Origin of the sequence: Pseudomonas sp. ANT_H4 (assembly GCF_008369295.1) — a bacterium.
Classification (GTDB): domain Bacteria; phylum Pseudomonadota; class Gammaproteobacteria; order Pseudomonadales; family Pseudomonadaceae; genus Aquipseudomonas.
Genome location: NZ_VOBG01000021.1, coordinates 1 through 57,671 on the forward strand (window position 1 = coordinate 1; position 57,671 = coordinate 57,671).

Genomic DNA, 57,671 nt, shown 5'->3' on the forward strand with positions numbered 1-57,671 from the left:
GCGGCGCCGCCGCTCCTGACCCAAAAGCTCACCACTCTTATCGTTGCTATTAGTCATAAACATAACCGTTTGCCTATCCCTTATCGTAAGGGGGAAACGGTGTCCTGTCTTTCATGGGGCTCGTTCAACCCGTTCTTGACCACAAAGTACTCCAAGACTCAGAGCATGATGCAGCGTAATGGCAAGCCTGCTGATACATGGGATGAGGGTGTGCAGCTAGCTGACTGGCTACGCTGCATCACCGCCATGGTAGGAGATGAGAGAGGGCTAGCCTTTGCACATCAATGGATGCAGTATAACTTTAGCGAAAGCATAACTAAGCTACCAATTGATAGCAGAGGTATTAACGGCTATCAAGACAGACACATTGCTATATGCCTTCAGCATGGGAATGTCAGCTATGATGATGCCCTCAGTTTTCACACCCTAAGCGAAATGTTAGGCGTCCCTATCACTGAGGTAAGAAAAGCCATTGAGTTTGAACGCTTCTATGAGAGCACTTTACAAGCTGTAGCCAGAACATCACTCCGAGATAGAAGCAGCACAGAACGTGTCGTGTTATTTGTCCAAAGCATGGACATGGCTGTTTACCTCCAAAGCAAACTAGGTCGGCTAGCAACTATAAATACCGAACTGGTTATGACACCATGGGAAAAGCAAGAGTCTGATAAAAAGAAGGCCAAGGCTCAGCAACAAGCGGAAGTATTTTCCCTTCTCATTGAGAAAGGAATGAGCCGACAAGATATTTCAACCTACCTAGGCATTCCTTATCCAACCGTTAAACGTTGGACAAAAGGCTTAGAGCAAGCAGCATAACAAAGATCAACGGCGTCAATACTGAGATCATTTTCTCTTAAAGACCTTTAAGGGTTTTTGATCTTTCAAAGCATACAAGACTACCAATCTTATACTTAGAAGCAAAAGCAACGTCGGCAGAGCCGACAAAGAGCACGCATTAAAGAAGAATCAAAAGCAGAGCATGTACCAGTGTATCGCTTTTGATCTTTCTTTATGCGTATGCCACTCCGTGGCGTGCTCTTGCTTTTGCTTCTGTCACGCAGTGACGCTAAAACAACTCACCCAGGACAACGCAATGTCAGACAATGATAATATTAGAATACCTGATTTCACCTCCTTCGTAATTCATAGCATCACCATACGAAGGGGTTTAGCCAAAGAGATTATTGCTAAGCGTAAGGACCACCAAGCGCTGTATGACATCTCATACAATCAACGCATTTCTCTTCAAGCGGTAGGCTATCTATCAAGGTGTACACTAGAAGAAATAGAGAGAGCGTCAGCTATCAAAACGTGATCTATTTCCTAAGCTCCCTACTCCTCATACAATACACCCAGCTAGTAATACTTCAGATCATGCATGACTATAGCTTCATAGCTGTAACACTTAACATCATCTGTTATTTACTCACCCTTATAATAACAATCAAACACAGAGCCAGACAATGAACCTCACAGATAAAGACAAGACAGAATACATTGAGACAAACTCACACTGCGCTCTAGCTAAGCGTTTGGGCGTTAGCATGATTACACTCGACACCTACGCAGACGAACAAGGATGGAAGGAGGAACACCGCATCTATTGGCATGACAAATCAATTGAGATATTGAAACAAGAGCTAGTCAATGGAAACATTGCTGCCGTTAAGGAAATGTTAAAGGTAACTGGTGGCGTAAGACCTGTAGGACGCCCACGCAAATTAGAGGTTGAGCGTGAGATTGCTATCGGCAAGCGCATCGAAGAAGAATATGCGGCAGATGTTCGACGAATGAAGCTAGTAGACAGCAAATCAGGATAATTATTTATTAAGACAAGAGGGATGCATTGACCTAACAGCATGACCTTTAACTTATTTAACTTGAGTCGCGCATGTTCCAGCGCTACTAACCTTATCACTCCCCCCCAAGCTTTCAAGGTAGTCAATACACGCGTAATACTTTCGATTATAGCTCCTATCAAAACCTATCAAAGCGACAATTATGAAAACGAGGACAACTACATAGCGGATAATTTTAGATGCCACAATCGTCTGCATTTTGCATCCTAAAGGCAAGGAGGTAGTTTGGCCACGGCCCTGTGACCGCATAGATTAGGCGTGAAGCCTATGCCCCTCAGGGGTGCTCAATGCGTTACCGCACTGGCCGTTCTTCACAGGGGCTAGCGCCCTCTATGCCTGATAGTTCAGCTACCAGTCACCTGCCCTCCTAACCACGCCAGAAGGGTTAAGCGTTCCACGTCTGAGCGTGGCGACTCCACCGGCCTTTAAACCACCGACACTGTCCTCTCAGCGCTCACGCCACCACTACACCATCGAAGGTTCGCTATGACCCTACTGACATTGAGGCGTCTCGCTCTCTGAGACGTACAGTTCAGCATCTGCTTGGCCCGTTTGCCCAATGGACTTATAGCCTAAAGCCACTACAATATCAAGACGAGACAAGCCCCTCGCATTCGATGCTTTAAAGTGGAGCGCTACAGTGGATAACCCTACGCCTCAAGATTTCACTCACTATATCCAGGCTCTAAAGCAACTCAAAGAGCTAACAACAGTAAGCAATCCATGGATTCCTGTGTGGTCGGCTGTAATAGGTGGTTTAATTGCGTCAATACCAACGGGTATAGGGGCATTATACAGAGCACGCTCAACACGAAAGTCAGTGGAAACTGCCATATCTGCTGAGATTGCAAATATAGCGTCAATGATTAGAAAGCGAAATTACCTAAACCTACTAAAAGAAATACGCAGTGAACTCATTGAAATCAACAATCAAATTGCAAGCGTTCACGACGACGACGAAACCTCTCCTAACTTCTGCTCTCGAGCGATTACAGTTACAATATCAGCTGACTACTACAAAATATATAAAGCAAACCTAGACAAGCTCGGCATTATCAACAATAAAAAGCTACTTAAAATAGTAAACTTTTATAGCCATCTTGAGTCAATAATGCTGGACGTAAAACCAGAAGGAAACCTTGGTAAAGGAGGCTCTGTCGAGGACTACACCGAAGTAATCATTTTTCTAGAAGACGCTTTAAAGTTAGCAGATGAACTTAGCACTCAGACAACCTGAGTTTCCCCTAGAAATTCAGAAGCACCATTGCATATATAAGCACCCCACCCCACACCCCCTGGCCCACCCCTAGAGAGACGCCCCCGCCAGCCCTACAGCAGCACACAGAGCGTTCAGGATTCACCACAGAGCGTAGGGTGTTGAGCGTGGCCGACAGGCGTATCCGCCTCACAGCAGGCACGTAGCTCAGTTGATTAGAAGCCTGCCCTTGCGAGGCACGAGCAACGGGCAAGGGAGTGAGCTTGCGAACGTACCACCACCTAGACAAGATAGTGAACGAGCCATGCATATCAATGGGTTAGGTGGAGTCGTTCACAAATCTGAGTGTGAACAGAGGCAGGCATGAATCCACGTTCACATTGCCTTGTGTGAACGAAGCCTATAATTTGTGAACGTTTTCTTAGGCAAAGAAAAAGGGGAACCCTTTCGGATTCCCCTTCACACCGCCCAGCAGAGCGGATTTTGTTTGGTAGGCGCGATTGGACTCGAACCAACGACCCCCACCATGTCAAGGTGGTGCTCTAACCAACTGAGCTACGTGCCTGCTGTGTGGCGGCATTCTACGGAATTTCCGAAGTGTGTCAACACCTTTTTTGCAGCTAAGCCTATGAATATGCGAATTTTTTAATTTCAGCTGGCACAACTGTATTTTTCCGGTGGCTGGCAGCGGATTTTCAACTCAGGTAGGATCGGCGCACTCGTAAAAAATATAAAACAGAGGTTCCAGGATGGCGAACACCCCCTATCCCCAGTCGTATTACGCCGCTTCCGCGAATGCGGTTCCTCCTCGCCCGCTCCTGCAAGGCGAAGTCGAAACCGATGTGTGCGTGATTGGCGCCGGCTACACCGGCCTTTCCAGCGCGCTGTTCCTGCTGGAGAACGGCTTTCGTGTGACGGTGCTGGAAGCCGCCAAGGTGGGCTTTGGTGCGTCAGGCCGCAACGGCGGGCAGATCGTCAACAGTTATAGCCGCGACATCGATGTGATCGAGCGCAGTGTCGGCCCGAAACAGGCGCAGTTGCTGGGGGAAATGGCCTTTGAAGGCGGCCGGATCATTCGCGAGCGGGTGGCCAAGTACCAAATCCAGTGCGACCTGAAGGACGGCGGTGTGTTCGCCGCGCTGAATAGCAAGCACATGGGCCATCTGGAATCGCAGAAGCGCCTGTGGGAGCGCTACGGCCATACCCAACTGGAACTGCTGGACGAGCGACGCATTCGCGAAGTGGTCGCCTGTGACAACTATATAGGTGGCCTGCTGGACATGAGCGGCGGGCATATCCACCCGCTCAACCTGGCGCTGGGGGAAGCGGCGGCGGTGGAATCCCTGGGCGGCACGATCTACGAGCAATCTGCTGCGGTGCGCATTGAGCGCGGGGCTAATCCGGTCGTGCATACGGCACAGGGCAAAGTCAGGGCCAAGTTCATCATTGTCGCCGGCAATGCCTACCTGGGCAACCTGGTGCCGGAGTTGGCGGCCAAGTCGATGCCGTGCGGCACCCAGGTGATCACCACGGCGCCACTGGGTGACGAGTTGGCGAAAACCCTGCTGCCGCAGGATTACTGCGTTGAAGACTGCAACTACTTGCTGGACTACTACCGACTGACCAGCGACAAACGCCTGATCTTCGGCGGCGGCGTGGTGTATGGCGCACGGGACCCGGCAAACATTGAAGCAATCATCCGGCCGAAGATGATCAAGGCCTTCCCGCAACTCAAGGATGTGAAGATCGACTACGCCTGGACCGGTAATTTCCTGCTGACGCTATCGCGCCTGCCGCAGGTCGGTCGCCTGGGGGACAATATCTATTATTCTCAGGGCTGTAGCGGCCATGGCGTCACCTACACCCACCTGGCAGGCAAGGTACTGGCGGAGGCGCTGCGGGGCCAGGCGGAGCGTTTTGATGCGTTTGCCGACCTGCCGCACTACCCGTTCCCGGGCGGGCAGTTGTTGCGCACGCCGTTTGCGGCGCTAGGGGCCTGGTATTACGGGTTGCGGGATAAACTGGGGTTCTGACTTCCACCCGACCTTCAGCAGGAGCTGCTTGCCAGCTCCTGCAGCATTCGTCCTTTCCAAATTGCAGACACAAAAAACCCCGGCCTTTCGACCAGGGTCTTTGCTATCGATCCAATCAAGCTTGCGACTTGCCTTGGCGTCTCAGGGCGTTCAGTGGGCCCTGGAACAGATATGGCGCAGCGGACGGGACTCGAACCCGCGACCCCCGGCGTGACAGGCCGGTATTCTAACCGACTGAACTACCGCTGCGTATCGCTCAGACTTGCGTCTGTTTGAACCTTCAGGACCTGTTGAAGTATCACCTTCAACCGCCTTTAACATCTGACAGATCAGCCTTGGCTTCTCAGTCTCAAATCCGATAAATCGAACCTGTAAAATATGGCGCAGCGGACGGGACTCGAACCCGCGACCCCCGGCGTGACAGGCCGGTATTCTAACCGACTGAACTACCGCTGCGCGTCGGTGCAACCTTTAACGTTGCGTCTTGCCCGAAGGCAAAACTCTCAAGAAGTGGTGGGTGATGACGGGATCGAACCGCCGACCCTCTGCTTGTAAGGCAGATGCTCTCCCAGCTGAGCTAATCACCCTTTGCTTCGTTGAGGCCGCGAAATTTACGCAGATAGCGGACCTAAGTCAATAGCCTGCTTGAAGTTTTTCTGAAAAAGACAAAATCACTTCAGGACCACGACCTGCCTTACTCGCTGTAAATCATCTTCTTGGTCATGCCACCGTCTACAACGAACTCCTGCCCGGTGACAAACCCGGCATTGCGCGACAGCAACCACGCCACCATCGCCGCCACGTCCTCCACGGTGCCTACCCTGCCCGCCGGGTGCTGAGCGTGATCAGCGTCCGTCAGCGGCTGCGCACGGCGCGCAGCGGGGTCTCGAGCATCGATCCAGCCAGGGCTGACGGCATTGACCCGCACTTCCGGCCCCAGGCTGATCGCCAAGGCGTGGGTCAGGGCCAACAGACCGCCCTTGCTCGCCACATAAGCCTCGGTATCCGGCTCCGACTGGCGAGCCCGGGTCGACGTCAGGTTGACGATGGCACCACCGTGAGCCCGCAAATACGGCGCACAGTGCTTGGCCAGCAACATTGGACCGCTCAGATTTACTGCCAGCACCCGATTCCAGTAGGCCAGGTCCAGGCTTTCCAGGGTGATATTGCGCGGGTCGGTCACCGCCGCGTTGCATACCAATGCATCCAGGCGCCCAAATTGCCCGAGCACCTCGGCCACCCCAAGGACCACCTGCCGCTCATCGGCTACGTCCATGGTGATAAACCAAGCGTTATCGCCCAGCCCCTTGGACACCTTGGAACCACGTTCGCGGTCCAGGTCCGTCAGTACCACCTGCCAGCCTTCGCTGATCAGCCACGCAGCGATCCCCAGGCCGATTCCGCGTGCCGCTCCAGTGACCAACGCGACACGACCATTACTGGCGGTTGCCGCCTCCAGGGACCACTCGGTCACAAGGCCGCCAACCCGCGAGCCAGGTCTGCCTGCAAGTCAGCCACGTCTTCCAGGCCCACCGCTACACGAATCAGGCTGTCGCGAATGCCCGCAGCTTCGCGCTCTTGTGGCGCCAGACGACCATGGGACGTGGTGCTTGGGTGGGTAATAGTGGTCTTGCTGTCCCCAAGGTTGGCGGTAATGGAGATCAGCCGAGTCGCGTCGATAAAGCGCCAGGCGCCATCTTTGCCACCCTTGACCTCAAAGCTCACTACCGCACCAAACCCGCGCTGCTGGCGCTGGGCCAACTCGTGCTGGGGATGGCTCTTGAGACCGGCGTAATGGACCTTTTCGATACCGTCCTGCTGCTCCAGCCACTCGGCCAGAACCTGGGCGCTGGCACAATGGGCCTTCATCCGCAGGCTGAGGGTTTCCAGACCTTTGAGGAAAATCCAGGCATTGAACGGGCTCAGGGTCGGGCCTGCGGTGCGCAAGAAGCCTACTACTTCCTTCATCTGCTCGCCTGCACCTGCAACCACGCCGCCCATGCAACGGCCCTGGCCGTCGATGAACTTGGTGGCCGAATGCACAACGATGTCCGCGCCCAGCTTCAGCGGCTGTTGCAGGGCTGGGGTGCAGAAGCAGTTGTCCACCACCAGCATTGCGCCCTTGGCGTGGGCCACTTCGGCCAGCGCAGCGATGTCCACCAGCTCAGCCAGCGGATTGGAGGGCGACTCGACGAACAGCAATTTGGTGTTGGCCTTGATGGCCGCGTCCCAGCCAGACAGATCCGCCAGCGGCACGTAGTCCACTTCAATGCCGAAGCGCTTGAAATATTTTTCGAACAGGCTGATGGTCGAACCAAATACGCTGCGCGACACCAGCACGTGATCGCCGGCACTGCACAAACTCATGACCACCGCCAAAATGGCGGCCATGCCCGTTGCAGTGGCGACGGCCTGCTCGGCCCCTTCCAGCGCCGCAATACGCTCTTCGAACGCACGCACGGTTGGGTTGGTGTAGCGGGAATAAACGTTGCCCGGCACTTCGCCGGCAAAGCGCGCCGCGGCATCGGCCGCAGTGCGGAAGACATAGCTGGAAGTGAAGAACATCGGATCACCGTGTTCGCCTTCCGGCGTGCGGTGCTGTCCGGCGCGCACAGCCAGGGTATCGAAAGCTACGCCATCGAGGTCGCTGTCCAAGCGACCGGCATCCCATTCCTGACTCATGCTCTACTCCTCAACTCGATACTTTATCAAAGATACAAAACCGGCCCCTCAGGGCCGGTGTTTACTCAGTTGTTATACAGATCGATGATCGCGCTGACCGCCTGGGTCTTGATCTTCGAGGAGTCGTTGCGCGCCTGCTCGATCTTGTTCAGGTAAGCCTCGTCGACATCGCCAGTGACGTACTTGCCGTCGAACACCGCGCAATCGAACTCTTCGATCTTGATCTTGCCACCGCCGACCGCCTCGATCAGGTCCGGCAGGTCCTGGTAGATCAGCCAGTCAGCGCCGATCAGGTCTGCAACGTCCTGGGTCGAACGGTTATGGGCGATCAGTTCATGAGCACTCGGCATGTCGATGCCGTAGACGTTCGGGTAACGCACGGCAGGCGCAGCGGAACAGAAGTAGACGTTCTTCGCCCCAGCTTCACGGGCCATCTGAATGATCTGCTTGCAAGTGGTGCCACGCACGATGGAGTCATCCACCAGCATCACGTTTTTGCCGCGGAACTCCAGCTCGATAGCGTTGAGCTTCTGGCGCACCGACTTCTTGCGCGCAGCCTGGCCCGGCATGATGAAGGTGCGGCCGATGTAACGGTTCTTGACGAAACCTTCGCGGAACTTGACGCCCAGGTGGTTGGCCAGCTCCAGCGCTGCAGTACGGCTGGTGTCCGGAATCGGGATCACTACGTCAATGTCGTGTTCTGGACGCTCGCGCATGATCTTGTCGGCGAGCTTCTCACCCATGCGCAGACGCGCCTTGTACACCGAAACGCCGTCGATGATCGAATCCGGACGCGCCAGGTAGACGTGTTCGAAGATGCACGGGGTGAGTTTCGGATTGAGGGCGCACTGACGGGTGTGCAGCTTGCCGTCTTCAGTGATGTACACCGCCTCGCCCGGCGCCAGGTCACGAATCAGGGTGAAGCCCAGCACGTCCAGGGACACGCTTTCGGAGGCGATCATGTACTCGACGCCTTCGTCGGTATGACGCTGGCCGAAGACGATCGGACGAATGCCGTTCGGGTCGCGGAAACCGACGATGCCGTAGCCGGTGATCATCGCCACGACGGCATAGCCACCGACGCAACGGTTGTGCACGTCAGTCACGGCGGCGAACACGTCTTCCTCGGTTGGCTGCAGCTTGCCGCGCTGGGCCAGTTCGTGAGCGAACACGTTAAGCAGCACTTCCGAGTCGGAGTTGGTGTTGACGTGACGCAGGTCAGACTCGTAAATCTCCTTGGCCAACTGTTCAACGTTGGTCAGGTTGCCGTTGTGCGCCAGGGTGATGCCATAGGGCGAGTTGACGTAAAACGGTTGAGCTTCGGCCGAGGTCGAGCTGCCCGCAGTCGGGTAACGCACATGGCCAATGCCCATGTGCCCGACGAGGCGCTGCATGTGACGCTGATGAAACACGTCACGCACCAGACCATTGTCCTTGCGCAGGAATAACCGGCCGTCGTGGCTGGTCACAATACCGGCAGCGTCCTGGCCGCGGTGCTGGAGGACGGTTAGCGCGTCATACAGCGCCTGATTGACGTTCGACTTACCGACGATACCGACGATGCCACACATGCGACGCAACCCCTACTTAATGAATCTTGACTGAACACAACTTATTGCGACGTTTTGGCCGGCAAGAGGTGTTCCTTGAACGGAAGATCAGCGGGCACGCTGATTCCGCTGGCCAGCCACTGACTGCTCCACCCCAATATGAGGTTCTTGGACCAATCTGCAACCAATAGAAATTTTGGCACAAGAGCTGACTCCTGCCACCACGAATCCTGCTGTACCGGGCCCAGACTCAACAGCCCGACCGCCACGACCACCAGCAATGCGCCACGCGCGGCGCCGAAGACCATGCCGAGAAATCGATCGGTCCCGGAGAGTCCGGTGACACGTATCAATTCGCCGATAAGATAATTGACCATTGCTCCCACCAGCAGCGTGGCGATGAACATGATGGCGCAGCCCGCGATGACGCGAGCCGAAGGTGTTTCGATGTATCCGGTGAGATACACGGCCAAAGAGCCACCGAACATCCAGGCTACGACTCCTGCGATGATCCAGGTCAGCAACGACAATGCTTCTTTAACGAAGCCGCGGCTTAGACTGATCAAAGCGGAGATGGCGACGATTGCAACGATCGCCCAGTCAACCCAGGTAAATGGCACAGTACAGCCTACAGACGGATAAGGCGGCGCATTTTAGCAGAGCGCCGGGCTATCGGTAAGCTGCGATTAGCAGTGCTTTTGAAATCAATGAGTTGTGGCGAGGGGGCAAGCCCCTCGCCACAGAAGCCCTCCACCCTCTCCAGCGTCAGCCGCGCTCTGGCTGGAAGCGCACGACAAAGCCCTTGAGGTTCTGCTGGCGACCCAGCAGATCACGCAAGCGGTCAGCCTCGGCCCGCTCAATCAGCGGCCCGACAAATACCCGATTCTTGCCATTGGCGGTACGTATGTAGGCGTTGTAACCCTGGCTACGTAGGGTTTTCTGCAAGCTTTCGGCGCTTTCGCGATTGGCCAGGCTGGCCAGTTGCACCGACCAACTGATCGGCAGGCCATTGGGATCAATACGGCTCTGTCCGACATCAGGCTTGCCCGGCGCTGCTGGCTGCGGAGCCACAGCCTTCGGTGCCGCGGGCTTGGCTGGCGCAGGCGTCGGCTTTACCACCGGAACGCTTGGCTGGGCCGGCATCGAAGTCGCTTCCTGCTCGGCGATCTCTTCGTCGCTCGGCACCGGCTCTTGCGGTAAGGCCTGAGGTTCAGGCACCACCACCGGCTCAACTTGAACCTGAGGCATCACAGGCACCTGAGGGGCAGCCGGAGCTTCAACAGTCACCTGGCGCTGTTCATCCTGGCGGGAAAACAGCATCGGCAGAAAAATTACTGCCAGCGCCACCAGAACCAAGGCCCCGACCATTCGCTGCTTGTACGCGCTATCCAGTAATGCCATGTGCAGCTTCCTCCGTGGAGCGCCGGGCTAACCACTCAAGCGCCTCGGCAACACAATAAAATGATCCGAACAACAGAATCTCGTCCTCGGGCACTGCAACAGCGCACTGGGCTTCCAATGCAGCAGTCACGCTTGCATAGGACGTCACCGATGCACCAAGGTTCTGCAACGCCACCTGCACATCGGCGGCAGGACGGCTGCGAGGCGTATCCAGCGGCGCAACTGCCCATGACTGTACGTTATTCAACAAAGGAGCAACGACACCGCCCAGGTCTTTGTCGGACAACAGCCCGAACACCGCCAGGCGGCGGCCCACCGGCGGCTTGCGTGACAGACGCCGGGCCAGGTATTCAGCGGCATGGGGGTTATGCCCCACGTCCAGCAACAGACTCAGGCGCTTGCCGTCCCACTCGAATGCACGGCGATCCAGACGACCGACCATCTGTGTACCCTGCAAGGTATCGGCAATCTGCACGGTATCCCACGGCAAATCCAGCAACAGATAGGCCTGGAGGGCGAGCGCGGCGTTTTCCATCGGCAAGTTCAGCAGCGGCAAATTGCGCAACTCGACCACTTGCCCGAGAACATCGAGCCCACGCCACGACCAATGCTCATCGCCAACCTCAAGGGTGAAATCACGCCCCCGCAGGAAGAACTGGCAATCCAGCTCGCTAACCTTGTCCAGCAAGGTTAGCGGTGGGTCCAGGTCGCCACATAGCGCAGGCTTGCCCTGACGGAAGATCCCGGCCTTTTCATAGGCCACCGACTCACGGGTGTCACCGAGGTAGTCGACGTGATCGACGCCAATGCTGGTCACCAACGCAAGGTCGGCATCCACCACATTGACCGTATCCAGGCGCCCGCCGAGGCCGACTTCGAGTACGACCACATCCAGCCGGGCACGCTCAAACAGCCAGAGCGCTGCCAAGGTACCCATTTCGAAATAAGTCAGGGAAATATCGCCGCGCCCCGCATCGAGCGCAGTAAAGGCTTCGCACAGCTGCTCATCAGTAGCTTCGACACCATTGAGCTGTACGCGCTCGTTGTAACGCAGCAGGTGCGGCGAGCTGTAGACGCCGACCTTCAAGCCCTGGGCCTGCAGCAAGGCGGCAACAAAGGCGCAGGTAGAACCCTTGCCGTTGGTGCCAGTGACCGTGATCACCCGAGGAGCCGGACGCCCCAACCCAAGGCGGGCCGCTACCTGTTGCGAACGTTCCAGGCCCATGTCGATGGCTGATGGATGCAACTGCTCAAGGTAGGCGAGCCATTCGCCCAGGGTACGTTGGATCATATGTTTGCAGGCACCGGCGGAACCACGATCAGCTCGACAGCGGGTGCAATGTACACAGGCGTCGGCAGGCCCATCATTTGCGCCAGCAGGTTGCCCAGGCGTGGACGCAACTCGGAGCGGGCGATAATCATGTCGATCGCGCCATGCTCCAGGAGGAATTCGCTGCGCTGGAAACCTTCTGGCAGTTTTTCGCGAACGGTTTGCTCGATCACGCGCGGGCCGGCAAAGCCGATCAGGGCCTTGGGTTCGCCGACAATCACGTCACCCAGCATGGCCAGGCTGGCGGAAACGCCGCCGTAGACCGGATCGGTCAGCACCGAGATGAACGGAATACCTTCTTCACGCAAACGCGCCAGCACCGCAGAGGTCTTGGCCATTTGCATCAGCGAGATCAGCGCTTCCTGCATCCGCGCACCACCGGAGGCGGCAAAACAGATCATCGGGCAACGGTTTTCCAGGGCGTAGTTGGCGGCACGCACGAAACGTTCACCAACGATGGCACCCATGGAGCCACCCATAAAGGAGAACTCAAATGCGCAAACCACCACAGGCATGCCCAGCAGCTTGCCACTAATGGAAATCAGCGCGTCCTTCTCACCGGTCTGCTTCTGAGCGGCGGTCAGGCGGTCCTTGTACTTCTTGCCGTCGCGGAACTTGAGGCGGTCCACCGGCTCCAGATCAGCGCCCAGTTCGGCGCGGCCATCGGCATCAAGGAAAATGTCGATGCGGGCGCGGGCGCCGATACGCATGTGGTGGTTGCACTTGGGGCAAACGTCCAGGGTCTTTTCCAGCTCCGGACGGTACAGCACCGCGTCGCAGGACGGGCACTTGTGCCAAAGACCTTCAGGGACCGAGCTTTTTTTCACCTCGGAACGCATGATCGAGGGGATCAGTTTGTCTACTAACCAGTTGCTCATGCTTTCTTTCTCCAGTACCGGTGGCTTGAACACAGCCCCGCGTATGCCCTTGAGCTAAATTCATTATGTGGCGATGACACATCCAGGACGGGGTCAAGCGTTCGACCAGCCACTTCCTGCCTGTACCCTCAGCCTTCCAGACAACCCGCCAGCGCGTGGTTGCCACTTCATTGGGCGCCGCCCAAAAGGCAGCGCCGGCCTGTTTTACACAGTGGTAGTTACTGACGGCGGCAGACTGCCAGCCGTCACATCGAGCCACTGCTGCTGCGTACTGCCTGCATAAATGCGCGAATCTTGGCGTGATCCTTGATGCCCTTGCCCTGCTCTACCCCACCGCTGACGTCGACGGCGTAAGGCCGGACCTGAGCAATAGCCTGGGCGACATTGCCTGCGCACAGGCCGCCGGCGAGGATGATCGGCTTGCTTAAACCCTCAGGTATCAATGACCAATCAAACGCCTCACCTGTGCCACCCGGGACACCTTCGACATACGTATCGAGGAGAATCCCGCTGGCCCCGGTAAATGCTGCGCAACTGGCCGCAATATCGTCGCCTGCCTTGACCCGCAGCGCCTTGATGTAAGGGCGGTGATACCCATCGCAGTCGGCCGGGGTCTCGTCGCCGTGGAACTGCAACAGGTCCAGCGGCACGGCATCGAGGGTTTCATTGAGCTCGCAGCGGCTGGCATTGACGAACAACCCCACGGTGGTCACAAACGGCGGCAATGCGGCGATGATCGCCCGCGCCTGCTGCGCACTCACCGCCCGTGGGCTTTTGGCATAAAACACAAAACCTATGGCATCGGCCCCCGCCTCGACTGCCGCCAATGCGTCCTCTATGCGAGTAATCCCGCAAATCTTGCTGCGAACGGCTGACATGTCGTTGGAACCTCAGGGTTTATCCGAGAAAGTTCCGGATGGTAACAAATGCTTTTCCGGGCGTCAGCCGTCAAGTTCAGTGAAACCAGTGAGGAAGTGTGGCCCGATGAAACGTTGCGGCAGCTCAAACTCGCTCCGGTACTCGACATCCACCAGGTACAGGCCGAACGGATGAGCCGTCACCCCACCCGTGCGGCGAACCCGGCCTTCCAATACTTCCCTGGCCCATTCCACCGGGCGCTCGCCGGTACCAATGGTCATCAACACCCCGGCGATATTGCGCACCATGTGATGCAGGAAAGCTCCAGCGCGGATATCCAGGACGATCATCTTGCCGTGGCGGGTTACCCGCAGGTGATGGACTTGCTTGATCGGCGACTTGGCCTGGCACTGGCCGGCACGAAACGCGCTGAAATCATGGACGCCAACCAGATGCTGGGCCGCTTGCGCCATGCGCTCTGCATCCAGAGGTCGATGGTTCCAGGTGACTTCTTCGTTCAGGTGCGCCGGGCGAATCTGGTCGTTGTAGATCACATAGCGGTAACGGCGGGCGATGGCCTTGAACCGCGCGTGAAAATCGGCTGGCATCACCTTGGCCCAACTGACACTGATGTCATGGGGCAAATTGATATTGGCGCCCATGACCCAGGCCTTCATCGAACGCTCGGCCTGGGTGTCGAAATGCACCACCTGCCCGCAGGCATGCACACCAGAGTCGGTCCGCCCGGCGCACATCAGCGAAACCGGTGAGTCGGCGACTTTTGACAGCGCCTTTTCAAGGGTCTCCTGCACGGTCTTCACCCCAGAAGCCTGGCGCTGCCAGCCGCAATAGCGCGAGCCTTTGTATTCCACGCCCAAGGCGATCCTGAAAAAGTCTGGGGCCGCCATTTCGGCGGCCGCGTTATCTATATTTGCCAAGAACTGAGAGCCTGATGAGTTGCGCAAAGGCGGCCATTATAAGGCTGCGAGGGCCGGGCGCCATGTATCTCGTGTTTTTAGTTGGAGGCCGAAATCAAAACGGCAGCCCGAAGGCTGCCGCTTTGTTCAACTCACCGATCAAGCCAGCCGGCTGAGCATTTCCTTGGCTTCACTCTTCTGGCCGTCACTCCCTTCGCTGAGTACCTCTCCAAGAATGTCCCTCGCGCCATCGGCGTCGCCCATGTCGATGTAAGCCTGGGCCAGGTCCAGCTTGGTGGCGACTTCGTCAGTGCCGGAAAGGAAGTCAAATTCCGGCTCATCACCGTCCAACGCCGCATCTTCGGCCGTGAACGTCGGCTCGATCGGCGGATGCTCAAGGCTCTGGGACAGACGATCCAACTCGGCGTTGACGTCGTCCAGCTCCGAGGAAAACTCGTCCGGCTTGGCGCCCGCGGGAGCATCCGGTTCATCGGCCAGGGACAGGTCGAAGTCTTCCGGCAGGTCCAGGTCGTCCAACGCGGCCGGCGTCAGGGTCGGCGGTTCAACGGCAGGCAGATCCTTCATTTGATCTTCAAGGCCTGACAGGAAGTCGTCATCGTCCTGAGTCGAGGACGGAGGATCAAGCTGCAAATCCAGGTCGAAATCCGACAGATCATCCTGACCGGCCTTGGCTTCAGTCTGTTGCTGCAAGACTGATTCAAAACTCAGGTCATCAACTTGGGGGGTAACAACGGCCGGAGAGGCGGCTTCAAGATCGTCCAGGCTCAGGTCGAAATCCGTGTCGAACGCATCCGTTTCAGTAACGGCGGGCGGCGCAGGTTCGTCCTTGAGCAGGTCCTTGACGTACTGGGCATCCATCGCGGCGGCCGCGACGGCGGCACTGACGCCGACAGCCAGTACAGCCATTGCCGGGAAGCGGCTTTTCAACTGTTCGACCTGAGCGTGGTTTTCGCCATTGGCGACCAACTGCCGCTCCTGGGTCACAAACCCATCCTTGTCGCCCTGCTGGCCGAAGACTTCCATCAGCTTGAGGCGCAGATCGCTACGCGCAGGCTCCTGCTTGATGGCGTCCTCCAGCACTTCACCAGCCTGGTTCAGATGACCACGATCCAAGTGGGACTCGGCACGCGCCAAGGCGTCGCTCACACGCTCAGCAGCCACTGGCGCTATCACAGGCGCTATCACCGGAACAATGACGGGCGCGGGCTTCGGTGCTGGTGCTGGTGCTGGTGCTGGTGCTGGTGCTGGTGCTGGTGCTGGTGCTGGTGCTGGTGCGAGCTTGACGTTCGCCGGCGGGACCTCAAGACCTTCGAAGCTGTCGGACGGCAGATCTTGATCAATATTCGACGAAAACTCCGGCTCCTCTGCCAGTGCCCGCGCCATGCGCAGGTGTTTTTCTTCTTCCAGTCGCGCATTGCGATGACGGGCCCACAGCAGCAGGAGCAACAACACCAGCAAACCTGCCGCACCACCGATCACACCCAGGACGATCGGGTTGGTCAGCAGGTCATTGAACTTGCCTTCGGGAGTGGCTGGAGTTTCGGGCTTGATTGGCGCCTCGGCAGGCGCTGCTGCGGGAGCAGCCACAGGAGCAGTCGCAGGGTTTTCCGGTGCTGCGGGCGTCGCGGCCAGTTCGGCCGGCATCGCGGCAGGCGGCACCGCCGCACCACCTTCGGCCTGCAACTTCGCCAGTTGATTGTTCTTGAGTTCGATCAACCGCTGCAGTTTGTCCAACTGACTTTGCAGGTCAGTCATGCGGCTTTTCAGTTCTTCGTTTTCGCGACGGGACGAATCCAGGCTCTCCTGGGTCACCGCCAGCTTATTGTTCAAGGCCTTGCTGTCACCCGCTGCGCCTTTCGAGCCAGCCTTGGCGGCTTCGGCCGAAACCAGGCTCAAGTTGTCCTTGGCTGAGGTCTGCGAAGGCGCATTGCCAACCTGGGTGCGCCGGGTAGCGTCCAACTGTTGCCGCCCTGCGACCTGGCTGTTCGCACCACGCCGGCCCTGGCGCCAGGCAGCATTCTGCACGGTCACTTCAGCTATCGCCTGAGGCTGCGGCAAGCTGGTGCTTTGCACCGGGTCAGGCAGGCGCAGGACCTTGCCGGTCTTCATGCGGTTGATATTGCCGTCGACAAAGGCGTCGGGGTTCAGTGCCTGGATGGCCAGCATGGTTTGCTGGACGGACCCACCATTGCGGGCCTTGGCAGCGATTTCCCAGAGCGTATCCCGGGAAGTGGTGGTGTGTTCGGAGGGTTTACTGATGGTCGCCGCCGGGATAGCAGGCGCATCGAGCCGTGGCGCAGGTACATTGGCCGCCGGGGTCGACTGATCGAACTTGGCCGGGTCCAGCAACACGCTGTAATCGCGCATCAGCCGGCCGTTGGGCCACTGCACTTGCAACAGGAAGCGCACATAGGAATCAGGCAGCGGCTTGCTGGAGGTGATGCGTACCACGCTGCGACCGGCGGGGTTGAGCACCGGTGTGAAGGTCAGGTCGTCAAGAAAGGCCTGACGGTCGACGCCCGCGTCAACAAAGGCCTGGGAGGATGCCAGGCTAGGAACGATATCAGAGGCTGCCAGACCCCCCACATCAAGCAGTTCAATTTCTACTGACAGCGGCTGGTTCAGCTGCGACTTGAGTGTCATCTCCCCAAGTTGCAGCGCATGCGCCATACCGGAGGACAGCGCCGAGGCGGCCGCTATTGCTAACACCAGTTTGCGAACTTGAACCATAGCCTCATCCTTATGTTTGAACACTCCTCGCATGGCGAGAAGGTTTGGTACCGCTGCCACAAGGCATGGCGAGTCGATGGGGCACCGACGCGCAATTTTTCCTGCATGGGCCTGCAGCCTTCGACAGCGGCTCACTTCCTGCAATCAGGCCAAGCATAGCGCCTAGTTAGAATCAATCTACAAATTGCTGCCAAGTATCTTTTACACAAGGTCTTTTATCAACAACTGCGCCAATTGCACGGCGTTGAGTGCGGCGCCTTTGCGTACGTTATCTGACGCCAGCCAGAGATTTAGTTCCGCAGGATCATCTACACCCGCGCGCACCCGGCCTACATAGACGACATCCTGGCCGACCGCATCCCCAACGGCGGTAGGGTAATCGCCCGCCTCCACCAACTCGACGCCGGGTGCTGCATCCAATGCAAGGTTGATGGCGCCAAGGTCAACCGCTGCGCCCAATTGCAGCGACACACTCAGGCTATCGCCAAAAAATACCGGGGCTTGAACACAGGTTACGGAAATCTTTAGTAAGGGCATTTCCAGAACAGCGCGCAACTCGTGCACCAGGCGCTTCTCCAGGGAGGTATGGCCTTGTGCATCAGGGGTGCCAACTTGGGCCAGTAGGTTGAAGGCAATCTGCCGGTCGAAGAATTTTGGCTCCAGAGGGCGCACGTTCAGCAGCTCGGCGGTTTGCCGGGCCAGTTCGCTGACGGCCTCACGGCCCTGGGAGGAAACCGCCAGGTTGGCGGTGACGCTGATGCGCTGGATGTCCAGCAAACCGCGCAGCGGCGCCAGTACGACGGCCAGGGCGGTGGCAGATGCGCTTGGGCTGCCCAGTTGCACAGGCTTTTTCAGCGAGTCCAACACATGAGCATTGGCTTCTGGCACCACTTGAGGCGCCTGATCGGCAGGCAAGGCGCCAGACAAGTCGATTACCGCACAACCCGCCGCCGTGGCCCGTGGGGCGAAGCTCAAGGTAACGGCTGGGCCTGCGGCGAAGAACACCAACTTGACCTTGCTGAAATCAAACTCATCCACTTCCCGAACCCGCACGTTCTTGCCGCGAAACGGCACCGAATGCCCAGCCGATTCACTGCTGGCCAACAGGTGCAGGGCCCCCACCGGAAAATCCTGCTCTTCGAGAATCTGCACCAGCGTTTCGCCAACCGTGCCTGTGGCTCCGATCACGGCGATATCAAAGGTCTGGGTCATGGAGGCTGCCTCGGGCATTACGGGGGGAGCGGCACTTTACCGGCTGGGTGGGAGCGAGGCAATTGGCCTGGGTTGTGTGGTGAGGCCCGAAACAACAATAAAAAACCCGCGCCTGTTACCAGAGCGCGGGTTTCTTCATTATTGCCTTACGCGATCAACGCTCCAGCAAGATCCGCAGCATGCGACGCAACGGCTCGGCCGCGCCCCACAGCAATTGGTCGCCTACAGTGAACGCGCCCAGGTACTGGGTACCCATGTTCAGCTTGCGCAGACGGCCGATAGGCACATTCAGGGTGCCGGTGACCTTGGTCGGACTCAGCTCCTGCATGCTGATTTCACGCTGGTTCGGCACCAGCTTGACCCAGGGGTTGTGCTGGCTGATCAGCCCTTCGATATCGGCGATCGGCACGTCTTTGTTGAGCTTGATGGTCAGCGCCTGGCTGTGGCAACGCATGGCGCCGATGCGCACGCAGATACCATCCACCGGAATCGGGCTCTTGAAGCGACCGAGGATCTTGTTGGTCTCGGCCTGGGCCTTCCACTCTTCGCGGCTCTGGCCGTTAGGCAGTTCCTTGTCGATCCACGGGATCAGGCTGCCAGCCAGCGGCACACCGAAGTTCTCGGTTGGGTAGGCATCACTGCGCATGGCTTCGGCGACACGGCGGTCGATGTCGAGAATGGCGCTAGCCGGGTCGGCCAGTTGATCGGCGACAGCGGCGTGGGTGGCGCCCATTTGCTTGATCAGTTCACGCATGTTCTGCGCGCCGGCACCGGAGGCCGCCTGATAGGTCATGGCGCTCATCCACTCCACCAGGCCGGCTTCGAACAAGCCGCCCAGGCCCATCAGCATCAGGCTGACGGTGCAGTTGCCGCCGATGTAGTTCTTGGTCCCGGCGTCGAGCTGCTGGTCGATGACCCTGCGGTTCACCGGGTCGAGGACGATGACCGCGTCATCCTGCATGCGCAGGCTGGAGGCAGCGTCGATCCAGTAACCCTGCCAGCCGGCTTCGCGCAGCTTGGGGAATACTTCGCTGGTGTAGTCGCCACCCTGGCAGGTCAGGATCACGTCGAGGGTTTTCAGCTCTTCAATGTTGTAGGCGTCCTTGAGCGGAGCAATGTCCTTGCCCACAGACGGCCCTTGGCCACCAACGTTGGAAGTGGTGAAAAACACCGGCTCAATAAGATCGAAATCCTGCTCTTCCAGCATCCGCTGCATGAGCACGGAACCGACCATACCGCGCCAACCGATCAGACCTACACGTTTCATCGCAACTACACCTTGTTCAAAAGTGGGCCGCCCTGCAGCAACAACTGCAAGCGGGCCCGAGAGATTACAGATTCCGCAGCGCGGCGACTACTGCGTCGCCCATTTCCTGCGTTCCGACCTTGGTGCAACCCTGCGACCATATGTCGCCAGTGCGCAGGCCTTGATCCAGCACCAGGCTTACCGCCTTCTCGATGGCGTCTGCCGCGTCGCCCAGGCTGAAGCTATAACGCAACATCATCGACACCGACAAAATGGTCGCCAAGGGGTTGGCAATGCCAAGGCCAGCGATGTCCGGCGCCGAACCGTGGCAAGGCTCGTACATGCCCTTGTTGTTGGTGTCCAGGGACGCCGACGGCAGCATGCCGATGGAGCCGGTGAGCATCGACGCCTGGTCGGACAGGATATCGCCGAACAGATTGTCGGTGACGATCACGTCAAACTGCTTGGGTGCACGCACCAGCTGCATGGCGGCGTTGTCGACGTACATGTGGCTCAGCTCGACGTCCGGGTAGTCCAGGGCCACTTGCTCGACGATTTCACGCCATAGTTGGCTGGAAGCCAGCACATTGGCCTTGTCCACCGAGCACAGCTTCTTGCCGCGCACCCGCGCCATGTCAAAACCGACACGGGCGATACGGCGGATTTCGCTTTCGCTGTACGGCAGGGTGTCGTAGGCCTGACGCTCGCCGTTTTCCAGTTCGCGCACGCCACGGGGCGAGCCAAAGTAGATACCGCCGGTCAGCTCACGAACGATCAAGATGTCCAGGCCGGCAACGATTTCCGGCTTCAAGCTGGAGGCGTCGGCCAGTTGCGGGTACAGGATCGCCGGGCGCAGGTTGCCGAACAGGCCCAACTGCGCACGAATTTTCAGCAGGCCGCGCTCAGGGCGGATGTCACGGTCGATCTTGTCCCATTTCGGGCCACCCACGGCGCCCAGCAGCACGGCGTCGGCTGCACGAGCACGGTCCAGGGTTTCGTCAGCCAGGGGCACGCCGTGCTTGTCGATGGCGGCGCCGCCGATGACGTCGTGGCTAAATTCGAAGTCCAGGCTGTATTTCTCGTTAGCCAGTTCCAGCACCTTGACCGCTTCGGCCATGATTTCCGGACCAATGCCGTCGCCTGGGAGAATCAGAATCTGCTTGCTCATGCTTTCCTCATTTCATCGGGCGACCCACCCACAGGCAGGTCGGGAACAATTCTAGCGTTCGGCCCACACTACCAGCACGTCGGTGCTGAAGGAGCCGTCGGCTTCAATTTCAAAATAATCGCGGACTTCCTGGCCCATCGCCTGCTGCAACTGCAGGATGGCGGCGCGCAAGACTGGCGGCGTGCGCATGCGTTCAACCCAGGAGCTGTATTCCAGGCGCAGACGCTGGCGGCTGCTGTTGCGCACGTGCAAACCGGCTTCGCTGATCTGGCGCATCCACTCACCGGCGGAGTAATCGCGCACATGACTGGTGTCGCGCAGCACTTCGACGGTTTGCAGGTAAGTGTCCAACAGCGGGCTGCCCGGTGACAAGACGTCGACGAAAGCCGCTACACCGCCCGGTTTGAGCACCCGGCGCACCTCCCGCAGGGCCAGGCCCAGGTCGCTCCAGTGGTGAGCCGAGTAACGGCTGAACACGAAATCGAATTCGCCATCGGCGAACGGCAAGCATTCGGCGGCGCCCTGCACGGTGCTGATGTTGCTCAGCCCACGGTCCACAGCAGCGGCAGCAACCACGTCGAGCATTTGTTGCGACAGGTCGTAGGCCACCACTTCTTTAACCAGCGGCGCAACATGGAAGCTGACATGACCCGCACCGCAACCCAAGTCCAGCAGTCGTGCAGCGCCCTGCCCGGCCAGCTCGGCCTGTAGCAGTGCGAATTCGGTGCCTTGAGCGTGAACAGCACTGCTCAGGTAGGCCGAAGCCTGTTCACCGAATTGTTTTTGTACGACTTGGGTGTGGACGGTGCTGGTCATCGTCATTTCCTTATTGGAGTGCTTCTTTTTGCAGGAGCAAGCTTGCTCACGAAGGTCGCCAACGATAACGCTGGGAACCTGACACCCAATGGCGCTCTCAGGTTTTTCGCGAGCAAGCTCGCTCCTACAGTTTTTACGCGTCGCGAAACAACCACGGCTGGCTCGCCCGGTGCTTGGCTTCAAACGCAGCAATCGCCTCGCCGTCCTGCAAGGTCAAGCCGATATCGTCCAGGCCATTGATCAGGCAATGCTTGCGGAAGGCGTCGAGCTCAAAGCTCAGCACCTTGCCATCCGGACGGGTCACGGTTTGCGCCGCGAGATCGATCTTCAGTTCATAGCCAGGGTTGGCCTCCACCTGCTGGAACAGCTCATCGACTTCAGCATCGCTCAAGATGATCGGCAGCAAGCCGTTCTTGAAGCTGTTGTTGAAGAAGATATCGGCATAGCTCGGCGCGATGATGCTGCGAAAACCATATTCTTCCAGGGCCCACGGCGCGTGCTCACGGCTGGAGCCGCAGCCGAAGTTTTCCCGGGCCAGCAGCACGCTGGCGCCCTGATAGCGCTCGGCGTTGAGCACAAAGTCCTTGTTCAACGGGCGCTTGGAGTTGTCCTGGTAGGCGTAGCCCACGTCCAGGTAGCGCCACTCATCGAACAGGTTAGGGCCGAAGCCAGTGCGCTTGATCGATTTCAAGAACTGCTTGGGAATGATCTGATCGGTGTCGACGTTGGCACGGTCCAACGGCGCGACTAAACCTGTGTGTTGGGTAAAAGCTCTCATCGGGTATTCCTCAGATCAATTCGCGAACGTCGATGAAACGACCGTTGACGGCAGCGGCTGCGGCCATGGCCGGGCTCACCAGGTGGGTACGACCACCGGTGCCCTGACGCCCTTCGAAGTTACGGTTGGAGGTAGACGCGCAATGCTCGCCCGACTCCAAACGGTCCGGGTTCATCGCCAGGCACATGGAACAGCCCGGCTCACGCCATTCAAAACCGGCTTCGAGGAAGATCTTGTCCAGGCCTTCTGCCTCGGCTTGCGCCTTAACCAGGCCCGAACCCGGGACCACGATCGCCTGCTTGATGGTCGAAGCGACTTTGCGGCCCTTGGCGATCACGGCCGCCGCGCGCAAGTCTTCGATCCGCGAGTTGGTGCAAGAGCCGATGAATACGCGATCCAACTGAATATCGGTAATCGCCTGATTGGCTTTCAAGCCCATGTACTTCAAGGCACGTTCGATGGAGCCGCGCTTGACCAGATCGGTTTCCTTGGCCGGGTCCGGGACGTTTTGATCAACGGCCAGGACCATTTCCGGGGAGGTGCCCCAGCTGACTTGCGGTTTGATCTGCGTGGCATCGAGCGTGACCACGGTGTCGAACACCGCGTCCTCGTCAGACACCAAATCTTTCCAGGCTTCGACCGCCGCATCCCACTCGTCAGCTTTCGGTGCGAACGGGCGTCCCTTGACGTAGGCAACGGTCTTTTCGTCTGCTGCCACCAGGCCCACACGGGCGCCAGCTTCGATGGACATGTTGCAGATGGTCATGCGACCTTCGACGGACAGGTCGCGAATGGCGCTGCCAGCAAATTCGATGGCATGGCCGTTACCGCCGGCGGTGCCGATCTTGCCGATGATGGCGAGGACGATGTCCTTGGCGGTCACGCCGAAGGGCAACTCACCTTCGACGACTACCTGCATGTTCTTCATTTTTTTGGCAACCAGGCACTGGGTGGCGAACACATGCTCCACCTCGGACGTGCCGATGCCATGAGCCAAGGCGCCGAACGCACCGTGGGTCGAGGTGTGGGAGTCGCCGCAGACCACGGTCATGCCTGGCAAGGTGGCGCCCTGCTCAGGGCCGATGACGTGAACGATGCCCTGGCGCACGTCATTCATTTTGAATTCGGTGATGCCGTACTCGTCGCAATAGTCGTCGAGGGTCTGGACTTGCAAGCGCGAGACCGTGTCGGCAATGGCGTCGATACCGCCCTTGCGTTCAGGGGTGGTCGGCACGTTGTGGTCTGGCGTGGCGATGATCGAGTCGACGCGCCAAGGCTTGCGCCCGGCCAGTCGCAGGCCTTCGAACGCTTGGGGCGAGGTCACTTCATGGATGATGTGACGGTCGATATAGATCAGCGACGACCCATCATCACGCCGTTTCACTTCATGGGAATCCCAAAGCTTGTCGTAAAGCGTTTTGCCGGCCATCAGTCGGTCCTCATCAGCTTTTCTTTCTATGCCGTGGGTTTTGTTCAATAACCCCTTGGCTTGTGAGGTCGATCCTATGGGGTTACATTAAATAACTCAAATTCATATTTTTCATGCTTTGGATAACCAACTGGAATACCACCATGGACCTGGCCAACCTCAATGCTTTTATAGCCATCGCCGAGACCGGCAGTTTCTCCGGTGCCGGTGAACGGCTGCACCTGACCCAACCGGCCATCAGCAAGCGCATCGCCGGTTTAGAGCAGCAATTGAAGGTGCGCTTGTTCGACCGCTTGGGCCGTGAAGTGGGCTTGACCGAGGCCGGCCGGGAGCTTTTGCCCAGGGCGTATCAGATTCTCAACGTACTGGATGACACCCGCCGCGCCCTGACCAACCTGACCGGCAAGGTCACCGGACGGCTAACCCTGGCCACCAGCCATCACATCGGCCTGCACCGCCTGCCGCCGGTATTGCGTGCGTTTACCCGACAATACCCGGAGGTAGCCCTGGATATTCAGTTTCTCGATTCGGAAGTGGCCTACGAAGAAATCCTCCATGGCCGCGCCGAAGTAGCGGTGATTACCCTGGCGCCGGAGCCGCATACACTGGTACGAGCGACACCAGTGTGGGATGACCCGCTGGATTTCGTGGTGGCGCCAGAACACAGTCTGGTCAATAACGGCACGGTCAACCTGGCCGACATCGCCCGGCACCCGGCGGTATTTCCCGGCGGCAACACCTTTACCCACCATATCGTGCAACGGCTGTTCGAGGCCCAGGGCCTGACGCCGAACATCGCCATGAGTACCAACTACCTGGAAACCATCAAGATGATGGTCTCCATCGGCCTGGCCTGGAGCGTGTTGCCGCGCACCATGCTTGATGAACAGGTGACAAGTATTGCTTTGCCGGGCATACAACTCAGTCGCCAGCTAGGCTATATCGTGCACACCGAAAGGACACTGTCGAACGCTGCACGGGCTTTCATGAGCCTATTGGATGCACAGGTCGATCCGGCAGGGATGCTGGCCTGAAGCCGTGCGGCCCGTAGACCCTGAACCCGCGCCGAACGCCCATCGAGCCAAGGCCCTTTGATAATGCGCAATCCCGTCAACCCCGTGCCACCGCTGCCACGCATCTACGCCCTGGACCCCCAGGAGGCGGAGCAAAGCTGGGACAGCGCCCCGCAACTGCTGGCAGCACTCAATGCCGCTCGGCTGGGCGCCTGGAGTTGGGAAATAGACAGCGGGCGGATCAGTTGGTCGCGGGGCACCCAGGCGTTATTTGGTTTTGATCCCCGCCAGCCGCTGCCCAAGGACCTGGATTATCTCGACCTGCTGGCCGTCGAGGACCGCGAACGGGTAGTCCGCGCCTTTCATGCCGTGCTAGCCGGCGAACCCTTCGCGAACGCCATGCACCACCGCATTCAATGGCCCGATGGCAGCCTGCACTGGCTGGAAATCAATGGCAGCCTGCTACCGGACAAGACAGGCAGGCGGCGAATGATCGGCGTAATTCGCGAGATCACCCACCAGCGCGAGCGGGAACATGCCCTCAGCCATTCGGAAAAACGCTTCGCCACGCTGTTCCACCTGTGCCCCAATATGGTTCTGCTGACCCGCCAGGAAGATGGCCTGATCAGCGAGGCCAACCAGTATTTCGAAAGTTTGTTCGGCTGGCCGGTGACCGACGTCATTGGCCGCACCACGCTGGACCTGGGCTTGTGGGTACACCCCGAGCAGCGCGCCCTGTTGGTCAAGGCCACACAACGCAAGGGCGAGCCCATCACCATGGAGGTGCAGTTTCGCTCCAGCAACGGCCAGATGCATGACGGCACCCTCAGCGCCCAGAAAGTCGAATTGGAGGGCCAGGCCTACCTGCTCAGCACCTTCCTCGACACCACCGAACGCAAAAACGCCGAGCAAGCCCTCAAGGACAGCCAGGAACGCCTGGACCTGGCCCTGGATTCAGCACAACTGGGCACCTGGGACTGGCACATCCCCAGCGGCATGCTCTATGGCTCGGCCCGCGCCGCACAGTTGCACGGCCTGGAATCCCAGCCATTTCACGAATCTTTCGACGCCTTTTTTGAAGGCATGCCCGATGAGGAGCGGGAAAACATGCGCCATGCCTATCGCACGCTTCGCGAAGGCCCGGCGGGCAATTACCAACTGACCTACCGCGTACAGTTGGAGGACGGCAGCTCGCGCTACCTGGAAAGCCGCGCCCGCCTCTACCGCGACGACCAAGGCCAGCCGTTACGCATGGCCGGGACCTTGCTCGACATCACTGACCAGGTGGAGCGCGAACAGCGCCTTAGCGCCTCCGAAGAAAAATTCGCCAGCCTGTTCCTCGCCAGCCCCGACCCGATTTGTGTCACGGGCCTGGAAAGCGGCCAGTTCATCGAGATCAACCCCAGCTTTACCCAGACCTTCGGCTGGACCGCAGCCGAGGTGATCAACAACAGCGCCGAGCAAATCGGCCTGTGGGACGAATCCACCAGCCGCCTGCAACGCATTGAACAAGTGATCCGCGAACAAGCCCTGAGCAACGTGGCGATCATCGCCCATCACAAAAACGGCCAGCGCCTGACCTGCGTGATGTCCAGTCGCCTGATCAAAGTCGGAAACCAGCCTTGCGTCGTTACCACCCTGCGGGACATCACCCAGCAGCAACGCTCGGAAGCCGCGCTCAAGGCGAGCGAGGAGAAGTTCGCCAAGGCGTTTCATTCCAGCCCCGATGCGGTGTCCATCACCGAACGCGACACCGGCCGTTATCTGGAGGTGAATGACGGATTCTGTCGCTTGACCGGCTACCGGGCTGACGAAGCCATAGGCCTAACGCTTTACCAGATCGGCATCTGGGCCGACGAGAACCAGCGGGCCGCGCTGCTGGCTGAACTTCAGATCAAGGGGCGCATCCATCGTCTGGAAATGCTCTGGCACAACAAACGCGGGGAAATCCTGGCAGTGGAGGTGTCGGTGGAGCCAATCACCCTCAATGAAACCCCGTGCCTGCTGCTGACCGCCAGGGACGTCAGCCTGTTGAAAAACGCGCAGGCGCAGATCCGCCACCTGGCCTATCACGACCCACTGACCAACCTACCCAATCGCGCATTATTGATGGACCGTCTGAGCCAGCAAATCGCCCTGCTCAAGCGCCACAACCTGCGAGGCGCGCTGCTGTTTCTCGATCTGGATCACTTCAAGCACATCAACGACTCCCTCGGCCACCCGGTGGGCGATACGGTGCTGAAAATCGTCACCGCCCGCCTGGAAGCCAGCGTACGCATGGAAGACACGGTGGCGCGCCTGGGAGGCGATGAGTTTGTGGTGCTGCTTAGCGGCCTGGAGGGTTCACGGGGGCAAGTCAGCAGACAGGTGCAGGAGTTGGCCGATACCCTGCGTGAGCTACTGTCGGAACCGATGTTTCTCGATGGGCATCGCTTGCAGGTCACCCCCAGCATTGGGGTAGTGCTGATTCCCGATCATGGCTCGACACCGGCAGATCTGCTCAAGCGTGCCGATATCGCGCTGTACAGGGCCAAGGACTCCGGGCGCAACACCATCCAGATGTTTCATAACAGCATGCAACGCACCGCCAGTGAGCGGCTGCGCATGGAAACCGACCTGCGGATGGCGCTGTCTCGTGGTGAGTTCAGCGTGCATTACCAGCCGCAAGTAGACGCCCGGGGCAACCGCATCGTGGGTGCCGAGGCCCTGGTGCGCTGGCAGCATCCGCAACTGGGGGCGCAATCTCCTGCTGAATTTATCAAGGTACTGGAGGACAGCGGGTTGATTCTCGAGGTGGGCACCTGGATTCTCGACGAGGCCTGTGGTGCCTTCGCCCAACTGATTGCCGAAGGCCTGGTGGACCCGCTGAATTTCAGCCTGTGCGTGAACATCAGCCCCCGTCAGTTTCGCCAGAATGACTTTGTCGAACGGGTCGAACGCAGCCTGAAGCAGAACAAGCTGCCCTTTACTCTGCTGAAACTGGAAATTACCGAAGGCATCGTGATCCAGAACCTGGATGACACCATCAGTAAGATGCGCCGCCTGAAGAAACTCGGCGTCAGTTTTGCCATGGATGATTTTGGTACCGGCTACTCATCGCTCACCTACCTCAAGCGTCTACCCGTGGACGCGCTGAAGATCGACCAGTCCTTCGTACGCGATGCCACCCACGACCCCAACGACGCGGAAATCATTCGCGCCATCGTGGCCATGGCCCGCAGCTTAAACCTGGAGGTGATTGCCGAGGGCGTGGAGACACTTGAGCAACTGGCATTTTTGCAGGGCTTGGGCTGTCATTTGTATCAGGGGTATTTGCACAGTCGGCCACTGCCGATGGAGGGGTTCAAGCAATTGCTGATGTAGTCAAACGTGAAAAGGGCTCACCTTGCGCAAGGTGAGCCCGACGCCAATCAAACCAACTTGATGCCTTGGTATTCGGCGACCAACCGCCAGTGCAACGGCGGTGCCGCGCCCTTGATCCCATAGCGATCTTCATGACCGCCAATCACCGCCACCGAGTGCCCGTCATATTTCTTCAAAAAACTTTAGGCTGCTTCTGGATGAACCATCCCCAGTAAACGACTAACCTGCCCCAGATCGGTTTCCCGGCGCATTGCCGTAAATAGCTCCACCGCCTCGGGATAGTTACGGGTCAGCATCGCCAGCCACTGCTTTAAACGGCCCGGAGCCTGGCGCTCAGTGAGTTGCGCGACGGATTGCGTCCAGAACTCGTGGAGCATGGGTTGCATTTGCGCCCAGGTCATTTCCACCACATCCTCGCCCGCACGAGCAGCAGCAATCTGCCGAGCCAGGTCGGGACGGGCCACCAGGCCGCGACCGAGCATGATGTCCTCGACACCGCTGATTTCCCGGCAACGACGCCAGTCTTCGACGCTCCAGATATCGCCGTTGGCGAACACCGGCACCTTGACCACGTCCTGCACCCGGGGAATCCACTCCCAATGAGCAGGCGGTTTGTAGCCATCCGCTTTGGTGCGGGCATGAACGACGATGTGCGCGGCGCCGCCTTCCGCCAGGGCGGTGGCGCAGACCAGCGCGCCATCCGGGCTGTCGAAGCCCAGGCGCATCTTCGCGGTGACCGGAATATGTGCCGGTACTGCACGGCGCACATGCTCGACGATCTGGTTGAGCAGTTCCGGCTCCTTGAGCAACACTGCGCCGCCACGGGATTTGTTGACGGTCTTGGCCGGGCAACCGAAATTCAGATCGATAACTTCAGAGCCCAGCTCGCAAGCCAGGGCGGCATTTTCCGCCAGGCACACCGGATCAGACCCGAGCAATTGCACGCGCAGCGGCACGCCCGCAGCGGTTTTGGCGCCGTGCAGCAATTCTGGAGCAAGCTTGTGGAAATAGGCTGGCGTCAGCAGGCGGTCGTTGACCCGAATGAACTCGGTCACACACCAATCGATACCGCCGACCTGGGTCAGCACGTCACGCAGGATGTTGTCGACCAACCCCTCCATGGGCGCCAAAGCAATTTGCATGGGAAACACTCAACAAAAAACGTGGAGCAGTTTACTGGGTTTCCCACAGCAACCGTTAACCCCTGCGTCAGATACGCAATGCCTGGCCGTAACCTTCGATAAATTCCGTCGGCATGCGCTTGGGCTTGCCGCTGGACAGCTCGATGCAGACAAAGGTGGTTTGCGCCCGCAACAAGGTGGTGCCATCACTGGGGCGAACCAGCTGGAAGCGCCGGGTCATTTTCAGGCGCTGGTCCCAGTCGACGATCCAGGTCGCCAGTTGCAGCTCGTCGCCTTCATAGCCAGCGGCCAAGTAGTCGATCTCATGACGGACCACCGCCATGGCACGATCCAGCCGCCGATACTCGGTCAGGTCCAGCCCCAGACGCTGGGAATGGCGCCAGGCGCAGCGCTCCAGCCAGGACACGTACACCGCGTTATTGGCGTGGCCCAACCCGTCGATGTCCTCGGCAGCGATCTGCAGATCGATGATAAACGGCGTTGCCAAATCCCAGCCCATACCTTGCTCCCGGTCGATTAATGTCGGCGGCGAGCAGTGTAACCCATGGTTCAGGCCGTTTGCCGCTCTGGCAGGCGGCGACCGGCCAGCAGCGCCAGTACACCCTCCACCACCCGCGGGTCGGCTAGCACTTTCTGGTGCCCGCCTTGCTCCAGGCGCAGCAGGCGGCTGTCGAACCAGGCGTCGTGAATCAACTGTGATTCCGTCACTGGCACGAACGTGTCGTCTTCGGCGTGGACAACCAGTCCCGGCATCTCCAATTGATAGTGGGCGACATCCAGACGCGCCGCCTGGATTCCCACATCCTGCTCAACCTCACGGATAAATGCCGAACGCGCCTTGGGCGGCAAGCCGACCATGCGCGCATAACCGCGCAGCACACCCAGAATCCGCGCCGGGGCCGCAATGCTCACCAGCGCTTCGGTACGCAGGCCCAACTGGACGGCCAGCATCGCACTGGCTCCGCCCATGGAATGACCGATCACCGCGCGCAACGGCGGCAACTCGGCGGCTGCCTCCAGCATGGCGCGGGCGAACAACACCACATTGGCCTCGCGCCCCGGCGAGCGGCCATGGGCCGGACCGTCCAGCGCTACCACCGAATACCCGGCATCCACTAGAACGCTGATCAGACTGGCAAACTGAGTCGGCCGCCCTTCCCAGCCGTGCATCATCAATACGGTCGGTCCCTGCCCCCAGCGCAATGCCGACAGGCCGAAACGCAAGGTGATGCGCTCCGACTGCGCAAGCAACGGCAACTCCCAGTCCCTTGGCGGCAACCCCCTAGGCGTCATGAAAACCAGGCGCATCCTGCTGGCCACGGTTTGCGGCGCCAGCCAGCCCAAGGTGCCGTTGATGCCACGAATCCACTTTAACGTGCCCATCGCTCACTCCTCAGGCCAGCGGCCACCTTCAGCGCACTGCCGACTTGGCCGCGCGCAATATCCGATCCGATAACTCACCCGGCCCCAAGGCACGGGCCAACGCCAGGCCACCGATCATCAATGCCATGTCGGCCAGGGCCTTGTCGGTGTCTTCAGGGGTGGCCGCCAATTGCGCGGCCATCAACTCGACGTGTTCATTCAAGACTTCGCGAAATTCGTCTGGCAGGCGGCTCATTTCCCCCACCGTTGCCGGTATCGGGCAGGCCAGGGCTGTAGAGTCACGGTGCTTGCGTGACAGGTAAAACGCCGCCACCAAAGCCCGACGCTCTTCGCCCGTCAGTTCGGTATCCATCTCATCAATAGACGCTCGACGCCGCGCCAGCAATTGCTGGAAAGCCTCTAGCATCAAGGCATCCTTGCTTTCGAAGTGCGCGTAGAAGCCGCCCACCGTGAGCCCCGCCGCGCCCATGACTTCGCCGACACTCGGCTCGGCCGGGCCACGCTGGATCAGCGCGGCACTGGCGGCCTGCAGGATGCGTTCACGGGTTTGCGCTTTTTTATCGTTCATCGTCGCCTCCGAATATTACGATTGAAATATTATATGCATAATACTTCTGCGCAAGCTTTCCGTATGACCGCTGGTCAGAAGAACATTTTGGAAGAGGGAGAATTGGCTAAACGCCAGACAAACAAAAGGGCCATTCAATAATTGAATGACCCTTAAAAATCCCGCAGAGCGGGTAATCGTGGCGTCCCCTAGGGGACTCGAACCCCTGTTACCGCCGTGAAAGGGCGGTGTCCTAGGCCACTAGACGAAGGGGACACAAACCTTCTATACAACATGATCAGGCTAAGCCTGATCGATTCAAGGCCGGTGTGGCCAGACCTTGAACTGTAAAATTGGTGGAGCTAAACGGGATCGAACCGTTGACCTCCTGCATGCCATGCAGGCGCTCTCCCAGCTGAGCTATAGCCCCGATTTTTCGCCTCGCGGCGCAGCAGACCTTGCGAGCTGCTTGTTGAAACTGGCGTCCCCTAGGGGACTCGAACCCCTGTTACCGCCGTGAAAGGGCGGTGTCCTAGGCCACTAGACGAAGGGGACACAAACCTTCTATACAACATGATCAAGCTAAGCCTGATCGATTCAAGGACGGTGTGGCCAGACCTTGAACCTGTAAATTGGTGGAGCTAAACGGGATCGAACCGTTGACCTCCTGCATGCCATGCAGGCGCTCTCCCAGCTGAGCTATAGCCCCTCATCGGTGAGGACGGGGCGAATCTTAATGGCGCTTTGGAAAGCTGTCAAATTTTTTCTCAACAATTTCCAAAGTTTTTTGTCGGCATAACAATCACTTACCGACCAAACCCCGGAAAACCGGGGTTTGGTCGACACAACAGCCCGGTTAAGCGATAGCGCCCAACAGCTTTTCCCATTCCTTGTTTTCTTTCTTCGACACACCACCAAGCAAATCAAGGGCTTGGCGCAGACGGAAACGGGTCAGGTCCGGGCCGAGGATTTCCATGGCATCAAGCACCGACACCGAGCTGGCTTGCCCGGTGATGGCGGCAAACATCAGCGGCATGGCATCGCGCAGCTTCAGCTCCAGAGACTCGACCACGGCCTGGATAGTCGCGGTGATCGGGTCCTTCTCCCACTGACGCAGGCTTTCCAGCTTCCACAGGATCAACTGCATCAATTGGCGAACCTGATCGCCCGACAGCTTCTTCGATTCGAACAACTTCACGTCCGGCGTCACGCCTCCGGCAAAGAAGAACCCGGCCAGTGGTGCGATCTGGCTGAAGGTTTCCACCCTGCCCTGCACGTGCGGCGCGATCTTCATCATGTACTCAGGGTTCAACGCCCACTGCTGCACGCGGCTGGCGAACTCTTCCACCGGCAGGTCACGCAGCCACTGGCCATTGAGCCAGGACAGTTTCTCAACGTCGAAGATCGGCCCACCCAGGGAGACGCGCGACAGGTCGAAGTTGTCGACCATTTCCTGCAACGAGAACTTCTCACGCTCGTCCGGCATCGACCAGCCCATGCGACCCAGATAGTTGAGCATCGCTTCGGGCATAAAGCCCATGCGCTCATAGAAGGTCACCGAGGTCGGGTTCTTGCGCTTGGACAGCTTGCTCTTGTCCGGGTTACGCAACAGCGGCATGTAGCACAGCTGCGGCTGTTCCCAGCCGAAGTATTCGTAAAGCAGGATCAGTTTCGGCGCCGAAGGCAGCCATTCTTCGCCCCGCAGTACGTGAGTGATGCCCATCAAGTGGTCATCGACGACGTTGGCCAGGAAGTAAGTTGGCAGGCCGTCGGTCTTCATCAGCACTTGCATGTCCATGCGATCCCACGGGATCTCGACATCGCCACGCAGCATGTCCGGGACCACGCAAATGCCTTCGCTCGGCACCTTCATGCGGATCACGTGAGGCTCGCCAGCGGCCAGGCGCTGGGCCACTTCTTCCTTGGAGAGCAGCAGCGCCCGGCCGTCGTAGCGCGGAGTCTCGCCACGGGCCTGTTGCTCGGCGCGCATCTGGTCCAGCTCCTCGCTGGTGCAGAAGCACGGGAAGGCATGGCCCAGGTCGACCAGTTGCTGGGTGTACTTTTTGTAAATTTCGCTGCGCTCACTCTGACGGTATGGGCCGTGAGGGCCGCCCACATCCGGGCCTTCGGCCCAAGTGATACCGAGCCAGCGCAGGGCGTCGAAAATCTGCTGTTCCGACTCGCGGGTAGAGCGCATCTGATCGGTGTCTTCGATCCGCAGGATGAATTCACCGCCATGCTGCTTGGCAAAGCAGTAGTTGAACAAAGCGATGTAGGCAGTGCCGACGTGGGGATCCCCAGTGGGCGATGGCGCGATGCGCGTGCGGACGGTGGTCATGGCGGGTCTCGAATGGGCGATAAAACTGAAATTGAAACAAGGGGCGAATGGTAACAGCCCGAAGCACTCGGGCTCCAGCGTATGGCGGCCAACAAAGGGCATATAAGCCAAGCTTCGGTCTACAGGAATGCTTTGACCGGACATGGCTATTTGCCAAATCGTTAGCTGGCTATATTTCATTACCTTTTGTTACTGACTCTGCCCTCATGCCTGCCCAACTCAAACGTCGCCTGTTTATCTTTCTGTTTATTGTCGCCCTGATCGCCCTAGGATTTTTCGCCCAGTGGTTCTTCAAGGGCCGCTTTTATGAAAGCACCGACAACGCCTACGTCCAGGGCGAAATTACCCGTGTCTCCAGCCAGCTCGGCGCGCGCATCGCCGAGGTCATGGTGGGCGATAACGAGCATGTGAAAAAAGGCCAGTTGCTGATCAAGCTCGAAGGTGACGATTTCCACCTGGCCGTGGACCGCGCCAACGCCGCCCTCGCCACCCGCGAAGCCGAGCGTTTGCAGGCCATGAGCAAATTGACCCAGCAAGCCAGCCTGATCGCAGCCGCAGACGCCCAGGTCTCCTCCAGCCAGGCCAGCCTCGGCCGTGCGCAGATCGACTTGTCCCGCGCGCAAACCTTGCGTAAACCCGGCTATGTTTCGGAAGAGCGGGTCACCACCCTCTCCGCCGACAACCATATCGCCCGCTCCCAAGTGGCCAAGGCCCAGGCAGATTTGCAAGGCCAGCGCCAACAGGTCAACGCCTTGAACGCCGAGATCAAGCGCCTCGACGCGCAGATCGCCAATGCCCACGCCGACCTGGCCCAGGCCGAACTGAACCTGACCCGCAGTGAAATCCACGCACCCATCAGCGGCCTGATCGGCCAGCGCGCCGCCCGCAATGGCCAGTACGTGCAGGCCGGTGCTTATCTGCTGTCGATCGTTCCGGACCAGGACATCTGGATCCAAGCCAACTTCAAGGAAACCCAGATCGGCCACATGCAGCCTGGGCAAAAGGCCGAGCTGACCTTCGACGCTTACGGTGACACGCCCATCGAAGCTCGCGTCGACAGCCTGTTCGCCGCCTCCGGCGCACAGTTCAGCCTGTTGCCGCCGGACAATGCCACCGGCAACTTCACCAAAGTCGTACAACGGATTCCGGTAAAACTGACCTTCGCCGCCGACAATCCGCTGCACGGCAAAATCCGCCCTGGCATGTCGGTCACCGTCAAAGTGAACATCAAAGACCCAGCCGATGACCGGTGATCAACTGCTGCGCCCGGTCGGCGAACCGACCCGGCGCGACTGGATCGCGGTGATGAGCGTGATGCTCGGCGCCTTTATGGCGGTGCTGGACATCCAGATCACCAACTCGTCCCTCAAGGATATCCAGGGCGCACTGTCGGCCACCCTGGAAGAAGGCTCGTGGATTTCCACCTCGTACCTGGTGGCGGAAATCATCATGATCCCCCTCACCGCCTGGCTGGTGCAGCTGTTGTCGGCACGCCGGTTGGCCGTGTGGGTTTCCGTCGGTTTTCTGATCGCCTCGTTGATGTGCTCCATGGCCTGGAGCCTGGAAAGCATGATCGTCTTCCGCGCCCTGCAAGGCTTTACCGGCGGCGCGCTGATCCCCCTGGCATTCACCCTGACCCTGATCAAGCTGCCCGAACACCACCGTGCCAAAGGCATGGCCATGTTCGCCATGACCGCCACCTTCGCCCCCTCCATCGGACCGACCATTGGCGGCTGGCTCACCGAAAACTGGGGTTGGGAGTACATTTTCTATATCAACGTGCCGCCGGGGCTGCTGCTGATTGCCGGGGTGCTCTACGGCCTGGAGAAAAAAGCGTCCAATTGGAGCTTGCTGAAAAACACCGACTACACCGGCATCCTCACTCTCGCCGTGGGCCTGGGCTGTTTGCAGGTGTTTCTTGAAGAAGGCCACCGCAAGGACTGGCTGGAATCGAGCCTGATTGTCAGCCTGGGCAGCATCGCACTGCTGAGCCTGATCACCTTTGTCATCGTGCAGGTGTCCAAGCCCAATCCGCTGATCAATCTGGGTATCCTGGGCAACCGCAATTTCGGCCTGTCGAGCATCTCCAGCCTGGGCATGGGCGTGGGGTTGTATGGCTCTATCTATCTGCTGCCGCTGTACCTGGCGCAGATCCAAAACTACAACGCCCTGCAAATCGGCGAAGTGATCATGTGGATGGGCATTCCTCAGCTGTTCCTGATTCCGCTGGTGCCCAAGCTGATGAAGTACGTGTCACCGAAATGGCTGTGCACGATAGGATTCGGGCTGTTCGGCCTGGCGAGTTTTTCCTCGGGGGTGCTCAATCCGGACTTTGCCGGCAGCCAGTTCAACCAGATACAGATCATCCGCGCACTTGGGCAGCCGTTGATCATGGTGACCATTTCGTTGATTGCCACGGCGTACATCCTGCCCCAGGACGCCGGATCAGCGTCGAGCCTGTTCAACATTCTGCGTAACCTGGGCGGCGCGATTGGCATTGCGCTGCTGGCGACCTTGCTGGATGCGCGCACCAAGACCTACTTTGATTATTTGCGCGAGGCCATTGTGCCGACCAACCCGCAGGTGGCCGAACGCATGGCGACATTGACGCAGATGTACGGCAATGAGACGGCGGCGCTGGGCAAGCTCAGTGAAATTGCCCATCAGCAGGCGCAGATCATGGCCTACAACGATGGGTTTCATTTTGTCGGATTGGCGCTGGGGATCAGCATGCTGGCGATTTTGTTGACCAAGGCGTTGCCGGCGGGTTTGAAGGCTGGGGAAGCCCACTAGACCGAGTCGCCGCCATCGCGGGCAAGCCCGCGATGGGGCCCTGGCAGTCACTGCAAATCAGACAGTCAACAAGCGCTCGCGCAACTTGCCAATCTCATCACGCATCTGCGCCGCCGCTTCGAATTCCAAGTCGCGGGCCAACTGGTACATTTTCTCTTCCAACTGGCGAATACGCTTGGTGATTTCACTCGGCGAACGCAGTTGGGCTTCGTACTTGGCGTTTTCCTCGGCGGCCTTGGCCATGCCCTTGCGCTTCTTGCTGCGCGAACCCGGCACCGTGGCGCCTTCCATGATGTCAGCGACATCCTTGAATACACCTTTAGGGGTGATGCCATTGGCCAGGTTGAAGGCGATTTGCTTCTCACGACGACGATCGGTCTCGCCTATGGCCCGCTCCATGGAGCCAGTGATCCGATCTGCGTAGAGAATTGCGCGACCGTTAAGGTTACGGGCCGCCCGCCCGATGGTCTGGATCAGCGAACGCTCGGACCGCAGGAAGCCTTCCTTGTCGGCATCGAGAATCGCCACCAGGGACACTTCCGGCATGTCCAGGCCTTCGCGCAACAGGTTGATCCCCACCAGCACATCGAACGTACCGAGGCGCAGGTCGCGGATGATCTCTACCCGCTCCACGGTGTCGATGTCCGAGTGCAGATAGCGCACCCGCACGCCGTGGTCGGCCAGGTAATCGGTCAGGTCTTCGGACATGCGCTTGGTCAGCGTGGTGACCAGCACCCGCTCTTCCAGGGCCACGCGTTTGCCAATTTCCGAGAGCAGGTCGTCGACCTGGGTCAGCGCCGGGCGGATTTCGATTTGCGGGTCCACCAGGCCGGTCGGCCGTACCAGTTGTTCGATCACCCGACCGGCATGCTCGGCTTCGTAGTTGCCTGGCGTGGCCGAGACAAAGATGGTCTGCGGGCTGATGCTTTCCCACTCGTCAAAGCGCATGGGCCGGTTGTCCAGCGCCGATGGCAGGCGGAAGCCGTATTCCACCAGGGTTTCCTTACGGGAACGGTCGCCTTTGTACATCGCGCCGACTTGCGGAACGCTGACGTGGGATTCGTCGATCACCAGCAAGGCGTCTGCCGGCAAGTAATCGTAGAGAGTCGGCGGTGGCGACCCGGATTCACGGCCCGACAGGTAGCGCGAGTAGTTTTCAATGCCGTTGCAGTAGCCCAGTTCGAGGATCATCTCCAGGTCGAAACGGGTGCGCTGCTCCAGGCGCTGGGCTTCCACCAGCTTGTTGTTGGAACGCAGGTATTCCAGGCGCTCGGCCAACTCGACCTTGATGCCCTCGACAGCCCCCAAAAGGGTTTCTCGCGGCGTAACGTAGTGGCTTTTAGGATAGAAGGTGAAACGCGGCAGTTTGCGGATCACTTCGCCGGTCAACGGGTCGAAGGCCGACAGGCTTTCAACCTCGTCATCAAACAGTTCGATGCGGATCGCTTCCAGGTCGGATTCCGCCGGGTAGATATCGATCACATCGCCACGCACGCGGAAGGTGGCGCGGGCAAAATCCATGTCGTTGCGGGTGTATTGCAGGTCCGTCAGGCGGCGAAGCAAGGCGCGCTGGTCGAGCTTGTCGCCGCGATCAACGTGCAACACCATCTTCAGATAGGTTTCCGGACTGCCCAGCCCGTAGATGCAGGACACGGTGGTGACGATGATCGCGTCCTTGCGCTCCAGCAAGGCCTTGGTCGCCGACAACCGCATCTGCTCGATGTGATCATTGATCGAGGCGTCCTTCTCGATAAAGGTATCGGAGGACGGCACATAGGCTTCCGGCTGGTAGTAGTCGTAGTAGGAAACGAAGTACTCCACCGCGTTGTTCGGGAAGAACGCCTTGAACTCACCGTACAACTGCGCGGCCAGGGTCTTGTTCGGCGCCAGCACCAGGGTCGGGCGATTGATCTGCGCGATCACGTTGGCGATGCTGAAGGTCTTGCCCGAGCCAGTCACCCCAAGCAGCGTCTGGTGGGCCAGGCCGGCTTCGATGCCTTCAACCATCAGACGGATGGCTTGCGGTTGATCGCCGGCGGGCTCAAAGCGGGTGACTAGCTGGAAATCCGACATACGCTACCTCTGAAGTCACCCCGGCACGGTGGAACTGGCAAGGACGAAAAAAACAACATGCAACGAAGGCTGCAAAAGCGCTCGCTGCAGGAAAAAACCATGATAACTGTAGAAGTGGAGGCGAATGTGAAGGGTTTCAAGGCAATCGTCCTGCATGCGGTTTGCCATCACTGTTGCAATAAGACTAACGGTCAGTAAATAAACCGAAAAACTTGCCCGAAAAACCGTTTCGGCTGTCGCCGCGAGCAGTGATGGCCTCTATACTAGCTCCCCGTTTGTGCACCGCTCTAGTGCATTCGGCTGGAGCGCGACACGTCCCTCCTTTTCCCATTCAGAGCCCCCGCAAAAATGAGCCTGTTCTCCGCTGTCGAAATGGCACCACGCGATCCTATCCTGGGCCTCAACGAAGCATTTAACGCCGATACACGAACCACCAAGGTCAACCTTGGCGTGGGCGTTTACTGCAACGAGGAGGGGAAGATTCCACTCTTGCGTGCCGTTGCCGAAGCGGAAGCCGTTCGCGTGGCGCAACACGCGGCCCGCGGCTACTTGCCGATCGATGGCATCGCCGCCTACGACCAGGCCGTGCAAAAGCTGCTGCTGGGTAACGATTCGCCGCTGATCAGCGCCGGCCGTGTCATCACCGCCCAGGCTGTCGGCGGTACCGGTGCCCTGAAAATCGGCGCGGACTTCCTCAAGCAATTGCTGCCCAACGCTGTCGTCGCCATCAGCGACCCAAGCTGGGAAAACCACCGCGCGCTGTTCGAAGGTGCTGGCTTCGCGGTGCAGAACTATCGCTACTACGATGCTGCCACCCACGACGTGAACCGTGCAGGTCTCCTGGAAGATCTCAATGCACTGCCGGCGCAGTCCATCGTTGTGTTGCACGCCTGCTGCCATAACCCGACCGGCGTCGACTTGAGCCCGGCCGACTGGCAGAACGTGCTGGATGTGGTCAAGGCGAAGAACCTGGTGCCATTCCTCGACATGGCCTACCAGGGTTTTGGCGATGGCATCGAAGAAGACGCCGCCGCCGTGCGCCTGTTCGCCGAGTCGGGCCTGACCTTCTTTGTCTCCAGCTCGTTCTCCAAGTCGTTCTCGTTGTACGGCGAGCGCGTCGGCGCCCTGTCCATCGTTACCGAGTCAAAAGAAGAAAGCGCGCGCATCCTGTCCCAGATCAAACGCGTGATCCGCACCAACTACTCCAACCCGCCGACCCACGGCGCAGCGATTGTCGCAGCCGTGCTGAACAGCCCTGAACTGCGCGCCCAATGGGAAGCGGAGTTGGCCGAGATGCGCCTACGCATTCGCGGCATGCGGGTGCAGATGGTCGAGCAGTTGGCCAAGGCTGCACCGGGCCACGACTTCAGCTTCGTCGGTCGCCAACGTGGGATGTTCTCCTACTCCGGCCTGACCGTTGAACAAGTCACTCGCCTGCGCAACGAATTCGGTATCTATGCCCTGGACACCGGGCGCATCTGCGTGGCTGCGTTGAACCAGGCAAACATTGGTGCTGTGACCAAGGCTATCGTTCAGGTGCTGTAACCTGCCGGCGATGTAAAAAAGGGGAAGCCACTGGCTTCCCCTTTTAGTTTGTAAACACCGCCCCTGTGGCGAGTAAGCAGCCTTAAAAATTCGCTGTTTTCAACGCATCGCCCCTAGACTGGTAGCAACTCACTCCCTTTTCCTTGAGTACCCTATGAAAAACGATGACATGGACCTGCGTGCCGACCGTGACGAACCGGATCACTTCACTCCTCGCCCCCAGCACGCCAAGGGCCAAAAAAGCCTGGTCCTGCAAGTGGCCCTCGGCGTGTTCCTCGGCGGCCTGGCCTTGTGGCTGGTGCAACTGGCCGCTACTTCGCTGATGGCCAAACTGGCGATGGGCACCCTGCAATTTGGTGGCTGATCTGAGGACGGCGATGTGGCCAACGTAGTCTCGCTGGGGCTCGACAACGCTACGGTAACGCCACTGCACGCTCTTCCAGCAGGCGCACAAAACTGTTCAAGCTTTGCGACACCGTACCCCGGCGCCAGACCAGCCAGGTGTTCAACAGGCGGAACTCGTCTGCCAGCGGCCACACGCTCACCGCCGTAAAGCCCGGCATGCTTTCCAGCATGCTACGCGGCATCAACGCCAGCCCCGCACCGGCGCTGACACAGGCGAGCATGCCGTGATAGGACTCCATTTCGAAGATCTTGCCGGGCACCGAGGCGTCCTGGGAGAACCAGCGTTCAAAGTGGTGCCGGTAGGAACAGTTGGAGCGAAAGGTATAGATGCTCTCGCCGTTAACGTCCTGGCCTCGGGTGATCGGCGCGTGGTTCAACGGGGCGATTACCACCATCTCCTCCTCGAACACCGCCACGCCTTCCAGGGTCGGGTGCAGCACCGGGCCGTCGACAAAGGCGGCGGCGAGCCGGCCTGACAGCACGCCCTCGATCATCGTCCCCGAAGGCCCGGTGGTCAGGTCCAGCTCCACCTTGGCGTGCTTCTGGTTATACGCCGCCAACACCGCCGGAATGCGCACAGCGGCGGTGCTTTCCAGTGAGCCCAGCGCAAACGGCCCCTGGGGCTCCTCCCCGGCGACGGTCATGCGGGCTTCCTGCACCAAGTCGAGAATGCGCCGGGCATAGCCGAGGAAACTCCACCCGGCAGGTGACAGACGCAGGCGGCTCTTCTCACGGATAAACAGATCCACTCCCAGGTCCTGCTCCAGTTGCTTGATGCGGGTGGTCAGGTTCGACGGCACCCGATGAATCAACTGCGCGGCAGCACTGATGCTGCCTTGCTCGGCAACGGCTTTGAAAATTTCCAGCTGGACAAGATCCAAGTCATTCTCCAAACGTGAACGTATTGCTTAATATTATTCAGTTCCCGAAAAATATACAGCCCCGTACGCTGGCCTCCTTCTCATTCACTGCGCAGGACGGTGCCATGAACGCTATTTCTCACCAGACCCATGCCTTGTCGATCAACCCCGCCAACGGCGAAACAGTCGGCCAGTACCCGTTTGAATCCGAGTCGCAGCTGGACGCCGCCCTCACCCGCGCCAGCAGCGCCTTCCGCAGCTGGCGCCGCACACCTGTCGGGCAGCGCGCCGAATTGCTGCTGGCTCTGGCCACCATCCTGCGCGACCAAGCCGAAGCCATGGCGCAGATGATCACCCTGGAAATGGGCAAACCCATCGCCCAGGCCCGTGGCGAAATCGAAAAGTGCGCGCAACTGGCCGAATGGTACGCCGCCCACGGCCCGGCCATGCTCGCCCCGGAGCCGACCCTGGTGGACAACGGCCAGGCCCATATCGAATACCGCCCGCTGGGGCCAATCCTCGCCGTGATGCCGTGGAACTTCCCGGTGTGGCAGGTACTGCGCGGCGCCGTGCCGACCCTGCTCAGCGGCAACACCTATGTGCTCAAGCACGCGCCCAACGTGATGGGCAGCGCGTACTTGATGAAAGAAGCGTTCCAGCGTGCGGGCTTCGCCGACGGCCTGTTCGAAGTGATCAACGTCACCCCGGACGGCGTGTCCAAGGCCATTGCCGACCCGCGCATCGCCGCCGTCACCCTGACCGGCAGCGTGCGCGCCGGTATGGCCATCGGTTCCCAGGCCGGTGCAGCCTTGAAAAAATGCGTGCTGGAACTGGGCGGCTCCGATCCATTTATCGTGCTCAACGACGCCAACCTCGACGAAGCCGTGCAAGCCGCCGTGATCGGCCGCTTCCAGAACAGCGGCCAAGTCTGCGCCGCCGCCAAGCGCCTGATCATCGAAGAAGGCGTGGTAGAAGCTTTCACTGCCAAATTCCTCGAAGCCAGCCGCAACCTGGTGGTGGGCGACCCAACCGCCATCGACACCTACATCGGCCCAATGGCGCGATCCGACCTGCGCGATGAACTAGACGGGCAAGTCCAGGCCACCCTGGCAGAAGGCGCCACCCTCCTGCTGGGCGGTAACAAGGTCAAAGGCCCAGGCAACTTTTACGCGCCGACGGTACTGGCGAACGTCACCGACCAAATGACCTCTTTCAAACAGGAACTGTTCGGCCCCGTGGCCTCGATCATCACCGCCCGCGACGCCGAACACGCCGTGGCCCTGGCCAACGACAGCGAATTCGGCCTGACCGCCAGCGTGTTCACCACCGACCCGGAAAAAGCCCGCAACATTGCCAACGAACTGGAGACCGGCGGCATCTTTATCAATGCCTACAGCGTGTCCGACCCTCGGGTATCGTTTGGGGGTGTGAAGAAGAGTGGGTTTGGGCGGGAGTTGTCGCACTTTGGTGTAAGGGAATTCTGCAATGCGCAGACGGTGTGGTTGAATCGGCGTTAAGTCGAGCCAGGTAATGAGAGCACCTTGCTGCTCGACCTGTCCCACGACCTGACCGGCAAAGACGGCGACATAGCACTGGCCATTCACCAACTGAGCGAGTTGGGCGAGTTGGGCGTGCTGCTGATGGGCAAACTGATGGACCGCGAAACACCCTGTAGCTAAAGCCCAGCGCGGCCCTAATGAAACTAGCCCTTCAACTCACTCAACCGATGGCTCGCCGCGTCGTCATAAGCCACATACAGCGACTCGGCGACCTGGCTTTTAATCGCCTTGGCGCTTTCCAGACCTAACACAAACCCTTCGGCCTTGCCGCCAGCGCGGTTCAGGTCTTCTTTCGTGTCAGCGCCAGTGATGGCGTCGAGCAGTTTGGCGGCGTGCGGGCCTACGCCCTTGGGCAGGCTGATCTGATCGATGCTCATTGGGTTACCTCTACCGAGGTGAACGACGGGGTGCTGCGGGTTAGCGAGGTCATTGGCATACCTTGTAGGCTTGAGGCCGATAGCGCGTGAAACCACTGCCGGGGGTGGCATGGTAGACCGGTATGGGAATAAAGGGGCTGCTTTCGGCCAAAAACGGACGTTCAACAAACACCACTTAAGCCGAAATGGTTAATTCGACGTCTCTGAAAACGTAGTCAATTGAACATCCGATTCTTGCGATAAAGCCTCACAGGTTCGAGGCTAATTTATATGGTATGTCTGCTCTATCATCACTTCAGATTGCTCTGAAAAAAGCTCGTCAACTTGTCAAAAGGAATGAGGTCGACGCGATCATAAAGGTCAACATGGCCAGCGCCAGGAATAATGACGAGCTCCTTGGGTTGGCCAGCGAGCTTGTAAGCTTCTTCGCTGAACTCTCTCGAGTGCGCATCGGCTCCGGCAATGAACAGCATCGGACGAGGTGAAATCGTCTCGATGTCATTGAACGGGTAGAAGTTCATGAATTTGATGTTGCTAGTAAGCGTCGGGTGCGTGGTCAGCTCTTTGGACGAGCTGGTTGGCGTGTATTCGCCGCGCGGTGTGCGATAAAAATCATAGAACTCACGCTGGATCGGGTGAGTATTCTCGTCCAGTTGGTGCACCGTACCGCTGGTGTAGAGGGTTTCACCGCCCGTGAACTCTACATAACGCTGCTGTACTGCTTGCGCGATAGTCTCTTGGCGTTGTTCAAGTGTCTGCGAGTGCTTCAAGCCATTACGATTGGCTGCGCCCATGTCATACATGCTAACCGTTGCGATGGCTTTCATACGTGGGTCGATCTTGGCCGCGCTGATAACGAAGCTACCGCTGCCACAGATTCCGAGTGCGCCAATCCGCTCCTTATCGATAAAAGGCCGGGTACCGAGAAAATCTACCGCCGCGCTGAAGTCCTCGGCATAAATATCCGGCGAGACTGCATTGCGTGGTAGCCCCTCGCTTTCGCCCCAGAATGAAAGATCCAGGGACAGTGTCACGAAGCCTTTTTCGGCCATTTTCGTGGCATACAGATTAGCGCTTTGCTCCTTGACCGCGCCCATCGGGTGGCCAACAACAATCGCAGGGCTCTTGGTTTTGCCGTCGAGGTTTTTGGGGATAAACAGATTGCCCGACACGTTCATTTGATATTGGTTTTTGAAATTGACCTTCTGCACGGTCACTTTGTCGCTGGTATAAAAATTATCCGCGCCGTTGGACATATCGGCTCCTATTGCGGAGAGTGAACTGACAAGAAGCGTTAATAAAACAATGATTTTTTTCATTGGAACCCCTATCGATGCGCAATAGTCAGTTTTGGGAGAACATCACGTTCACAGCATGGCGACCTAAAACCGGTGCCAGGTTTGCGTTGTCGTCCACACGCCCAAGGCGTGTGTATGCGTATGTCGACTCAAAGGTCGAATAGAAAACAACCAGGGTGTCCGTGCCATATAGCATCAGATCACCTCCGTGGATCCTTCCCAGTTTGCTCTCATCGACAGGCAGGACTTCAGGAAGGCTGGCGTATTTTTCATTGTTGTTGAGATCGCTCATGTCCAGCGTCAGTGGCAGTAGCGTGGCAAACGCACGAGCGGCTGCATTGTCGGCCAAGGTGATGGCGAAGCGTTGTTCGCCGACGGTCATCCACATGCGAGATTTCTCCGTTATCGAAGACGCCGACACGGCATCATTTATTACGATGTAACTGCTAAGCACGAGAGCTGAATACAGCAAACCAGGCCAACGAAATGGCCTCTTGGCCCGGACTTGGTGCAGATATGTGTTTGAGGCCCGGTGAATGCTCCTGGTCATAACCCGTCTCCCGGAACGTGGCGTGGCGTGGCTTAAGCGGTTCGAGAGGGTGTCGAACGTGACGTCAGCACGGTCACCACTGCACCCAGCAGCAGCACGACTGCGCTAGCGACAAAAGTGCTCTGATAGCCGCGACTATCGAACAGCAGTCCACCGACCGTAGAGCCCAGAGCAATGGCCAGTTGAATCACGGCCACCATCAGACCGCCGCCAGCCTCGGCATTATTTGGCAAGGCCTGTGCGATCCAACTCCACCAGCCCACCGGGGCCGCAGTCGCCAACAGCCCCCATAATCCCAGCAGTACAGCAACGACAATGGTCGAACTGCCAAAAGGGATCAGTGTCAAGGCGATCAACGCCATCAAGACCGGAATTGCTATCAATGTCCGGAACAGGCTGCACCTTAGAAATCGGCCGATGATCAGGGTGCCGATAAAGCCTGCTGCACCGATCACCAGCAAGATCAACGACAAAGTGGATACATCGACGCGCGTTACCGTTTCAAGGAAGGGCCGCAGATAGGTGAACAGCGCAAACTGCCCCATGAAGAAGGCCCCGCAGCCGACCATACCCAGCGCCACTGATCGATTCTTGAACAGTTTGAACACGTTCCCGGAGCCTGGTATGCGCGACTCCACCTTCATGGCAGGCAGGCTGATGTACATCCAGATGAGAGCAATCCCCGCGACGGGCACAACACAGAAAAAAGCGCCGCGCCAGCCAATAATCGAGCCCAGATAGCTGCCCAGCGGTGCGGCAATTACTGTAGCCAGCGCGTTACCGCCGTTGAAGATGGCCAACGCCTTCGGCACCTGTGGGGCGGGTACCAAACGTATGGCCGTCGCAGCGGACATCGACCAGAAACCGCCGATGACCACACCGATGAGCGCACGGCCGACCATGTACGTCTGATAGTCGGGGGCCAGCCCGACTATCACGCCCGAGACGGCCATCAACCCGGCCAATGCCAACAGCAGTATCTTTCGATCGAGGGTTCTGGCAAACCACGAGATCGACAGGCTGGTCAGCACGGCAAATGCCCCTGAAATCGCAATGCCTTGCCCGGCCATCCCCTCGGTAACCTGAAGGTCAACGGCCATCGGCGTCAGCAGGCTGACAGGCATGAACTCAGAAGCAATAAGGGCAAAAACACAAAGCGTCATTGCAAAGACACCGCTCCAGTAGGCGGGAGCCTCGTTGCTGGTGGAAACAGTGTCCATCGGGGCCTCACAGTCATTCGTATTCATACCGGTAATAATGACGAACGAATACTCACGCGACTAGCTAATGAATACTTAACAAGGCTATAAGTGTTACTAATCAATAGCCATAAAAGGCGCTTCGCACCATGGTCAGAAGAAACCTCAACGATCTGCTGTCTTTCGTGACAGTGGCGCGCGAAGGCAGCTTCACCCGCGCTGCCGGGGTGCTGGGTGTTACCCAATCTGCGCTGAGTCAGGCAATCAGCGGTCTGGAAGCACGCCTGCAAACCAGGCTGCTGACGCGTACCACCCGCAGCGTCTCGCCGACCGTCGCTGGCGAGCGGCTACTGCAAGCGATCGGTAATCGCTTCGATGAAATCGAGGCGGAGCTGGATATCCTGACGCAAATGCGCGACAAACCTGCGGGCACCGTCCGCATCACCTGCGGCGATCATGTTCTGCGCACAACGTTGCTACCCAAACTCACTACGCTGCTACACGAATACCCGGACATCAACGTTGAGTTCGACGTCAATTACGGATTCAGGGACATCGTGGCGGATCGTTTTGATGCAGGCGTACGCCTGGGTGACACCATCGACAAAGACATGATTGCCGTCCCGATAGGCCCACCATTGCGGATGGCGGCCGTCGCCTTGCCAGCGTACTTTGCCACCCGTGGCATTCCAGAAAATCCGCGCGACTTGATGAACCATAGCTGTATCAACCAACGCATGCAGACATCAGGCGGGCTCTATGTATGGGACTTTGAGCGGCGAGGCAAACAGGTGAACGTGCGCGTAAACGGCCAGCTTATTTTCAACACGTCGAGCCATATCGTGGATGCGACATTGGCCGGGTTGGGCATTGCGTACCTGCCAGAAGAGGAGTTTGAACCGCACCTGCGCGCAGGAAGGCTGGAGCGAGTGCTGGAAGATTGGTGCCCACCGTTTTCTGGCTACTATTTGTATTACCCCAGCCGTCGACAACCCTCACCCGCATTTACGCTGGTTGCCAATGCATTGCGCAAAGCAGGGTAGAGGGGGCGATTTGATGGTTCAGATACAGGTGGCCTCGAACCTAAGCATTGCTCTGCGTTGACAAAAAATGCTGTTCCCAGTGCAACTAAGTACAACAACCACAGGTAAATGAAGACCATAATCTGATGTCAGTTTTGGGCCGAAAGCGGCCCTTCGCGACAGGCAGCAGTCAACCAGAAGCTGTCATTCAGATGTATCTACGAAGTTGAGGGCGATTCATATTGGCCCTCGCTTCGTCTTAGGCTCAACCCAGCAGCTCAGTAATCCAACGGGCCTGCCGGGCGATGTATTGCACTTTCTCCTCGGGCACTGCCTGCCGCGCATGGGCGAAGTTGGTCAGGGTCTGCTGCTTGTGGCGCAGTATGCGCTGCCACTTGACCAGGAACGCCGGGCTGCGTGTCTGCATCAGCAGCGGGCCGAAGTACAGTTGCTCGGCGGTGTACGCCACCGGCCCGGTGCGCTCGGCGACGATGATTTCGTAGTAAAAGTGGTTTTCCCGCAGCAGTTCCTCGAAGAGGATGCGGTAGCCATTCTCCATCAGCCATTGGCGCAGTGGCTGCTCGCCGCCGTTGGGCTGCAGGATCAGCCGTTCCTGGCCGCTCAGGCGCGCCTTGCCGCTGTCGAGGATGTCGCGGATCGTCTCGCCGCCCATGCCACAGATGCTGATCGCCGTGATCCCGTCTTCCGGCTCGATCGCCGCTAGGCCATTGGCCAGGCGCACGGTGACCCGCAGGTCTTGGCCGCTCTCTCGCACGGTGCGTTCGGCCGAGCGGAACGGCGTTAATGCCACCTCGCCGGCCACTGCCGCCACGATGGCGCCACGGCGCATCAACGCCACCGGCAGGTAGCCGTGATCCGAGCCGATATCGGCCAGGCGCGCACCTGCTGGCACATGCGCTGCCACGCGCTCCAGGCGCATGGACAATGTCTGTTCGTTCAACTGCAGTTCCTTTTCACCACGAATGTGCGACACCTTTGGCATGAGTGCGAGCGACGCATAATGCGTGGTGAGGAAGGCCGGGTAAAGCGTCGGCAGAGTTACATCGTCTGCAGCGGGAAGCGTCGCGCAAACCCGTCGATGAGACCCCGGATTTTTTCTTCTCCCAGGCCAGAAGCCCCTGCGCCGAGCGCGAGGATTTTTCGACGCAACTGCGTAGCTTTTTGGCTTGGATGGTTTCAGAGCAGATTTAGAAAGGGTGCCAGCCAGGTTCAGGCATTGGGACGGCTGCTTTCGGCCCAGGCTGTGTAAAAACGTTTTTCAGTGCGACAGGTACTCAAAACCAGACTGGAAATCGCGTTTCTACGCAAAATCCACATCTGCTGACGTGCCGATAAATTTCAGATTTAACGTAGAAGCGCACACTTCAATTTTGGCGACGCGTTTTTACACACTCTGGGCCAGAAGCGGAAGTTCAAGCATTGACTGGGGATGCCTACCAGAGCGGGGTAGTCCAAGCAGTCATTCAATGCGCCTACAAAAGTAGGGTCGATTCAGCTGGATGCGTTTTTTTGATTTCAAACCCTTGCGAAGGGTAATAGATTACTTATTGAACATTTCGGAAAAAAGCGTAACATTGCCGGCTATGATACTCGAACAGCTCAAAGCTCTGGGCAATGACACTCGCATGCAAATGATGGAGTGGCTCAAAGACCCACTCAGTAATTTCCCACCTCAGGATCATGGCGATCCTGCGATAGGAGTGTGCGTAACCCATTTGCAGCACAAGGCCGGGCTTTCACCTTCTACCGCGTCTGCACATTTAGCTATCTTGCAACGTGCAGGCTTCGTGCTAACCACCCGCATCGGAAAGTGGACTTACTACCGGCGCAATGAGCAGGCGATTGATGACTTTGCGGCTAGGTTGATCATCGAATTGTAATTTTTAAATTTTCATTTCGTTATTTCGCGTAATTAGAAAACATAAGGAAACCCCTATGAGCAGCAAAACTATCTTCGTCCAACCCGGTGGCGGCTATGAAAAGGTTGTGGTTGGCAACAGCGAAGTCCGAGCCGCAGCGCGTGGCGAAATCACCGTACGCCTTCACGCCAACTCGCTCAACTACCACGACTTCGCGGTGGTCAGCGGTATGTGGGGCCCTAGCGAAAAACGCATCCCCATGGCCGATGGTGCAGGTGAAGTCATTGCTGTCGGCCCAGATGTCACTGAATTCAAGGTGGGTGACTCGGTCGTCAGCACCTTCTTCCCGGAGTGGATCAACGGTGCGCCACTGGTTGAAGGCTTTGTTAGCGTGCCAGGTGATGGCATTGACGGCTACGCTCGTGAGCAAGTGACGGCCAAAGCCACATCGTTCACCCTCGCGCCTACTGGCTACAGCCATGCTGAAGCGTCGACGCTTACCACCGCAGGCCTTACTGCATGGCGCGCCCTGATGGCCGATGACTCACTCAAGCCGGGCGACACCGTGCTCGTCCAAGGCACTGGTGGCGTTTCAATTTTCGCCCTGCAGTTCGCTAAAATGGCCGGTGCTACCGTCATTGCTACCTCTTCAAGCGACGAAAAACTGGAACGTCTGAAAGCGCTAGGCGCTGATCATGTGATCAATTACCGCAAAGACCTTAACTGGGGCGAAACTGCACGCGCTCTAACGGGTGGCCGTGGTGTTGACCACATTATCGAAGTCGGCGGCCCTGCGACGCTTGAGCAATCGATGATTGCAATTCGGGTTGCTGGTCACATCTCCGTCATTGGGATATTGAGTGGCGTAAGCGGTGCAATGAATTTTGTACCGGCACTGATCAAGCAAGTGCGTCTGCAGGGTGTATTGGTGGGTAGCCGCAGCCAGCAGCAAGACATGATCCGAGCCATCAATGCTAATGACATGCGCCCGATTATTGATCGTCATTTCCCTTTGAGCGAGATTGTCGAAGCGTTCAAGTATCAGGAAACCAACCAGCATTTCGGCAAAATTTGCCTGGATATCTAAGCACGCATGAATGGGCATGATCCGAATGCCTATCTCAAGGATGTGCTGACACGGCTGCCAACGCAGCGGACGAGAGAGATTGGCCCATTGCTGCCTGTCGCAACCGGCAGCAATGGGTCGAAAGCCGTCATTCAGATGTATCTACGAAGTTGAGGGCGATTCATATTGGCCCTCGCTTTGTCTTAGGCTCAACCCAGCAGCTCGGTGATCCATAGGGCCTGCCGGGCGATGTCTTGCACTTTCTCCTCGGGCACGGCCTGCCGCGCATGGGCGAAGTGGGTCAGGGTCTGCTGCTTGTGGCGCAGGATGCGCTGCCACTTGACCAGGAACGCCGGGCTTCGGGCCTGCATCTGTAGCGGGCCGAAGTACAGCTGCTCGGCGGTGTACGCCACCGGCCCGGTGCGCTCGGCGACAATGATTTCGTAGTAGAAGCGGTTTTCCTGCAGCAGTTCCTCGAAGAGGATGCGGTAGTCATTCTCCATCAGCCATTGGCGCAGTGGCTGCTCGCCGCCGTTGGGCTGCAGGATCAGCCGTTCCTGACCGCTCAGGCGCGCCTTGCCGCTGTCGAGGATGTCGCGGATCGTTTCGCCACCCATGCCGCAGATGCTGATCGCCGTGATCCCGTCTTCCGGCTCGATCGCCGCCAGGCCATTGGCCAGGCGCACGGTGACCCGCAGGTCTTGGCCGCTCTCTCGCACGGTGCGTTCGGCCGAGCGGAACGGCGTTAATGCCACCTCGCCGGCCACTGCCGCCACGATGGCGCCACGGCGCATCAACGCCACCGGCAGGTAGCCGTGATCCGAGCCGATATCGGCCAGGCGCGCACCTGCTGGCACATGCGCTGCCACGCGCTCCAGGCGCATGGACAATGTCTGTTCGTTCAACTGCAGTTCCTTTTCACCACGAATGTGCGACACCTTGGGCATGAGTGCGAGCGACGCATAATGCGTGGTGAGGAAGGCCGGGTAAAGCGTCGGCAGAGTTACATCGTCTGCAGCGGGAAGCGTCGCGCAAACCCGTCGATGAGACCCCGGATTTTTTCTTCTCCCAGGCCAGAAGCCCCTGCGCCGAGCGCGAGGTTTTCTCGACTCAACTGCGTAGCTTTTTCTTAGAGAAGGTGCCAGCTAGGTGCAGGTATTGGGAACGGCTACTTTCGGCTAGGAGCGGACGGTCAACCCATTTAGGTTCGAGTAGCAGGCACCGGCCTTGATCAGCCAGGCCGCTCGTATCGAAGGTAGCCGTGGGAATCGGTCCCAACGCAGACGAAACCTGCTCGCTCATACATGAGCCCGGCAGGGTTATCAGGACGCACGCTTAACCTCAGATGAGTGAAGCCCTGTTGCTTTGCAGTGGCCGCATAAGCGTCGAGTAGCGTTCGGCCAATACCGTTTCGCCTATAGGCTTGGCTGACGTTGATCGTAGACAGCTCTGCGTAGTCTTGCTCGGGTGTCCATAACGAGTAACCGGCGAACTGCTCGTCAATGATCGCGACCGTCAACCGATCAAAGTTTTCTACCCAGCGAACGAGGTGTCGCTCTAACTGGAGCCGCCATGTGTCTTCGTGATCAGGCTCCCAACACCGGATGTAGTCCTGCTCTTCCCTGTATATCGAAGGAAGATCGGTAACGCATGCTTGTCTTAATCTGAGCGCCATCCTGGTGCCTTATGGGTAATGAACTTATATATGCTCCGCATGATATGGCGCAGAGGTCAGCCTCAGTCAACGGTCGGGACTTGACCGGCCGCTTTGGGTAGGTAACGGCCGCTCGCGAGCGGTAGCAGTCGTTCAACAACTCATCATCGCCCTGAGCCGATCGACGTACATGCCGGATGAATGCATAAACGGGGTTTAACGCCGACTCTTCCAAATTATCGTCCATAGCCGGGGAGACTCGACCCACCTGGCCCGAATCATGCCCGTTTCACCCGCATCAAGTCGGTACTGACTACGCGGATGACACTTTTGAACCCCGCCGCCTCAGTCACTCCCTCGATAATCGAACGCTTACTGACGAAACGCCGAGGCCCCAATGACGAGCGCATCCACCGAGCAGGTAAGCCCAAAAACCCTACGAAAAGTGATCGTAGCCGCCGGCATCGGCAATTTCGTCGAGTGGTTCGACTTCGCCGTCTATGGCTTTTTGGCCACGACCATCGCTCAGCAGTTTTTCCCCAGCGGCGATGCCAGTGCTGCGTTGCTCAAGACCTTTGCGGTATTCGCCGTGGCCTTTGCGTTTCGGCCTCTTGGAGGGATTTTCTTCGGCATGCTGGGGGACCGGATCGGCCGCAAGCGAACGCTGGCGATGACGATTTTGCTGATGGCCGGTGCGACGACCTTGATCGGCCTGCTGCCTACGTATGCCGCGATCGGGGTCATGGCGCCGATTCTTCTTTCGCTGATTCGTTGCGCCCAGGGTTTTTCCGCCGGGGGAGAATACGCCGGTGCCTGCGCCTATCTGATGGAGCATGCACCGAGTGATAAACGCGCCTGGTACGGCAGTTTTATTCCGGTGTCGACGTTTTCCGCCTTCGCTGCGGCCGCGGTGGTGGCCTACGCACTTGAGGCGTCGTTATCGGCCGAAGCAATGGGTAGCTGGGGCTGGCGCCTGCCGTTCCTGATTGCTGCGCCGCTGGGCCTGGTGGGTCTTTACCTGCGCTGGAAGCTGGATGAGACACCGGCTTTCCAGGCGGTGACTCAGGAAGATGCAGTTGCACACTCCCCGCTCAAGGAAACCTTGCGCAACCATGGTGCGGCGATCTGCTGCCTGGGCGCTTTTGTGTCGCTTACGGCGCTGTCGTTTTATATGTTCACCACCTACTTCGCGACTTACCTGCAAGTCGCCGGGGGCTTGAGTCGCGCAACGGCGTTGCTGGTGTCGCTGATTGCCTTGCTATTCGCGGCGGCGATCTGCCCGCTGGCCGGGCTGTATTCGGATCGAGTCGGACGTCGAATCACGGTGATGACGGCGTGCGCGCTGTTGATTGTGGTGGTGTATCCCTCGTTCCTGATGGCCAGTTCTGGCTCGTTCACAGCGTCCATCGTCGGCGTGATGCTCCTGGCGATTGGCGCGGTGTTGTGTGGCGTGGTCACGGCGGCCTTACTCTCGGAAACCTTCCCGACCCGTACGCGATACACCGCGTCGGCGATCACCTACAACATGGCCTACACGATCTTCGGCGGCACCGCACCGCTGGTGGCGACGTGGTTGATCAGCACCACCGGCAGCAACCTGTCGCCAGCGTTTTATCTGATCGCGGTTGCATTGCTGGCACTGGCGGGTGGTTTGGCATTGCCGGAGACTTCAAGGATTTCCCTGCATGATGTGACGACACCGGAAAAGCGCGTAGGCGTGGGTATGCCGGCAAGTTAAGGAAATAGAGCGCCTAACATCACCCCAGCCGAAACCGCGCCGTATTCTCACTCAACGCGCGGCTTCCCTTACTCAACGTATCCGCCGCTTGATTCACCGCCCGCGCGCCCTCCAGCAAGCGCCCCGCTGCCTGATCAACCTGCTGAATATTCCCGCTCACCTCATCCGCCGTCGCGGCCTGTTCCTCAACCGCCACGGCGATCTGCGCCAATGTATCCGTGACGTTTTGCACCGCGCTGGCGATCTCTCCCAGCCGATTGCCCAGCCCGGTTACGGATTCCGCATCGGTCATCGCCTGGTCGCAGGCGGCGCCCATCAGGCTGACCGCCTGGCTCACCGTCGCGCGCAAGCTGTCCACAGTGCTGGCGATCTGCGCCGTGGATGCCTGGGTGCGTTGTGACAGGCTTCGAACTTCATCGGCCACTACGGCAAAACCTCGGCCCTGCTCGCCCGCTCGTGCGGCCTCAATGGCGGCGTTAAGCGCCAGCAAGTTGGTCTGCTCGGCAATACCTCGAATGGTGTCGACCACCGATTGGATCTGCTGCCCCTGCTGGCTCACTTCCCCCAGTGCATTGGCGGTGTCGGTCAGGCGCTGGTTGAGTTGTTGAATACTAGCCGTGGTACGCAGGCTGTCACGGCTGCTGTCCTCGGCAATACGTCGGGTTTGCTGGGCGCTGCCTGCGGCCTGCTCGCAACTTTTGGCGACGCCCATGGACGTCGCCGCCAACTGCGTTGCGGCCGCTGCAATCTGGCTGATTTGCAGTTGCTGGTCTTCCACTTCAGTGAGCGTGCTGCCCGATTGCGCATTGAGCGTCAGCACCGCAGACCCTAACTGCTGCGTTTCGTGATTAACGCCCAGCAGACTGGCGCGCAACTGCACCACCGCGACGTTGAGCGCGGTGCTGATCGCGGCCAGTTCGTCACGGCCTTCAATCGCTACCTGGACACACAGGTTGCCGTCGCGCAGGGATTCGGCAAGGGTGGTGATACTGCTGGCGCTGCGCCGAATCGATGCCTGCAGGCACACGAACAGGTACAGGGCCGCCAACGCCAGAATGCTGAACGTCACCGCCACGGGGATGATTTGCTTGAACGAGAGGGCGCGGTAGTAGCTCAGGCGCGCATCAAGGGAGGTCAGCGACTGATTGCGCAGTGCGCCCAAGGCCCCGAGCATGCCGTCGACACTGCGCTCGAACCCGCTGGTATCGAGCTTGATCGTGCCGCCGAACACCCCGTCGTCCAGCACTTTCAGTTCGTTATCCAGCAGCTGCAAGCTGTTGTCGTACTGAGCGGTCCAGGTTTGCACCCCTGAGTACTGCTTGGCTTTAAGCGATGCAGCCGCCTTGACCAACTGATCCCGCGCATCGCCGATGCGACCGCGCAGGTCACGCATCTGCAAACGACTTTGCAAGGTGAACTGCCCCGAGGCGATGGACGACTGCCCGACGCTCGCCATGCGACCGATACGCTCAATCAGATCGGGCGCCTGCTGGGTGGCAATCTGCATCAGCAAGTAGGTTTCAAGCCAGGGATCGAGGATCAATCCGCAGTCCAGGGTGATCTGTTCGCGCAAGCTTTGCATCGCCGTCAGCGCTGAAGTAAAGCGGTCGTAGCCATCCGGCCACCAGCCCACGGTACGCAAGGATTGGGTGTCCATGCCTTTGACCGACACCTGCAACACCTCAAAGCGTGCCAGGGTGTCCGCACTGGCATTCTGTACTTTGAGCGCGTCGCCCAGCGCTTGCAGGCTCTGCAATATCACCGGGTTATTGGCATCGACCGCAGCCATCGCAGCCTTGGCCGCAGGTGTTGGCTCATGCAGGATGTCAGCCGCTTTCCAGCGCGCCGCGAGGTTGCGCTGCGTGGTCAGCTGACCGTCCAATGCATCGAGCGCCAGCAATTGGCCCACCCCGGATTGCTCATTTGAAATCACTGTCAGCTTGCCGCGATAGTCCTGCCCGATCATCCACAGACTGCCCGCCAAGGGCAGCATGAAAAGAAAAAACAGTATCTGAAACTTGCGCGCAAATCCGAAACGCCCGAGCAGGCGGATGCCTGGCGACAAAATACCCTGCATGTCCGACTACTCCCCTGAACAACCCACACACTGCAGCCGTGGATGCAGCCTTGAAATGATTAGCGGCAAAATGCCATGTCATTGTTTAAGCTGGCTCTAGCAAGAAACGGACCGCAGCGGTCAGGCCCGGGGATAGGCAGGGTGTCACTCAATAATTTGCGCAGCACGCTCGAAAATGGGGCAAAAGCACTCAGTGCGCAGAACAAAACTGTAACCATTGGGCATGGTACTCAATGCCCGGCCACCGCTGATTTACCGGCTCCGCGCGGGCCCGATTTGAAACCATGGGAACGGGCAGTCCACGCAATAACAAATGCCACTACCACCAAAAACACCACCGCCCACGGAAACGAAACCACACCCCAGGTATCAAGCAATACCCCTCCCACCACGCCACTTCCCGCGATGGCGCTGTTCCAGGCCACCACGTTCAGCGACAGCGCGACGTCGGCACCGTCACCGGCAGCGTCGGCCAGAGCGGTTTGCAACAACGTCGCCGCACCGCCAAAACTCAACCCCCACACCGCCATGCCGACGTAGATCACTGCCGGTACTTCGGCAAAGAAACCAAATGCCAGGGCCGTCGCGGCGAAGGTCGCAAGGCTGACCAGCACCGTCCTGCGCAGCAATGGCTCGACCAACCGGGCGGTGATCCAGATTCCCAGCAACGCCGCCACACCGAACACCAACAGCACCATATCCACCCTCGCCAACAACCCCGCCGGCGCCACGAACGGCGCGATATAGGTATAGAGAATGTTGTGCGCCAGCATCCAGGCAATCACCACCGCCAGCACCGGCCGCACACCCGGTGTAGTGAGCACCTTGCGCAATGGCATCCGTTGGTGGGACGCATGGCCGGGATAATCCGGGACCTTCACCAGCACCCAGACGATCAGTACCAAGGTCATCGCCGACATGATGCCAAAGGCCGTGCGCCAACCGACGAGACTGCCCAGCCAGGTACCCAGCGGAACCCCCAGCGACAGCGCAATCGGCGTTCCGACCATGGCTAGCGCCAGCGCCCTGCCCTGTTGATGAGGCGCCACCATGCGCCGCGCGTAACCGGCCAACAGGCTCCAAGCCAGCCCCGCCGCCACTCCGGCAAAGAAGCGCGCCACCAGCGTCAGCCCGTAGTGGGACGACAGCGCGGTGATGGAGTTGAACAGCAGAAAACCGATGATGGTCAGCAACAGCACATTGCGCCGGCGCCAGCCCCGGGTGGCGATGGTCAGTGGAATCACCGCCAGCACCGAACCCAGTGCATAGGCCGTGACCATCTGCCCGGCCATGGATGGGGAAATCGCCAGGCCTTCGCTGATCTGCGGCAGCAAGCCGGCGGGCAGGGTTTCGGTAACGATGCAGATAAAGCCGGTCATCGCCAGGGCCAACAAGGCACCGACGGGCAAGCGATCCGGCACGGCATCGGCCGGCAAGGAAATTGAGGCAGTCACAGGGAGGCTCCTTGATTGAGGGCAGCTCAAAGAGCTATATGAATACTGATCGGTACAAATGTTAGGGAGGCGGACTGTCGTTGTCAATGACTTCTGTATCGACTAGTATTTAAGTCATCACTCAGAGGATTCCGTCATGGCGCAGATGGGCCGCCCCCGCAACTTCGACCGCGATCAAGCGGTGGAACAAGCCTTGCACCTGTTCTGGGAG

General features: G+C 58.8%; 49 protein-coding genes, 8 tRNA genes and 3 pseudogenes (1 of these 60 running past the window's edge). 19 read left to right on the plus strand and 41 right to left on the minus strand.

Annotated elements, in window-relative coordinates; all coding sequences use genetic code 11:
• The 3 genes from FQ182_RS22210 to FQ182_RS22220 form a co-directional block, all read left to right on the plus strand.
• The coding region (locus FQ182_RS22210) for a helix-turn-helix domain-containing protein (protein WP_178114503.1) at positions 1–816 on the plus strand (816 nt) is incomplete at its 5' end.
• Between the two features lie 647 nt (positions 817–1,463).
• Positions 1,464–1,820, plus strand: coding sequence for a hypothetical protein (locus FQ182_RS22215; protein ID WP_149413696.1), 357 nt, complete (start codon positions 1,464–1,466; stop codon positions 1,818–1,820).
• Positions 1,821–2,499: 679 nt separating this feature from the next.
• Positions 2,500–3,096 (plus strand): hypothetical protein, encoded by a 597-nt coding sequence (locus tag FQ182_RS22220; RefSeq protein WP_149413697.1) that lies wholly within the window; start codon positions 2,500–2,502, stop codon positions 3,094–3,096.
• 467 nt (positions 3,097–3,563) lie between these two features.
• On the opposite strand, the gene FQ182_RS22225 is transcribed toward FQ182_RS22220, so the two are convergent.
• Positions 3,564–3,640, minus strand: a tRNA-Val gene (locus FQ182_RS22225).
• 184 nt (positions 3,641–3,824) lie between these two features.
• On the opposite strand from FQ182_RS22225, the gene FQ182_RS22230 reads away from it, so the two are divergent.
• The gene (locus FQ182_RS22230) at positions 3,825–5,108 is read left to right on the plus strand and encodes an FAD-binding oxidoreductase (RefSeq protein WP_149413698.1); all 1,284 of its coding nucleotides are present in this window, start codon (positions 3,825–3,827) and stop codon (positions 5,106–5,108) included.
• Positions 5,109–5,280: 172 nt separating this feature from the next.
• Here FQ182_RS22230 and FQ182_RS22235 read toward each other — a convergent pair.
• The 17 genes from FQ182_RS22235 to FQ182_RS22315 all read right to left on the minus strand — a co-directional run bounded on the left by FQ182_RS22235 (position 5,281) and on the right by FQ182_RS22315 (position 21,917).
• Positions 5,281–5,357 (minus strand) — tRNA-Asp (locus FQ182_RS22235).
• 130 nt (positions 5,358–5,487) lie between these two features.
• A tRNA-Asp gene (locus tag FQ182_RS22240) sits at positions 5,488–5,564 on the minus strand.
• Between the two features lie 55 nt (positions 5,565–5,619).
• Positions 5,620–5,695, minus strand: a tRNA-Val gene (locus FQ182_RS22245).
• Positions 5,696–5,802: 107 nt separating this feature from the next.
• A complete protein-coding gene (locus tag FQ182_RS22250) occupies positions 5,803–6,567 on the minus strand; it encodes an SDR family oxidoreductase (RefSeq protein WP_149413763.1) in 765 nt (254 codons plus the stop codon).
• A gap of 11 nt (positions 6,568–6,578) precedes the next feature.
• Entirely contained in the window at positions 6,579–7,790 is a 1,212-nt protein-coding gene (locus FQ182_RS22255) for an O-succinylhomoserine sulfhydrylase (RefSeq protein ID WP_149413699.1), read from the minus strand.
• A 65-nt stretch (positions 7,791–7,855) separates the two neighbouring features.
• Entirely contained in the window at positions 7,856–9,361 is a 1,506-nt protein-coding gene (purF, locus tag FQ182_RS22260; RefSeq protein WP_149413700.1) for an amidophosphoribosyltransferase, read from the minus strand.
• A 41-nt stretch (positions 9,362–9,402) separates the two neighbouring features.
• The gene (locus tag FQ182_RS22265; protein WP_149413701.1) at positions 9,403–9,960 is read right to left on the minus strand and encodes a CvpA family protein; all 558 of its coding nucleotides are present in this window, start codon (positions 9,958–9,960) and stop codon (positions 9,403–9,405) included.
• A gap of 145 nt (positions 9,961–10,105) precedes the next feature.
• Positions 10,106–10,741: an SPOR domain-containing protein gene (locus FQ182_RS22270; protein WP_149413702.1), complete on the minus strand. Its 636-nt coding sequence runs from the start codon at positions 10,739–10,741 to the stop codon at positions 10,106–10,108.
• Positions 10,725–12,032 carry a bifunctional tetrahydrofolate synthase/dihydrofolate synthase gene (folC, locus tag FQ182_RS22275; protein ID WP_149413703.1) on the minus strand — a complete coding sequence of 436 codons (1,308 nt, stop codon included), beginning with the start codon at positions 12,030–12,032 and terminating at the stop codon, positions 10,725–10,727. Before folC ends, FQ182_RS22270 begins: the two co-directional genes overlap by 17 nt.
• Positions 12,029–12,949 carry an acetyl-CoA carboxylase, carboxyltransferase subunit beta gene (gene accD, locus FQ182_RS22280; protein WP_149413704.1) on the minus strand — a complete coding sequence of 307 codons (921 nt, stop codon included), beginning with the start codon at positions 12,947–12,949 and terminating at the stop codon, positions 12,029–12,031. Before accD ends, folC begins: the two co-directional genes overlap by 4 nt.
• A gap of 245 nt (positions 12,950–13,194) precedes the next feature.
• Complete coding sequence (locus FQ182_RS22285) at positions 13,195–13,827, minus strand: phosphoribosylanthranilate isomerase (RefSeq protein WP_149413705.1); 633 nt, start codon at positions 13,825–13,827, stop codon at positions 13,195–13,197.
• Between the two features lie 63 nt (positions 13,828–13,890).
• On the minus strand, positions 13,891–14,715 hold the full coding sequence (gene truA, locus FQ182_RS22290; RefSeq protein ID WP_149413764.1) for a tRNA pseudouridine(38-40) synthase TruA: 825 nt from the start codon (positions 14,713–14,715) through the stop codon (positions 13,891–13,893).
• 168 nt (positions 14,716–14,883) lie between these two features.
• The gene (locus FQ182_RS22295) at positions 14,884–17,475 is read right to left on the minus strand and encodes a FimV/HubP family polar landmark protein (protein WP_149413706.1); all 2,592 of its coding nucleotides are present in this window, start codon (positions 17,473–17,475) and stop codon (positions 14,884–14,886) included.
• 201 nt (positions 17,476–17,676) lie between these two features.
• A complete protein-coding gene (locus tag FQ182_RS22300) occupies positions 17,677–18,687 on the minus strand; it encodes an aspartate-semialdehyde dehydrogenase (RefSeq protein WP_149413707.1) in 1,011 nt (336 codons plus the stop codon).
• 154 nt (positions 18,688–18,841) lie between these two features.
• Positions 18,842–19,954 (minus strand): aspartate-semialdehyde dehydrogenase, encoded by a 1,113-nt coding sequence (gene asd, locus FQ182_RS22305; protein ID WP_133102956.1) that lies wholly within the window; start codon positions 19,952–19,954, stop codon positions 18,842–18,844.
• A gap of 64 nt (positions 19,955–20,018) precedes the next feature.
• Positions 20,019–21,101 (minus strand): 3-isopropylmalate dehydrogenase, encoded by a 1,083-nt coding sequence (gene leuB, locus FQ182_RS22310; RefSeq protein ID WP_149413708.1) that lies wholly within the window; start codon positions 21,099–21,101, stop codon positions 20,019–20,021.
• Between the two features lie 51 nt (positions 21,102–21,152).
• On the minus strand, positions 21,153–21,917 hold the full coding sequence (locus FQ182_RS22315; protein WP_149413709.1) for a class I SAM-dependent methyltransferase: 765 nt from the start codon (positions 21,915–21,917) through the stop codon (positions 21,153–21,155).
• A 42-nt stretch (positions 21,918–21,959) separates the two neighbouring features.
• Between FQ182_RS22315 and FQ182_RS30440 the strand changes: the two are divergent.
• Positions 21,960–22,052 (plus strand): annotated as a pseudogene (locus FQ182_RS30440) (outer membrane lipoprotein carrier protein LolA); the annotation flags it as partial.
• Here FQ182_RS30440 and leuD read toward each other — a convergent pair.
• Together leuD and leuC are read right to left on the minus strand one after the other, a co-directional pair.
• On the minus strand, positions 22,051–22,695 hold the full coding sequence (gene leuD / locus FQ182_RS22325; protein WP_149413710.1) for a 3-isopropylmalate dehydratase small subunit: 645 nt from the start codon (positions 22,693–22,695) through the stop codon (positions 22,051–22,053). The pseudogene FQ182_RS30440 and the gene leuD overlap by 2 nt on opposite strands.
• Before the next feature lie 10 nt (positions 22,696–22,705).
• The gene (gene leuC, locus FQ182_RS22330; protein ID WP_149413711.1) at positions 22,706–24,124 is read right to left on the minus strand and encodes a 3-isopropylmalate dehydratase large subunit; all 1,419 of its coding nucleotides are present in this window, start codon (positions 24,122–24,124) and stop codon (positions 22,706–22,708) included.
• A 143-nt stretch (positions 24,125–24,267) separates the two neighbouring features.
• On the opposite strand from leuC, the gene FQ182_RS22335 reads away from it, so the two are divergent.
• Complete coding sequence (locus FQ182_RS22335; protein ID WP_149413712.1) at positions 24,268–25,158, plus strand: LysR family transcriptional regulator; 891 nt, start codon at positions 24,268–24,270, stop codon at positions 25,156–25,158.
• Between the two features lie 63 nt (positions 25,159–25,221).
• Positions 25,222–28,500: a PAS domain S-box protein gene (locus FQ182_RS22340; RefSeq protein WP_149413713.1), complete on the plus strand. Its 3,279-nt coding sequence runs from the start codon at positions 25,222–25,224 to the stop codon at positions 28,498–28,500.
• A gap of 47 nt (positions 28,501–28,547) precedes the next feature.
• Here the strand turns inward: FQ182_RS22340 and FQ182_RS30445 are convergent, their stop codons facing one another.
• The 10 genes from FQ182_RS30445 to gltX form a co-directional block, all read right to left on the minus strand.
• Entirely contained in the window at positions 28,548–28,676 is a 129-nt protein-coding gene (locus tag FQ182_RS30445; protein ID WP_256666313.1) for a hypothetical protein, read from the minus strand.
• Positions 28,677–28,682: 6 nt separating this feature from the next.
• On the minus strand, positions 28,683–29,642 hold the full coding sequence (locus FQ182_RS22345; RefSeq protein WP_149413714.1) for a tRNA-dihydrouridine synthase: 960 nt from the start codon (positions 29,640–29,642) through the stop codon (positions 28,683–28,685).
• 67 nt (positions 29,643–29,709) lie between these two features.
• Complete coding sequence (locus FQ182_RS22350; protein ID WP_149413715.1) at positions 29,710–30,141, minus strand: thioesterase family protein; 432 nt, start codon at positions 30,139–30,141, stop codon at positions 29,710–29,712.
• A gap of 50 nt (positions 30,142–30,191) precedes the next feature.
• Complete coding sequence (locus tag FQ182_RS22355) at positions 30,192–31,025, minus strand: alpha/beta fold hydrolase (protein ID WP_149413716.1); 834 nt, start codon at positions 31,023–31,025, stop codon at positions 30,192–30,194.
• 28 nt (positions 31,026–31,053) lie between these two features.
• Positions 31,054–31,593 carry a TetR/AcrR family transcriptional regulator gene (locus tag FQ182_RS22360; protein ID WP_149413717.1) on the minus strand — a complete coding sequence of 180 codons (540 nt, stop codon included), beginning with the start codon at positions 31,591–31,593 and terminating at the stop codon, positions 31,054–31,056.
• Between the two features lie 179 nt (positions 31,594–31,772).
• Positions 31,773–31,848, minus strand: a tRNA-Glu gene (locus FQ182_RS22365).
• Between the two features lie 78 nt (positions 31,849–31,926).
• Positions 31,927–32,002 (minus strand) — tRNA-Ala (locus tag FQ182_RS22370).
• Between the two features lie 49 nt (positions 32,003–32,051).
• A tRNA-Glu gene (locus FQ182_RS22375) sits at positions 32,052–32,127 on the minus strand.
• Positions 32,128–32,205: 78 nt separating this feature from the next.
• Positions 32,206–32,281: transfer RNA gene (locus FQ182_RS22380), tRNA-Ala, on the minus strand.
• Between the two features lie 147 nt (positions 32,282–32,428).
• Positions 32,429–33,910 carry a glutamate--tRNA ligase gene (gltX, locus tag FQ182_RS22385; RefSeq protein WP_149413718.1) on the minus strand — a complete coding sequence of 494 codons (1,482 nt, stop codon included), beginning with the start codon at positions 33,908–33,910 and terminating at the stop codon, positions 32,429–32,431.
• 206 nt (positions 33,911–34,116) lie between these two features.
• Here gltX and FQ182_RS22390 point away from each other — a divergent pair, with 206 nt between their 5' ends.
• Both FQ182_RS22390 and FQ182_RS22395 read left to right on the plus strand, forming a co-directional pair.
• Positions 34,117–35,163, plus strand: coding sequence for an HlyD family secretion protein (locus FQ182_RS22390; RefSeq protein ID WP_149413719.1), 1,047 nt, complete (start codon positions 34,117–34,119; stop codon positions 35,161–35,163).
• 49 nt (positions 35,164–35,212) lie between these two features.
• Positions 35,213–36,703: an MDR family MFS transporter gene (locus FQ182_RS22395; protein WP_178114505.1), complete on the plus strand. Its 1,491-nt coding sequence runs from the start codon at positions 35,213–35,215 to the stop codon at positions 36,701–36,703.
• 57 nt (positions 36,704–36,760) lie between these two features.
• On the opposite strand, the gene uvrB is transcribed toward FQ182_RS22395, so the two are convergent.
• Positions 36,761–38,776 (minus strand): excinuclease ABC subunit UvrB, encoded by a 2,016-nt coding sequence (gene uvrB / locus FQ182_RS22400; protein ID WP_149413721.1) that lies wholly within the window; start codon positions 38,774–38,776, stop codon positions 36,761–36,763.
• 348 nt (positions 38,777–39,124) lie between these two features.
• Here uvrB and FQ182_RS22405 point away from each other — a divergent pair, with 348 nt between their 5' ends.
• Both FQ182_RS22405 and FQ182_RS22410 read left to right on the plus strand, forming a co-directional pair.
• Positions 39,125–40,321 carry an amino acid aminotransferase gene (locus FQ182_RS22405; RefSeq protein ID WP_133102971.1) on the plus strand — a complete coding sequence of 399 codons (1,197 nt, stop codon included), beginning with the start codon at positions 39,125–39,127 and terminating at the stop codon, positions 40,319–40,321.
• Positions 40,322–40,475: 154 nt separating this feature from the next.
• Positions 40,476–40,685: a hypothetical protein gene (locus FQ182_RS22410; RefSeq protein ID WP_149413722.1), complete on the plus strand. Its 210-nt coding sequence runs from the start codon at positions 40,476–40,478 to the stop codon at positions 40,683–40,685.
• A 49-nt stretch (positions 40,686–40,734) separates the two neighbouring features.
• Here FQ182_RS22410 and FQ182_RS22415 read toward each other — a convergent pair whose 3' ends face one another.
• Positions 40,735–41,607 carry a LysR family transcriptional regulator gene (locus tag FQ182_RS22415; protein ID WP_149413723.1) on the minus strand — a complete coding sequence of 291 codons (873 nt, stop codon included), beginning with the start codon at positions 41,605–41,607 and terminating at the stop codon, positions 40,735–40,737.
• 104 nt (positions 41,608–41,711) lie between these two features.
• Between FQ182_RS22415 and FQ182_RS22420 the strand changes: the two genes are divergently transcribed.
• Together FQ182_RS22420 and FQ182_RS29865 are read left to right on the plus strand one after the other, a co-directional pair.
• On the plus strand, positions 41,712–43,103 hold the full coding sequence (locus FQ182_RS22420) for an aldehyde dehydrogenase family protein (RefSeq protein ID WP_149413724.1): 1,392 nt from the start codon (positions 41,712–41,714) through the stop codon (positions 43,101–43,103).
• 18 nt (positions 43,104–43,121) lie between these two features.
• Positions 43,122–43,265: pseudogene (locus FQ182_RS29865) on the plus strand (DUF6124 family protein); the annotation flags it as partial.
• 23 nt (positions 43,266–43,288) lie between these two features.
• Here the strand turns inward: FQ182_RS29865 and FQ182_RS22425 are convergent.
• The 4 genes from FQ182_RS22425 to FQ182_RS22440 all read right to left on the minus strand — a co-directional run bounded on the left by FQ182_RS22425 (position 43,289) and on the right by FQ182_RS22440 (position 46,590).
• Complete coding sequence (locus FQ182_RS22425) at positions 43,289–43,522, minus strand: hypothetical protein (protein ID WP_133102975.1); 234 nt, start codon at positions 43,520–43,522, stop codon at positions 43,289–43,291.
• A 290-nt stretch (positions 43,523–43,812) separates the two neighbouring features.
• The gene (locus FQ182_RS22430; protein ID WP_149413725.1) at positions 43,813–44,841 is read right to left on the minus strand and encodes an alpha/beta hydrolase; all 1,029 of its coding nucleotides are present in this window, start codon (positions 44,839–44,841) and stop codon (positions 43,813–43,815) included.
• 25 nt (positions 44,842–44,866) lie between these two features.
• Positions 44,867–45,370 (minus strand): cyclophilin-like fold protein, encoded by a 504-nt coding sequence (locus tag FQ182_RS22435; RefSeq protein ID WP_149413726.1) that lies wholly within the window; start codon positions 45,368–45,370, stop codon positions 44,867–44,869.
• Positions 45,371–45,402: 32 nt separating this feature from the next.
• Complete coding sequence (locus FQ182_RS22440) at positions 45,403–46,590, minus strand: MFS transporter (RefSeq protein ID WP_149413727.1); 1,188 nt, start codon at positions 46,588–46,590, stop codon at positions 45,403–45,405.
• Between the two features lie 128 nt (positions 46,591–46,718).
• On the opposite strand from FQ182_RS22440, the gene FQ182_RS22445 reads away from it, so the two are divergent.
• Positions 46,719–47,612: a LysR family transcriptional regulator gene (locus FQ182_RS22445; protein WP_149413728.1), complete on the plus strand. Its 894-nt coding sequence runs from the start codon at positions 46,719–46,721 to the stop codon at positions 47,610–47,612.
• A gap of 244 nt (positions 47,613–47,856) precedes the next feature.
• Here the strand turns inward: FQ182_RS22445 and FQ182_RS22450 are convergent, their stop codons facing one another.
• Positions 47,857–48,552 (minus strand): tRNA (adenine(22)-N(1))-methyltransferase TrmK, encoded by a 696-nt coding sequence (locus FQ182_RS22450; RefSeq protein ID WP_306108729.1) that lies wholly within the window; start codon positions 48,550–48,552, stop codon positions 47,857–47,859.
• 643 nt (positions 48,553–49,195) lie between these two features.
• Between FQ182_RS22450 and FQ182_RS22455 the strand changes: the two genes are divergently transcribed.
• The 3 genes and pseudogenes from FQ182_RS22455 to FQ182_RS22465 all read left to right on the plus strand — a co-directional run.
• A complete protein-coding gene (locus tag FQ182_RS22455) occupies positions 49,196–49,492 on the plus strand; it encodes a helix-turn-helix transcriptional regulator (RefSeq protein ID WP_072405141.1) in 297 nt (98 codons plus the stop codon).
• 55 nt (positions 49,493–49,547) lie between these two features.
• Positions 49,548–50,558, plus strand: a complete 1,011-nt coding sequence (locus FQ182_RS22460) for an NAD(P)-dependent alcohol dehydrogenase (protein WP_149413730.1) — start codon at positions 49,548–49,550, stop codon at positions 50,556–50,558.
• Positions 50,559–50,711: pseudogene (locus FQ182_RS22465) on the plus strand (transposase domain-containing protein); the annotation flags it as partial.
• Between the two features lie 35 nt (positions 50,712–50,746).
• On the opposite strand, the gene FQ182_RS22470 reads toward FQ182_RS22465, so the two are convergent.
• Positions 50,747–51,442 (minus strand): tRNA (adenine(22)-N(1))-methyltransferase TrmK, encoded by a 696-nt coding sequence (locus FQ182_RS22470; protein ID WP_306108730.1) that lies wholly within the window; start codon positions 51,440–51,442, stop codon positions 50,747–50,749.
• A gap of 326 nt (positions 51,443–51,768) precedes the next feature.
• A complete protein-coding gene (locus FQ182_RS22475; RefSeq protein ID WP_149413732.1) occupies positions 51,769–52,212 on the minus strand; it encodes a GNAT family N-acetyltransferase in 444 nt (147 codons plus the stop codon).
• 376 nt (positions 52,213–52,588) lie between these two features.
• On the opposite strand from FQ182_RS22475, the gene FQ182_RS22480 reads away from it, so the two are divergent.
• Positions 52,589–53,929, plus strand: a complete 1,341-nt coding sequence (locus FQ182_RS22480) for an MFS transporter (RefSeq protein WP_149413733.1) — start codon at positions 52,589–52,591, stop codon at positions 53,927–53,929.
• A gap of 19 nt (positions 53,930–53,948) precedes the next feature.
• On the opposite strand, the gene FQ182_RS22485 is transcribed toward FQ182_RS22480, so the two are convergent.
• Both FQ182_RS22485 and FQ182_RS22490 read right to left on the minus strand, forming a co-directional pair.
• Positions 53,949–56,006 (minus strand): methyl-accepting chemotaxis protein, encoded by a 2,058-nt coding sequence (locus FQ182_RS22485; RefSeq protein ID WP_149413734.1) that lies wholly within the window; start codon positions 56,004–56,006, stop codon positions 53,949–53,951.
• 230 nt (positions 56,007–56,236) lie between these two features.
• Positions 56,237–57,460 (minus strand): MFS transporter, encoded by a 1,224-nt coding sequence (locus FQ182_RS22490; protein ID WP_149413735.1) that lies wholly within the window; start codon positions 57,458–57,460, stop codon positions 56,237–56,239.
• 136 nt (positions 57,461–57,596) lie between these two features.
• Between FQ182_RS22490 and FQ182_RS22495 the strand changes: the two genes are divergently transcribed.
• Positions 57,597–57,671: the 5' portion of a TetR/AcrR family transcriptional regulator gene (locus tag FQ182_RS22495; protein WP_149413736.1), read on the plus strand. Its footprint extends 534 nt past the window's final position; the window shows 75 of its 609 coding nt (coding positions 1–75); its start codon is at positions 57,597–57,599; its stop codon lies off the right edge, out of view.

Excerpts from the sequence above, each read along its gene's own strand:
- FQ182_RS22215 (WP_149413696.1), top strand. The coding sequence starts at position 1,464 with ATGAACCTCACAGATAAAGACAAGACAGAATACATTGAGACAAACTCA.
- FQ182_RS22230 (WP_149413698.1), top strand. The coding sequence starts at position 3,825 with ATGGCGAACACCCCCTATCCCCAGTCGTATTACGCCGCTTCCGCGAAT.
- FQ182_RS22255 (WP_149413699.1), bottom strand. The coding sequence starts at position 7,790 with ATGAGTCAGGAATGGGATGCCGGTCGCTTGGACAGCGACCTCGATGGC.
- purF (WP_149413700.1), bottom strand. The coding sequence starts at position 9,361 with ATGTGTGGCATCGTCGGTATCGTCGGTAAGTCGAACGTCAATCAGGCG.
- FQ182_RS22270 (WP_149413702.1), bottom strand. The coding sequence starts at position 10,741 with ATGGCATTACTGGATAGCGCGTACAAGCAGCGAATGGTCGGGGCCTTG.
- folC (WP_149413703.1), bottom strand. The coding sequence starts at position 12,032 with ATGATCCAACGTACCCTGGGCGAATGGCTCGCCTACCTTGAGCAGTTG.
- accD (WP_149413704.1), bottom strand. The coding sequence starts at position 12,949 with ATGAGCAACTGGTTAGTAGACAAACTGATCCCCTCGATCATGCGTTCC.
- FQ182_RS22285 (WP_149413705.1), bottom strand. The coding sequence starts at position 13,827 with ATGTCAGCCGTTCGCAGCAAGATTTGCGGGATTACTCGCATAGAGGAC.
- truA (WP_149413764.1), bottom strand. The coding sequence starts at position 14,715 with ATGGCGGCCCCAGACTTTTTCAGGATCGCCTTGGGCGTGGAATACAAA.
- FQ182_RS22295 (WP_149413706.1), bottom strand. The coding sequence starts at position 17,475 with ATGGTTCAAGTTCGCAAACTGGTGTTAGCAATAGCGGCCGCCTCGGCG.
- FQ182_RS22300 (WP_149413707.1), bottom strand. The coding sequence starts at position 18,687 with ATGACCCAGACCTTTGATATCGCCGTGATCGGAGCCACAGGCACGGTT.
- asd (WP_133102956.1), bottom strand. The coding sequence starts at position 19,954 with ATGAAACGTGTAGGTCTGATCGGTTGGCGCGGTATGGTCGGTTCCGTG.
- leuB (WP_149413708.1), bottom strand. The coding sequence starts at position 21,101 with ATGAGCAAGCAGATTCTGATTCTCCCAGGCGACGGCATTGGTCCGGAA.
- FQ182_RS22315 (WP_149413709.1), bottom strand. The coding sequence starts at position 21,917 with ATGACCAGCACCGTCCACACCCAAGTCGTACAAAAACAATTCGGTGAA.
- leuD (WP_149413710.1), bottom strand. The coding sequence starts at position 22,695 with ATGAGAGCTTTTACCCAACACACAGGTTTAGTCGCGCCGTTGGACCGT.
- leuC (WP_149413711.1), bottom strand. The coding sequence starts at position 24,124 with ATGGCCGGCAAAACGCTTTACGACAAGCTTTGGGATTCCCATGAAGTG.
- FQ182_RS22335 (WP_149413712.1), top strand. The coding sequence starts at position 24,268 with ATGGACCTGGCCAACCTCAATGCTTTTATAGCCATCGCCGAGACCGGC.
- FQ182_RS22340 (WP_149413713.1), top strand. The coding sequence starts at position 25,222 with ATGCGCAATCCCGTCAACCCCGTGCCACCGCTGCCACGCATCTACGCC.
- FQ182_RS22345 (WP_149413714.1), bottom strand. The coding sequence starts at position 29,642 with ATGCAAATTGCTTTGGCGCCCATGGAGGGGTTGGTCGACAACATCCTG.
- FQ182_RS22350 (WP_149413715.1), bottom strand. The coding sequence starts at position 30,141 with ATGGGCTGGGATTTGGCAACGCCGTTTATCATCGATCTGCAGATCGCT.
- FQ182_RS22355 (WP_149413716.1), bottom strand. The coding sequence starts at position 31,025 with ATGGGCACGTTAAAGTGGATTCGTGGCATCAACGGCACCTTGGGCTGG.
- FQ182_RS22360 (WP_149413717.1), bottom strand. The coding sequence starts at position 31,593 with ATGAACGATAAAAAAGCGCAAACCCGTGAACGCATCCTGCAGGCCGCC.
- gltX (WP_149413718.1), bottom strand. The coding sequence starts at position 33,910 with ATGACCACCGTCCGCACGCGCATCGCGCCATCGCCCACTGGGGATCCC.
- FQ182_RS22390 (WP_149413719.1), top strand. The coding sequence starts at position 34,117 with ATGCCTGCCCAACTCAAACGTCGCCTGTTTATCTTTCTGTTTATTGTC.
- uvrB (WP_149413721.1), bottom strand. The coding sequence starts at position 38,776 with ATGTCGGATTTCCAGCTAGTCACCCGCTTTGAGCCCGCCGGCGATCAA.
- FQ182_RS22405 (WP_133102971.1), top strand. The coding sequence starts at position 39,125 with ATGAGCCTGTTCTCCGCTGTCGAAATGGCACCACGCGATCCTATCCTG.
- FQ182_RS22410 (WP_149413722.1), top strand. The coding sequence starts at position 40,476 with ATGAAAAACGATGACATGGACCTGCGTGCCGACCGTGACGAACCGGAT.
- FQ182_RS22420 (WP_149413724.1), top strand. The coding sequence starts at position 41,712 with ATGAACGCTATTTCTCACCAGACCCATGCCTTGTCGATCAACCCCGCC.
- FQ182_RS22425 (WP_133102975.1), bottom strand. The coding sequence starts at position 43,522 with ATGAGCATCGATCAGATCAGCCTGCCCAAGGGCGTAGGCCCGCACGCC.
- FQ182_RS22430 (WP_149413725.1), bottom strand. The coding sequence starts at position 44,841 with ATGAAAAAAATCATTGTTTTATTAACGCTTCTTGTCAGTTCACTCTCC.
- FQ182_RS22435 (WP_149413726.1), bottom strand. The coding sequence starts at position 45,370 with ATGACCAGGAGCATTCACCGGGCCTCAAACACATATCTGCACCAAGTC.
- FQ182_RS22440 (WP_149413727.1), bottom strand. The coding sequence starts at position 46,590 with ATGGACACTGTTTCCACCAGCAACGAGGCTCCCGCCTACTGGAGCGGT.
- FQ182_RS22445 (WP_149413728.1), top strand. The coding sequence starts at position 46,719 with ATGGTCAGAAGAAACCTCAACGATCTGCTGTCTTTCGTGACAGTGGCG.
- FQ182_RS22455 (WP_072405141.1), top strand. The coding sequence starts at position 49,196 with ATGATACTCGAACAGCTCAAAGCTCTGGGCAATGACACTCGCATGCAA.
- FQ182_RS22460 (WP_149413730.1), top strand. The coding sequence starts at position 49,548 with ATGAGCAGCAAAACTATCTTCGTCCAACCCGGTGGCGGCTATGAAAAG.
- FQ182_RS22475 (WP_149413732.1), bottom strand. The coding sequence starts at position 52,212 with ATGGCGCTCAGATTAAGACAAGCATGCGTTACCGATCTTCCTTCGATA.
- FQ182_RS22480 (WP_149413733.1), top strand. The coding sequence starts at position 52,589 with ATGACGAGCGCATCCACCGAGCAGGTAAGCCCAAAAACCCTACGAAAA.
- FQ182_RS22485 (WP_149413734.1), bottom strand. The coding sequence starts at position 56,006 with ATGCAGGGTATTTTGTCGCCAGGCATCCGCCTGCTCGGGCGTTTCGGA.